Below are 57,671 nucleotides of genomic sequence, written 5' to 3' on the forward strand. Positions count from 1 at the left end.
TTACCACTTCCTGCATTCAACGGAAGGATTTGGTGGTCTTTGATAACAAAAAATTTTTTAAAGAAACTTTTTTACCTTTTAACCACTGGTATATCAACCTTTCCGGAGGGAGTCTACGTGTATTTCAGCTGGAGTTAATTAAAAAATTTAGCCGACCCGACTTATGGGACAGCCCCAATCGAGTAGGAGGGGTGGTTAACCCCGTCCTCTCACACCACCGTACGTACGGTTCCGTATACGGTGGTTCAATAGTTTGAGTGTGCTTTCTCGAAAAGTCGGTTTAGATTTTTTAAACCGACTTTTTCGAGAATCTCATTTGAAATGGCTCTGTGTAGAACATAACTACATGCGATACGCCAGTACCCTTTCCGTGTGTTTGCCCACTCCCAAGCCTTTGGTTTAGGAACTTTAAGTTTTATCAGACTCTTTTGTCTTCACTTTCTTCCAGCATTTCCATATGATTTGCCTTATTCTGCGTCTGATCCATTGATCTGAAACCAAAGCTGCAGTCGGAAAATGTTGGATCAATAATCTTCTCTATGACTTGTAAGATCGCTTGTTGAACAAAGCGGTCCAGCACGGTTGGTACTCCAAGTTTGGCGTTTTGTTCCGTCTTGCTTCGGTATTTCCACACGTTTGACAGGTTGTGGCTTGTAAGAGCCCTGTTTTATTTGTTGGATAAGTTCTTTTTTGTGTAGCGTAAGGTAACCGAAAAGGTCATCCACTTTCATCTCATCCGACCCCAGCGGAGCCTTTATTGGCTTCTCACCTCCACTGTTTCCAGGATTACTATCGTTCAGCCCTTCATCCTTTTGGATTACTATGGCTTCTGCTGACTTCTTAACATTCATCACACCATCACTGGTATGATTGTTCCTGTGGGAAATTCCTTCCCTCTTGTCGGGAACCCTGTTAAGACCTCTCCGGTTAAGTCTAACCACTTTCCTCCCATGTAGGTGCTGGATTTACTGTAAGGGATTCGGGCAGTATTGGACTTTGTTTTGTACAGCAAACTCATCCGTCCCTATTCAGCCTTCTATCTAGTTCCTGTTCGTCACCTCAGGATTTTGCATCCGGCTTCCTTCAGATTCCACCTCACGATGGACACCCTTGCCTACCGCTAACAGTTCCTACTGCCAAGCCTGTAGTGGACTTGCACCACCTAGCTGTTAGACATGCCGGGCGCACTATAAAAAACGCCCCTTCTCCATGAAGGGGCGTGATTGACATACGCGGTTCCACCCTTGTTACAGGAAAGCCGTAATAAACCTTACCTGATCTCAAGGCCGGGATAACGACCGGCAGACGTCAGCGCTTAATGAAGAGGTTCTTTTCAATAGCATATATCTACGAACCTTTGTTCAGCGCTGCTGCTCCAAGGTGGTAAGAAACAAGCCCTTTACAGAAAGCTTTCAGCCGAGGCTTTCTTCTCTGTCCTAAAGGAGAAAATGTTCCCCATGTCCTTTTCTAAGCATATTTCATAACAATTAGTTCTTCTGTAGTCATTATAGAAAGAGTTTAAAGGAAAATCAACCTTTTTAGAAAAACTTGGCCTGCTGCCATACCATAAACTGAAACAATCGAAGAGAAGTAACTTAATGATAGGAAACATCAGTTACAGAATTGACCTCTTCTGTAAAATAAAAAACTGTTTCAAAAGCTGATAATAAACAAAGCTTTTGAAACAGCAGATTTTTTATTGAAGAATTTTAATGTTTATTTTCTTACGCCCCCACTGCAGAGCTTCACTGCGATCTGAGAAAAATACGTCAATTTTATCTCCCTTTACTGCACCGCCTGTATCACCTGCAACTGCAGTACCGTATCCTTCAACGTATACTTCTGTTCCAAGCGGTATAACATCCGGGTCCACCGCAATCACTTTTTTATCCGGATTTGATTTCAAATTAATACCTGTAGCAGTAACACCAGAACAGCCGCTGCAATTTGCTGTATATGCGGTAGATGAAAACGTCATTTCACGATCAGCTTTTTGTTCCGATTGCTGGTTTGTATTCTTTTCAGACGAACTAGAAGAAACAGAGGCACTTCCTGTCACAGTAAGTTCTTGATTGGGATGAATAGTATTGGATGATAGATTGTTCCAGCTCTTCAGTTCTGACACAGAAATATCGTGTTTTGTTGCTATCTTGTATAACGTATCCCCGCTTTTGACAGTATAGGCACTAGACGCACCGTCTGATTGAGACGAAGCAGAAGCAACAGCTTCACTTCCTGTAACATTCAGTTCCTGGTTCGGGTAAATAATATCAGATGATAAATTATTCCAGCTCTTCAGTTCTGATACAGAAGCATTATGGTTTAATGCGATCTGATATAATGTATCACCGCTTTTAACTGTATATGTACTAGAAGCATCAGCGTCCTCCATTGACACACCAACAAATAACGCAATAGCCATTGTAGTCGCTGTAACTAGTTTTTTCATAATAATTCACTCCCTTATATATCCAACAATAGTAAATTTATCATAGGTATATTACAAGAGTGTATCACCCCTTTTCCGTTTCTATTACACTGTCATTACCGCAGCGAAATATTTCATAGCACCAAGCAGTGTTACAATAAGAAAATAGATACGTACTTACTAACAACAGAAGAATTATTTTCTATATTAGATAAATAAATGGCTATAAACAGTCGAAGTTTCAAGGAGGCTGCCATGGAATATATTGCTGCAGGCACATCAACTAAAAAGAACAAAATCCGGAAGAATGGTGGGCTGGACTTCTGGCTATTACGAAAAAATGGTTTGAGGAAAACGACATTAACCCTGAGTCGGTAAAAGCTGTGACATTCAGCGGACAAATGGAAAATGTCATTTTAATTAGAGAAGGAGAAAACACAGAACGTGCTATTTTGTACTCAGATATGAGAGCAGAAAAAGAAGCAGCTTGGATCAGAGAACATATTCCTGATTTAAGAAAGATTACAGCTAATCGTACAGCTCCTTCGACACCTTTTGCGAAACTTCTATGGATGAAGAAAAAAGGAGAAAAACCGGCATCGGTATTTTCAGTGCAAAAGATTATCTTATTTATAAATTAACCGGCTCTCTTGTGACAGACTGTGTAACAGGAGCCACTACCGGCATGATGAACATTCAAAGCAGAAACTGGCATCCCGGCCTGCTAGAATCAATAGAATGTGCAGAATTTTCCCTTCCTGCCTTATTAGAGCCTAATGAACTGGCTGGATATATGAATGAAGAAAATAGCGGGTTTAAAGATCAGACTCCTGTACTTTGCGGAGCAGGAGATGCTGGGGCAAGTACGCTCGGAGCTAGAGCTGTTTGTGAAGGTGACAGTTATTTCTACATCGGTACTACCGGTTGGACCGCAGTACTAACGAAAAAGAATACACCATCAAGTCCTGGGGTTTTCACATTGGCTCATGTTATAAAGGGAATGAATATTTCGATTGCCCCGCTCTTAAATGTTGGAAATGTGTATGAATGGACAAAAAAGATTTTTTTAAATAATGGAAGTTATAAGGGAGTTTGAAAACATTCTTTGGAGCACTGCACCAGGCGCGAATGGTCTTCTTTTTCTTCCATACCTGAATGGCGACGCTTCCCTGTGCAGGACAGCAAAGCGAAAGGAATATTTTGGGGAATCGGACCTCACACGTCGCAAGCAGACTTTATGAGAGTTGCTGTGGAAGGAATTTTTTATTCCTTGCGTCAAATCGCCAAATCACTGTTATCTGACATGAAAGGCACTATTACCTTAATCGGCGGAGGTGCAAAAAACAGAACATGGTGCCAGATACTTGCTGATATTACCAATCAAATAGTGATGGTTCCGGAAAATAGTAAGTATTTACCAGCTGTCGGAATAGCCTCTACTGCTTTTTATTATCTTGGCTGGATTACGAAGGTTTTATCAATGACTATATCAACAGTGAAAAAGTTCATATGTACCTTCCGGATCAGAACAACCAAATTGTCTATAATGAAGGGGATAATCAATATTTAAAACTATATCCAAATAATAAAGAAATCCAATAGCAGCAGCTTCATTCGCAGGTTCTATTTAATAATAAGGGAAGGTGATAATATGGATGAGCTTTATTCCATTGAAGAAATTGATCAATTTATTCAAGACCATAAACTAAGTTTTATTTATGTTTTTGCAGCCCATTGAAGTGTTTGTCATGCTCTTCTTCCCCAGGTTGAGGAAGTTTTAAAAGAATTTCCGCGTATTCAAACAGCCAAGGTAGATGCTGAAAAAGTAACAGAAACAGCTGGATTCTTTTCGGTGTTTACTGTACCCTTTTTAATTATGTATGCCGACGGTAAGGAAATGTTTAGGGATGCTCGTTTTATACATATCAATGATTTCAGAGAAAAAGTGAACAAATTGCACCAAGGTTTGTTGGAAGATGATTATAACTAAGAACAAAAGCGCAAGCGCCCTGGTCAGCCTCGACAGGTAAATGTTTTCCAATCACTAAAGGCGCTCTTACTTCCACAGGATGTGGTGACTTCTGCGTTGCGAACACGATGTTCGCGATTCTAGTAAAAGTTCCTTAAACCGTCTTGGGCCTCCGAGAGGCTGGGCACTGAAGCTAGACGCGGATCAAACAATTTGGAGATAGTTATCCACAACTTGTAAAAACAAATTTCCTAAACAATGAAAAAAGCTCCAGCATAAGGAGCTCTCGTAATATACCTTTAATTGTTTTTGGAAGACCACAAAGGCCACTCGGTTATTGGATGTGAAATGAGTTTTTCTTGAAAAATCATTTCAAAGGTTTGTACGGTACCTTCCTCACCATCAGCATATACATGAAGTTCTTTAGGTGCCAGACTTACAGCGGGACTGACTGCCATATACTCAAACGGAAGGCTTTTTTCAAAAACCAGGGCCGGTTCTAAATGATGAAGTCTCGTCCATTGATCTACCGGCCTTAGTTTTTCATCAAGAAAAATGGGTTTTTCTTTTAATAAGACATGAAGGACGGAACATAACGACGATGTATGCTTTAAATAATGGCGGCAGGCCTCAATCATCGTTTGGTATTCCTGCTCCCACTTATATTCGTCAATCGCTGCAGAGGCCGCTTTCATGAGAAGCTGATGATAATTACCAAGACGAAATGTAAGCATGGGCGCCCATTCTATGTCCTCATTATTTTTTATTTCTTCTGTCCATTCATGATAAACAAAATGTTTTCGTTTTTGTAATAGATTCGTTTCTGGCACTTCCTCTCTTTCTCCTTCTAAAAGAGAATGAGCAATCTCTGTAATAGCCTGGGCTTCTTCTTTGTATAAAAAGGTCTGTTCGATATATTCTTTGACCCAATGCAGTTCTTTTTCTTCAATCATGTAATCACAGAGAGAGGACGCAAGGTAAGGTATCATGCTTTCCTGCCACTGGTCTTCGGTACCGTGAAAATCCCATAATATCCTTTCTTTATGTTTGTATACCTCACCTGCGTATATACCTTTACTCTCCCAATTCTGTTTTTCTTTATGGAACCAATCAAAAACAACTTCACTATCTGTTTCACACGCAAAACCAATTGAGAACAATCCTTCATTCCCCCCTGCACACAAGGCATCACATTTTTACACTGTTAAAACTACGGCATTCAATGTACAGGACGTACAATGCCGTCATTGCCACAGAACGTGGCGTTTTATACTATCTAATGAACAATATTAAAACGGAGATAGTATAAGTGCATCTACGCCTCTGCCACCTTGCCGGCGTGTCAATCCACAATATAAGAGTGCCCCCATTAGAATATTTAACGTTACAGCTTGTTTACTGTGAGGCTGATCCCTTTAGACCTTATTACTGCCACTATCTTCTGCTCTGTTTTTATACCTATGGAAAGAAAAAGAAAAACATGCCTAAAAACATTGCGAAATAGGAAAACCTTCCGGAATTTCTTCCGGAAGGCCAGGTTTACTTTATTTTTTGCTTGTGTTCGGCGTGTTTGATAAATGTATTTTCATCTTCAATTAATCCGCAGGCCCCGCACTGCACTTTAAGATTCGGACCATTGTATGCGATATGAAATACTTCCAACTCTTCATCTGTGTATTGTTGAACCACTTCTCCAGACTGCGGATCTAATTTAACAGGGGTTGCAACTTGTTCAATAATATTAAAACGTGACCGGTTTGTTTTACAATTGGGGCACAAGTATGCCTTTGTCAAAACAGCCACCTCCTTAATGACTATTTTGCCCAATTTTTTATTTATTTAATAAAAAAAACGTTTTAATTTAAAAATCATATTTTCTCGATTAATTCTGCATTACGAAATCTTTTTCAGCTGTAGACGTTCCGTCAAAGCGGCGCAGAATATTGTATTTGGTATCACGCTGCGCTGGTATTTTGCCGGCTTCACGAATAAGCTGCAATATTTGATTCGTGTTTACCTTGTATGTCGTTCCTGCAGCGGATACTACATTCTCTTCCATCATCGTGCTGCCAAAGTCGTTACAGCCAAACTCTAAAGAACGTTTACCAGTTTCCGGCCCCATCGTGACCCATGATGATTGGAAATTAGGTATATTATCTAAGAATAACCGGGAAATCGCAACGTTTCTTAAGTATCCCTCAGGCGAAATAATTTCACCTTTCATATTGGTATTATCTGGCTGAAATGTCCAGGAAATAAAGGCAAGAAAACAATTGCTTTCATCCTGTGCATCCCGTATTTTCTGCAAGTGAAGAGCCCGTTCTTCATTCGACTCGGTCAAGCCGATTACCATTGTGGCGGTTCCGTGCATGCCAACTTTTTTCGCTGTTTTCATACAATCGATCCATTGCTCTCCGGTACATTTTAAACGACTAACTTTTTTGCGGGTTTCTTCGGTAAGTATTTCTGCACCGCCGCCCGGAAGAGAATCCAATCCGGCTTCATGCAGCTGTCTTAACACTTCTTCCAATGAAAGTCCGGACACTTCTACCATCTTGTAAATTTCTGCCGGTGAGAAGGAGTGCATGGTAATGCCTGGAAAACGTTTTTTAATCTCGCGCAGTAAATCCGTATAGTAGCTGAAGGGCAGGTCAGGATTGGTTCCACCCTGCATAAGAATTTCTGTGCCATCGACATCAGCGGTTTCCTGGATTTTCTTAAAAATTTCTTCATCAGACAGAACATATCCTTCTTCAGAGCCCGGTCTTCTATAAAAGGCACAGAAGCGGCAGTACGTGTCACAGAAGTTGGTATAATTAACGTTTCGGCCAATGACAAAAGTTGTCACAGGATCGGGATGCCATTTTTTCATTACTTCATTAGCGGCTGCTCCCATTTTTTCTATTTCATCACTTTCATATAATCGAACAGCATCTTCCATTGTTAAACGCTCACCATTTAACGCACGGGTGAGAATTGGATCTATACTCATTACAAAACCCCCATTAATAAAGAGTGGGAACCCGTATAAGATTCATCCCGGCTTTTCCCAGGCTGTACCTTACACATATACTATAAAATCTGGAACTAAATTTATCCTATCATAATTTCCTAAGGTTTTCCCAGTATAAAGAGATGAAATTTACATTTCACGGCGGTTTTTGCCATCTATGAAAACAGGTATTGTCAGGTGTTTAATTCTTTCCATAATACGTTTAGCTTTTAACTGCTCTATACCGCCTTTTTGGGAATAGGACAAATGCGTTTCAAGTTCCTCATAATCATAATTCGACGTGTATAACGTAGGCAGCTTTTCCATAAGGCGGTATTGTAAAATAACTCCTAAAACATCATCACGCACCCACGCTGACGTCGTTTCTGCCCCTATATCATCTAAAATTAAAACTGATACATTCTTTACGTTATCTATTTTTTCCTGTACGGATCCATCAGAAAGAGCCTGTTTCATTTCCCTGAAAAAATCCGGAACGTACACCATCATAGTTTGAATATCTCGTTCTGCTAATTCATTGGCAATCGCGCCCATCATATAGGTTTTACCGACACCAAATTTTCCATAAAGATACAAACCATTTGCATCTTCTCCAGGCTGTGCCTGCAGAGCAAATTTCAAGCATTGATTACTAGCCGACAAACGGCTTGCATGATCCTGCTCGATATCATCAAATGTTGCTTCTAATATCTCTTTTGGTATATACATACTTCTAATAAGAGCTTGCTGTCTTCTTCGTTCATCGGCCTGTCTTTTTAAACGGCAAGGGTGGTACGTTACTAAAGGCTGGCCTTTTTCCGTTTTAAGATCCGGCTGGTACCCCTGCATCATATTAGGACACTCTGTAAGACCTGGACATACATCACAATTCTGCCTTTCTCTTTTGTACTCAAAAAGCTTCATCAAGTACGGTTCAAGCTCTTTTTGCGTCCATTCAGGATGTTCTTCGAAAAACTCTTTAATCCGCGGGTAGGAGAGCACTTCCTGCTTTAATTTGTCATACCTGTGCCGCCAATCTTTGTTCTTCATAAAACGTTCTAAAGACGACCGGATAGATTCCATGTTAGGTCACCTCATTTTTGCCGGCTGCTTTTGCGCAGTCTCAGCATTTCCTCAAACTGCTGTTTTTGTTCTTTAAGATTAGAGTTATTTGATTTCTCTTGTGCCGAATTCTCTTCCTGCTGTGTCCCGTTTTCAAGCCATTTCGGCAGTTTATCCTTTCGAACATACGGGCGGAAAGACCGCGCTTGTCCTGATGAATTGACTTCTGAACTCCCTCCACTCTGCCACTGTTTTCTTGCTTTGTATTCTTGTTTGGCTAAATTCATGGCCCCTTTCACGGTATGAATATGTTTCCTCGACCAGTGTCCGGCTATCTTTTGAACAAGATTTTGATTTAGTTTCATATTGTTTGTTTTTAACACGTAGTCTATTAATACATTCACTACACCAGGCTGCAGCTGGTAATCAAATAATAACGACTCCACCAGCTTCACATCCGAAAGCGGCACCTTCGCACCGTCCGATATACTTTCTAGAAAAGTTAATGGAGAAGTTTGTTCATAAAAAAGAATCATTTTCTCCTTTTCCGTAGTTGGTTCTTTTTCCAGCATCGTACGGTATTTGTTTGGCTGTGTTCGCAGACCAAGGGCCGGCGGTTCACTGCCATATTCAAAACGATACCAATCTTGTACTTTCTGACGCAGCTCTTCTTGATCTAGCTTGTCATCTTTAGAAAGAGATTGCTGCACGATTCTGCTCATTTCTAATGGGTCGAGCCTGTACACAAATGCCAGACGCCGAATAATTGTTTTCACCTGCTCGTTTAATACCTTATCCGCATGAATAAAAGCCGGAAGATCCGCTTTTAATAGATCGAAATCAAACACATGATCGTTGAAATGAACATCTTGCGAAGAATAATTTCCTTTAAAATCGTGGTGTTCTTCTAAAGATGAGCTGTGGTACTGCGGCTTTATTTCAGAATATTGTAAGGAAGAAAAGACATCATTAAATGAAGCGGTCACTTCGGTATAAGCTCGTTCATCAACTGCTTCAATTAAAAATCGGCTTCTCAGCTGTATATATCGATCTTTACCAAGCTTATTATACAAAAAAACACTCAGAACATCATTCTGAAAAAATTGGGCAGGAGTCATGGGAGGCTGTAATTCATAAATAAATAACGTTGATTTTTCTTCCTGCCGGCGAAAAGTCCGCAACAGCCCGATCCCTTCTAAAATACGCCTTGCTTCATATATATCATCGAGCGGGAGGTTCAGCATCGCCATCAGTTCATGATGAGTTGCTTCTCCGCTCCAAAAACAATCTTTTTCCAGCTTGCTCCACAACATATTATATAATGAAACAGCCAATGTACCAGTTAAAGGCTGATATAATAATTGCAGCGTCTTATATTCTCTATCTCCTAGCTGATCTGCTGTTCGAACCGAATAGCGGTCAACAGGTAATAGTTCAGTCCAGTGAATCATGGCGGCCTCCCCTCCTAACAGTGTAAAAAGCGTGGAAAAAAGAGCTTAGGTTCTTTTCCTTAAGCTCCTCTTACTTTTCTTCATTATCATTATTAATTAGGTCTTTTAATTCATTTATAAAAACATTTATGTCTTTAAATTGCCGATACACCGAAGCAAACCGAACGTAAGCTACGTCATCCACACCAGCAAGCCTCTCCATTACCATCTCACCAATGTCTTCACTTTTAATTTCTGATTTACCTTCGCTTCTCAGCTGCTGCTCAACGTCATTCACAATCTCTTCCAACGTCTCTAAGGCTACTGGTCTTTTTTCACAAGCTCGAATGAGACCGCGCAATATTTTTTCTTTGCTGAACTCTTCTCTCGTTCCTTCTTTCTTTACTACAATGAGTGGAATTTCTTCCACAATTTCAAAAGTAGTGAATCGATAGTGGCAGCTGTCACATTCACGTCGCCTTCGAATAGATTTTCCTTCATTGCTTGGTCTTGAATCCAATACCCTTGTGGCATGAGAGTGGCAAGCTGGGCAAAGCATATTTTTATCATCTCCACTAAAAACCGGCTTTTACAATAATTACTTCAGCATCCTTTGAACCGTACTCTTACCGTAATCTTCCAAGATACACGGATGTAGTGTTTTCAGTGTATACTTAGAATCCGGCTTTTTTACGCTCATTTTTATATCTACTATCATACCATTTCCGATAACACATTGGAAAGATACTTCCTAACCATAAAGTACATCAGCAAACAGCGAATGTCTAACACTGCAAATCATATATTATCAGCCAGGTGCTTGAATGAAAAAAGAAGCTGCCTTTATCAAGACAACTCCTTCAAAAACTTTCTGCATTATTTCATTATGCGCTTACCATTGATTTTTTGTATATTTGTTTGCCGACATAACGAACCAGATCTACAACTCGACAGGAGTATCCCCATTCGTTATCGTACCAGGCCAGGATTTTCGCCTGCCTGTCATTCATTACCATTGTCGATAATCCATCAATGATAGAGGAATGTTCGTTGCCATTAAAATCTACTGACACAAGCGGATCTTCTGTGTAAGCCAATATTCCTTCCAGGTCTGACTGAGCCGCTTGCTGAAAGGCACGGTTAATGCTTTCTTTTGTGACTTCTTTTTCCGTATCCACAACAAGGTCTACAAGTGACACATTAGGTGTCGGCACTCTTAACGCCATGCCGTTCATTTTTCCATTTAAATTTGGAAGGACTTTTGAAATAGCCTTCGCTGCTCCAGTAGATGTTGGAATGATTGACTGCCCGCATGCTCTTGCACGACGAAGATCCTTATGTGGATTATCTATATTTTTCTGGTCATTTGTATACGAATGGACGGTTGTCATCAAACCGCTTTCAATTCCAAACGAACGATCGAGAACTTTTACTACAGGTGCAAGACAATTTGTCGTACAGGATGCGTTTGATATAACATGATGTTCAGCTGGATTGTAATCATGTTCGTTGACTCCCATCACAATTGTCACATCTTCTTCTTTTCCTGGGGCTGTAATCACCACTTTTTTAGCTCCTGCTTCAATATGAAGAGATGCTTTCTCTTTTGTTTTAAATTTTCCGGTCGCCTCTATTACTACATCTATCCCTAATTCCTTCCAGGGAAGATTTTTTGGATCTCGGTCGCTTAAAAGATGTATTTTTTTTCCTTCAACATAAAGGGCATCATCTTTTCCTTCCACTTCTTTATCAAATACACCATGAATGGAATCATATTTTATTAGATGAGCTAGTGTTTCAGCAGGATAACTGGCATTTACTGCAACCACTTCCAATGAATTATCGGTTAGCGCTTTTCGGAAGACCATTCGGCCAATCCGTCCAAATCCGTTTATTGCTACCTTTGCTCTCATATAGAAAAGCCTCCCTGCAATTTATGATATACTAATTAATCCCTTTTATAAAATTAGTATATCACATTAAACCATTTTGGTACTATTCAATTTTGAATTTTTTTTAGAAAACCGCAAAAGCCCTCAAAAATAAGATGTCCTGATTTAAATAACGTTCGGCTAATATCGTCACCTCCTGTGACAACGCCGAACTACTCCCATCCTGGGAGCCCTCGCAGGTAAATGTTCTCCAGGCAATAAAGGCGCTTTTACTTCCACAGGATGTGGTGGCTTCTGCGTTGTGAACAGGACATTCACGCCTTTAGCAGAAGTTCCTTCCACATGGGCCTCCGCGAGGATGGGCGGTGAAGCTGGGCAACAAAGCGCCTAAAATTAAATGCTTTATTACCTTTTAAAAAAGCTCCGGCCGGTGAAATCCCCGAACCAGAGCATTCTATGTTTAAATTAATTTCCATTCTTTTAATATATTTTCAAGCTGAGCTAACGATTGCTGTCTTGATTGATTGTTATCAATCACAGCATCCGCATATGCTTTTTTTTCTTCTAACGGCATTTGAGAGGCTATGCGGTTTTTCGCATCTTCTTCTCCCGCTTGATCTCTTTCCATTAATCTGTTTTTCTGAACGGCAGCATCCACGTATACTAACAACACTTTGTCTACCATAAACTGTAGGTTGTTTTCAATTAATAATGGAAGATCAAACACAAGGTTTGAATAGCCTTCCTGTTCATATTGGTTTTTCTTTTCAAGCATGCGCTGCCTGATTGCCGGATGTATAATTTGATTTAAAGTTTGCCGCTTTATGGTATCTCCAAAAATAGCTCGTCCTAGTTTTTTTCGAGCAATCGTTCCATCCTTTTCCAGGATCTCTATTCCAAATTGTTCTACTACTTTTTCGTAAGCAGCTTCTCCCGGTTCTACTACTTCTCTGGCAATTTTATCTGCATCGATAACAGGTATTCCGTATTTCTCAAATTGGGCGGCTATTAAACTTTTTCCACTTGCAATCCCACCTGTTAAGCCAATGATCACAGCCAACCCCCTCCTCTCTTAAAACACGTGAAAAGGAAGAGTGTAAAGCACAAGTCCTCTTCCTTTTCTATTTAATGTAAATTCCATAATCCCAGGCAAATAAGAAGTACTCCTGGTAAAAATGATAATTTTTGCACTATTTCAAATGCTGCTAGTTTTTTTCCGCCTTTCATTCCAATTGTTAAAAAAACAGCACACATGAAGGCGACAGCTCCTGCTAGTATAAAAGGAGACAATCCCAGTAAAGATGCTCCAATGCCAGCACCAAAAGCATCTAATGACAGCGCTGCTCCTAAAAATGCAGCTTCTCTGGTGCTGATACTGCCAGAACGGTCCATATCTGCTTCGTCCGGCCGTTTAATAATACTTACTACTTGGGAAAGCATGCCTTTTTTCTTTTTATCTTCTTTCGATAGAGATGGGTAATCTCCCTCTATTGGAGAAGATTTATTATCCTTTATCACTTGACTCAGTGCCCATATACCGATAAGAATTAAAATACCGCCTCCCATTGCTTCTGTTATTGCTGATGGCACATACTTTGAAAGCAGCGTGGCTGCAGATCCTCCTATTAAAACGGAAAATCCAGAACAAAAGCCAATAAATAAAAGAGATTTTACTGGCAGCTCCAGACCGCGTAATCCATATGCCAAACCAGCTCCAAAACTATCTACACTTACTGCAAATGCCAACAAACTTAAAGAAATAAGCTCTGTCATAGGAGATGGGCTCCTCCCTGTCTGCGTCTATGACAGTATATGGAAAGAGCCCATTCGGTGTTACTTCCCTTTATGAATCTAAACAATTTGCTGGCACGAGGAGCAGTAATGCGTTCCCCTGCCGGCAACGACGGTTTTTAATATTTCACTGCCGCACACGGTACAAGCTTCCCCCTGGCGCCCGTATACATTTAATTCAAGCTGAAACATTCCCATCTCTCCATTTCCGTTTACGTAAGAGCGTACAGAACTTCCTCCTTTTTTTACAGCACTTTCGATCGTTTCCTCGACCTTTGCATGTAACTTCTTCATTTGGCTGTGTGATAATTCGGAAGCTTTTGCATCGGGACGTATTCCTGCTTTAAATAAAGCTTCATCAACATAAATATTTCCCAGCCCGGCCACCGCCCGCTGATCTAACAGAACCGTCTTTACGTCTCGGCTTGTTTTTTGGAATGTTTCTTTCAAATAATCAGAAGTAAACGCCGGGTCCTCAAAAGGTTCTGGGCCTAGCTGGCTTAACGGCAGGGCACTTATTTCTTCTCCTTTTGGAAATAAGTGCATCGTGCCAAATTTTCGTACATCCTTATATCTTAATTCTGTTCCATCTGAAAAGAAAAATCGGACGTGAGTATGTTTATCAGGATCTAAGCCATCTCCCATTTCATACTTTCCTTCCATCCGCAGATGGGAAACTAACACATAGTCATCAAGCTGAAAGGTTAAAAATTTTCCCCGGCGTCCGATGTGCTGAATTTCCTGCCCATGCAGAAGCAGACAAAATGCTTCCGTATCATCTGGCTTTTTTATTATTTTAGGCCAAGACACTTCCACTTGTTCTACTTTTTTTCCTCTAACCAGCTTTGATAATGTTTGTCTTACTGTCTCCACTTCCGGAAGTTCCGGCATTGTTTCTTTCTCTCCTTATTTTGCATCATACCAGGTCGATCCGTAAGAAACATCCGCTTTTAAAGGTACATCGAGCATCATTGTTTGTTCCATCACTTTAGGTACGAGCTTTTTCATTTTTTCTACTTCTTCTTCAGGCACTTCAAAAATTAATTCATCATGCACTTGAAGCAGCAAACGACTGCTTAAATTTTCTTTTTCTAACGTCTCACTTACATCGACCATTGCCTGTTTAATAATATCAGCCGCTGTTCCTTGAATGGGGGTGTTCATGGCTGTGCGTTCTGCAAACGAACGGCGGTTAAAGTTTCTGCTCGTAATTTCCGGCAGATAGCGGCGGCGATTTAATAATGTTGTCACGTAACCTTTTTCTCTGGCTTCTTCTTTGACATCATCCATATATTCTTTTACATTTGGATAGCTGTCGAGATACCGGTTAATAAATTCCTGTGCTTCTTTTCTAGTTATCCCAAGGCTTTGAGATAAGCCATAATCTGAAATACCATAAACGATTCCAAAGTTTACCGCTTTAGCACTTCGTCTCATGTTGGAAGTAACCTCTTCTTCTTTGACATGAAAGACATCCATTGCCGTCTTTGTGTGAACATCCATGTTTTTCTGAAATGCTTCAAGCAGCCCCTGATCACCGGCAATATGAGCTAACACACGAAGTTCAATCTGTGAATAATCTGCTGCTAAAATCGTCCAGCCTTCTTTTGAAGGTACAAACGCTTTTCGGATCCGGCGTCCTTCTTCAAGACGAATCGGGATGTTTTGCAGGTTCGGCTCGGTTGAACTAAGCCGGCCGGTCTGTGTTATCGCCTGATTAAATATCGTATGAATTTTGCTAGTTTCTGGATGTATTACTTTTAAAAGGCCTTCAATATAAGTAGACTTCAGTTTCGAAACCTGCCGGTATAATAAAAGCTTAGGAATGATTTCATGCTGGTCTTCGAGCTTTTCCAGCACATCTGCTGAAGTTGAATAGCCTGTTTTTGTTTTCTTAATCACAGGAAGGTTCAACTTTTCAAACAGTACCGGACCCAGCTGCTTGGGAGAATTTATATTAAATTCCGTACCTGCAAGCTTGTGAATTTCTTTTTCTAGTTCATGAAGTTTGACATCCAGCTCTTCTCCCATTTTTTCAAGCTGTGTTTTATCTACTTGAACACCAGTTGTTTCCATCTTGCCTAGAATTATAGAAAGCGGCATTTCCAACTTTGTAAAAAGATCATACTGTTCATTTTTCTTTAACTCTTCTTCTAATATGCTTTTCAAAGAAAAGATGGCCTCTCCTTTTCGAACCAGGTGATCAGCCAGAGAACCTTCATCCGGGAGAGCTCGTTTTGCACCTTTTCCGTAGACTGCGTCATCCGTATTAACAATATGTTTGTTTTTCCTTACTGCAATATCTGCGATACTGTGAGAAGAGACCGATGGATCAATTAGGTATGAAGCAATCAACATATCATGCGTCACACCGGCAAGCGTAATGCCTTTCCACCCTAAAGCCACTAGGCCGCGCTTCGTATCAAACATATATTTCTCTTTAGAGTCGTCTGCTGCCCATTCTCGAAAAGTTTCTGACGAAATGGCCGTATCAAGCGGTATAAAATACCGGCCCATCTTATTAACGACCGCAATCCCCCAAATATCAGCATGGTGGTAGTTTTCACTTGGCACTTCTACCACTAGAGCAGAAGGACTGGCAAGTATCTCTTTTGAGATGGTTTCAACCTTTTCGTAGGCAATATCCTCTAGCTCTTGTTTTTCTTCTTCTACATCGTCAAATTTACTAAGAAGGGATTGAAATTCCAGTTCTTTAAACAGATCTGTTACAGCCTTTGTATCCAACTCTTTTCGCTTTAACGCATCGAGTTTTATTTCTAAAGGAACTTCTCTAAAAATCACGGCTAATTCCTTACTCATTAGAGCTTGCTCTTTATTCTCTTCTAGTCTTTCTTTCATTTTTTTCCCTGAAATGTCATCAATAGATTTCAATACTTCTTCTACCGATCCATGCTGTTTTAACAATTTTAATGCAGTTTTTTCACCAACGCCTGGTACCCCAGGAATGTTATCAGAGCTGTCTCCCATGAGTCCTTTCATATCTACTATCTGTTCCGGTTTAATTCCATACCGATCATGAATTGCTTGTATGTCATATGTTTCTACATTAGTGATCCCTTTTTTTGTAAGAGTAACGTATGTTTTGTCCGAGACGAGCTGCAGTAAATCTTTATCACCAGAATAAACCCTGACATCCCAGCCTTTTTGTTCTTCTGCCTGCTTTGACAACGTACCAATAATATCATCTGCTTCATAATTTTCGAATTCTGTATGAGAAATGTTAAACGCATCTAGCATTTCCCTAATTAAAGGCAGCTGTTCAGAAAGTTCTGAAGGAGTTTTTTGCCGTCCAGATTTATATTCATCATAGGTATTGTGGCGAAACGTGGTTTTGCCTGCGTCAAACGCCACAAGTAAATGACTTGGATCTTCTTCTTCGAGCACTTTTAATAACATGGTTGTAAACCCGTAGACGGCGTTTGTATAAACACCTTTGTCGTTATTTAGCAGCGGAAGTGCAAAAAAGGCCCGATACGCAATACTATTTCCGTCAATTAAAACAAGCTTGCTCAATGAGAAAGCTCCTCTCTATCTAAAATGGTTCGTAACACGTTTAATCCTAATACATTTTACCACACCAGGTTTTTTTACTTCCACAGCAGCAGACCGCTTCTGTGGGTCTTACCGTCAGTCTGTACAGCGAAAAATTTTCAAAAACTTACCAAAGAATGTTTTCCTATTAACTAAGTGCTTCTCCTCGTTGACGCTTGGTCCAAGATAACACCGTCACCTTTTTCCAGCTCTGTTTAAGACAAAAAGCAGCCCTTAAAATGAAGGACTGCTAGTGTCATTTTAGTCTACATATCCCATTAATATACGAGCATATGGTGAATCAGATGGAAGAACAATCACCGTTTCATCATCAATAGTCGTTTCATAGGTTTGCAGCGTTTTGTACATTTCATAGAATTCCGGGTCTTGGCTGAAAGCACTGTTGTATATTTCAGCAGCTTCTCCTTCGCCTTCCCCGATAATTTCTTCGGCATCTGCTTCAGCCGCAGAAACCATTTCTGTTACTTCCTTGTCCGTATTAGCACGAATACGGTTTGCTTCAGCATCCCCCTCTGACAAGTACTCTTGAGCTGTCGATTCCCTCTCTGAGATCATGCGCTGATAAACAGCTTTTTCATTATCCTCTGGGAGATCCGTTCTTTTCATGCGCACATCCGTTAATACTATCCCATAGTTTCCTCCTTCAAGCAGTTCATTCACGCGGCTGCTCACCATTTCATTAACATCGCCTCTCGCCGAATCATCTTCATTAATAATTTCTTCAAAGTTCAACCGGCCAAGCTCAGAACGAATGACAGAATTAATATAATTTGCCATAATTGACTCTGCATTTTCAATCGTCCGTGCATTCGCTATCATCGCTTGCGGGCTTTCTACTCTCCAGACTGCATAGTTATCAACGAGGACTCTTTTTTTGTCAAGCGTATTAATTTCAGCAGAAGTAATATCATAGTTCATTTGATATTTTGGCAGCGATGCTACTTGCTGTATAAAAGGTATCTTGGCACTTAACCCTGGCTGTTCTTCTATCCGCACAACTTCCCCAAACTGAGTAACCACTTTGTATTCTCCTTGCTCTACTATGAAGATGTTCATTATTCCAACAACAAGCAGAAACAGCAGTACTACAATAATGATGGCTGTTCGAATCCACCTTGTCCAGGAGCCGCCGGATTGTTTTTCACTCATATCAAATACGTTATTATCATCTGCCATCCGAATCGCCTCCTTGATCGGTTTTTTCTTCTCCAGCTCCGCTGTCCTGGCTGCTTTCGTTTGCTGCAGCTGCTTCTTCACTGTTTTTATCTAACGGGCGAATTGGCAAGTAATTTACAGTATCCTGCTGGCTGTCAATGATATACAGTTCAGAGTTTGGCAGGACATCTTCTAATGTTTCTAAAACGAGCCGTTGTCTTGTAACCTCTGGATCGTTCATATACTCATCATATAATGCATTAAAACGAGAAGTTTCCCCGCGAGCTTGTTCAATTCTTTCCGCTCTTCTTCCTTCGGCTCTAGAAATGATTGCGTCTTTTTCCCCTTCTGCTTCGTTCATTTCCTGGTTGCGGTACCTATTAGCTTCATTAATTTTTGTAAGCCGTTCTTCCCTGGCATCTGTAACAGCTGTAAAGGCCTGGCGCACCTCTTCAGTAGGCAATTCTACATCTTGCAGCTTAACGTCTAACACAGTGATCCCAATTCCATATCTTTCAATTAATTCAGTTAGAGATTCCAATACAGTTCCTTCAATTTCTGCTCTTTGATCAGTAAGAACATCATCTACCTCTGAACTTCCTATAACACCGCGGAGAGAAGCAGAGGATGCCTGGTATAATATGTTCTCTGGATCATTTGCATTAAATAAGTATTCTTCCGGATCTGTAATTCGCCACTGAACGACGAGGTCAACAAATAGTATGTTTTCATCACCTGTAATCATCTTCGCTTCATCATTATAATCCGTCACTTCGCCGTCATCCGACGCTTCATAGCCAACTCTTAAACTATTGGTAGAAACAGGCAGAATCTCAGCTTTTTGAATAGGCCATGGCAGTTTAAATTTCAGGCCGGGTTCTGTCACTGTTTCATCTACTCTTCCAAATGTAATGAGAGCAGCTTGTTCCGATTCATCTACTGTATACCAGCCTGTAAATAAAAATAGGGCTAAAATTACAATACCTAATAATGAAAAAAAGCCCAATATAACTTGTTTTATGTTTAACAAATGCTGTTCCCCCTTCTATCTTCCTATCTATCTCTTACGAACCAACCCCCAGGCAAGTTTCATATAAATCGAAAGATTGTACTAATTTCCTTGTTACTCCATTTATTTAAACTTTCGATGCAGAAAGCACCTTTTTTATTATATTATAAATGAAGCGACTTTCCAGCCCTTATTGGAAAAAGTTTCGTATAATCTGCATAAAAAACCTGACTTTTCGCCAATTACTCAAGTCATATAAGAATAATACAGCTTCAATTCCCTTGCGTATATGAAAAACTCAGCTGTCTCTCACTTAACTAACGTTAAAAAGACGAAAGCCAAGGGGAGGCTTTCGTCTTTCAAAGGGGATGTTTCAACCTGTCAGCTAGATCTGAAGGGATGAATGAAAGATCTGCATAACAGATAAATGAAACCGTTCCCTTTAAATGATAGTACTAGAAAGTAAATGTGCCGTTTAGTTCGTGTTAAGGTTTTGTAAAGTTTGGTTTATTTTGTAAGACTTTTGGTTTTCGGGAAATGGACAATAAAGGTGGTTCCTTTATCATTTTCACTTTCCACATCAATGGTACCGTGATGGGCTTCTACTAAGTGTTTTACAATAGCGAGCCCAAGACCGGTGCCGCCTGAATTTCTGCTTCTGTCCTTATTAACCCGGTAAAAACGTTCAAAAATGCGTGGTAATTCTTCCTCACTAATACCAATACCCGTGTCTTGAACAAACACTGTAACAAATCCTTTTTCTTCTTTTACTTTAATGCTAATGTGTCCTCCTTCTGGTGTGTAGACAATAGCATTTGTGAGAAGGTTAATGACAATTTGTTTAAACCGTGACGTATCTCCAACCATTGTTACATTTTCGGGTACATCAACCAAAAGCTCAAGCTCTTTTTTATCGGCTTTTGGCTGTAACAATTCGACAACCTCTCCAACCGCTTTGGTCACATTGACATTTTGCCAGTTTAATTGAAAATATTCTTTTTCGATTTTAGAAAGCTCTAATAAGTCACTGATAAGATTTTGAAGACGGTCGCTTTCTTTCCAGATTATATCTAAAAACTGTTTCCTTGCTTTCTCATCTTCCATCGCTCCGTCAAGAAGGGTTTCAGTAAATCCTTTTAACGAAGTGACAGGAGTTTTTAATTCATGAGACACATTGGCCACGAAATCTTTTCGAATCTGCTCAAGTTTTTTCAATTCTGTTATATCGTGCAGAACGAGAACAATGCCGCGCAGCTTGTCTCTTTCCCCAACAATTGGCGCGCCAAATACGTCATAATGATGGACGGTCAAACGAGTATTAATTTGTATCTGGCTTTGGACTTTTGATTCTGTTAAAAATATTTGCTGAATTAATTGTATAAGCGTTTTGTCTTCAATAACCTGATGATACAATTGCTGCAGCCATTGATCCGTATCGGCTTCGAATATATCTTTACAATACTGATTGATTAAAGCTATGTCTCCACGGTCATTAATAAATATTAGTCCGCTGCCCATATGGTCGATCAGCGCTTCCAGCCTTTCTTGCTGAGTCTTATAACGTCTTGTGATTTGATCTAAATTATAAGCGAGGATATTAATCGAGCGTGTCAGCTGACCGACCTCATCTTTACTTCCTTCATAGGTTCTAGCTTTAAAGTTTCCTTTTGCTAATTGGTTAGCTACTTCGGTTACTTGGCCGATTGGGCGGGTAAGCTGGTTTGCAATACGGTAACTTATCGTCATTATAATAATAAAAGCTAGCGAAAAACTTACAGCTAGAAAAACCCATATTTGCTGGTTCACTTCATGCACACGTTCTACTGGCATAGCTAAGCGTACATACCCGTCTTGCTCATTTTCAGTTTGAAACGGATACGCATAATAAAGGAGTTCTTCCTCTGCAACTGAGCTATAACGTATTGTTGTACCGCCGTCTTCATCAGCGTCTTGAATTTCAGGAACTTCTTCATTGCGTTCGACCGCTTCGAAGTTCTCTGCTGTTTCAGCAGCAACGTCTCCATTATCTTTTATTATAGTAATCCTCACATCGAGCCTGCGGCTTAACTCTTCTGCATACTGCTGCCATTCGGATTCGGCTATGTCTTCTATGGATAAAGCTGCAAGAGAAGCTTCTTTTCCAAGCCTTTCTTCTAATTGGTCAATATAAAAACCTTTCAGCAGCTGGCCGACAAGCATTCCTAAAGCCGCTAAAACAAACAATATAGTAATCATTAATCCAAAAAGAAGTCTTGTACGAAATTTCATCATGCAGACGGTGGCTCCTCAAATTTATAGCCGAGTCCTCTCACTGTCTTAATGTAGACTGGTTTTTTCGTATTGGGCTCAATTTTTTCACGCAAATGACTAATATGTACATCCACAATTCTTGTATCCCCTACAAACTCATAATTCCATACAGCATTCAGGAGCTGATCTCTTGTCATGACTCGTCCTTTATTATTAGCTAAATATAATAGCAATTCAAATTCTTTGGGAGTGAGTTCTAAGGGATCTTCTTTTACGTATACTTCATAGTTTTCCGGAAATATCGTTAGATGACCAATAACCATTTTTTTATCAATTTGTCGATCTGCTTTTAGTTCCGGTGCGTAATCCACCCGTCTTAATATAGCTTTTACTCTTGCTACGAGCTCTCTTGGACTAAATGGTTTCGTCATATAATCATCTGCACCAAGTTCAAGGCCGAGAACTTTGTCAAATTCATCATCTTTTGCTGTCAGCATTAAGATAGGGACATTCATTTTCTCCTGCCGGATTTGTCTACAAACCTCGAGTCCGTCAATTTCAGGCAGCATTAAGTCAAGCACTATCAGGTCGTAAGCAGTATTTTTCACTTTTTCCATTGCTTTTTTTCCTTCCATGGCCGTGTCAACCTGGAATCCGGATTGTTCTAGATTGTAGGAAATTAAAGTGGTAATAGATTCTTCATCATCTACAACAAGCAATCTTTGCGGCATATTTTTTCCTCCATCTGCCCCGGCACCCCTTTTGCCAGCAGCTTAATTAATCCGGTATCATTATTATCCCCTTTTGCTCTTATCATACTATAACCTCCCGTATACACTCAAACGAATGTTTCTTTTAGTGATAAAGACCCTGTTAGATCATGTACTATATAACTTGTTATTTATTTCGTTTACCTAATTAATAGGAAATAGTTACTGTTATAATCAAACTTTCTACTCAAGGATATTTGTCGTATTGGATAGTATTTTTTGTATAATAGTTTATTTTTCAAAATTTTGGAAAAGGAGTGAAATGTGATGTTTATTACTAGAAGAAGACAGCGAAGCAAAATAACTGCTGCTTTTCTCATCTTTGTTTTTTTAGCATCAGTGATCTTTAACGGAGCTGGTGCTAAAGAAATGAAAGATGAGGAAAAACTTGCGGCTCTTGTCGGTGATCATAATCTTACAAGTAATCAAAGGGAAACGGTACTTGTAGAATTAACGGAGCCTGGTTATATTGAAGGAAAACAACAAGGACAGACAATTTCAAAAAAGAACTTACAGACCGCACGGAGCGAAGTAAAAGATAAAATAAAGAATAAAATTAACTCCCCAACAATCAAAAGAGAATACGACCATGTATTTTCTGGATTTTCATTAGAATTGAAAGGAAACGATATTCCTGACCTATTAACAGTGGAAGGAGTTAAGGCAGTATATCCGTCGGTAGAATATGAAGTGGATGTACAAGCACCTCTATCCATACTTAAACAAAAAGAATTTCATCCGCAAATGAATGATAGTGCACCATACGTAGGAGCACCTGAAGCATGGGAGCAAGGATTAACCGGACAAGGAATTACTGTTGCTGTCATTGATACTGGCGTAGATTATACCCATCCTGATTTAGAGCATGCTTTCGGAGATTACAAAGGATATGACTTTGTGGATGATGACGGTGATCCTCAAGAAACACCGCCGGGTGAGGAAGAAGATGTAGAAACAAACCATGGAACTCATGTTGCTGGCACGATTGCTGCTAATGGAAAGATGAAAGGAATTGCACCTGATGCAAACCTGCTTGGTTACAGAGTGCTGGGTCCCGGTGGAAGCGGAACGACAGAAGATGTCATAGCAGGGATTGAACAAGCTGTTGAAGACGGTGCTGATGTTATGAACCTATCGCTCGGAAACATCCTAAATGATGCGGATTATGCCACAAGTATTGCTTTAGATTGGGCGATGGCAGAAGGAGTTGCAGCTGTTACCTCTAATGGTAATGCCGGGGATGCAAACTGGACCGTAGGCTCACCCGGAACCTCGCGTGACGCGATTTCGGTCGGAGCTTCCCAGCTGCCTTATAACTTGTTTGAAACCGAGCTTCTTTTAGATTCAACATCGTTTTCAAGTGCAGAGGTAATGGGTTTTCCAGCAGAAGAGGATTTATTAGCACTCCAAGATGAGTCAAGAGAACTGGTATTCGCAGGTCTTGGAAGTAAAGAAGAATTTGAAGCTATTCATGCGGAAGGGAAAATCGCTCTAATGGTACGCGGCGAACTTGCCTTTGTAGACAAAGCTGCCAATGCAAAAGAAGCCGGGGCTGACGGGGCAATCATTTATAATAACGAAAGCGGCCCAATTCCTTTCTATATTCCAGGAATGGAAGTACCGACATGGAAGCTGGATGATGAAGATGGACAGAAATTGGCTGAAGCTGTTCGTTCAGGGAACACGGACCTTTCCATTACGTTAGAACCTGCAGGAGAAATAGGAGAAACCATTGCTGATTTTTCTTCAAGAGGACCTGCTTTCGGCACGTGGATGATTAAACCTGATGTAAGTGCTCCTGGTGTTGATATAACTAGTACGGTACCTACTCATGATGAAGAAGACCCGCACGGTTATGCTTCTATGCAAGGTACGAGCATGGCAGCTCCACATGCTGCAGGTGCAGCTGCTCTCATCCTTCAAAAGAATCCTGATTGGATGGTTGAAGACGTGAAAGGCACACTTATGAATACAGCGGAATCATTAACAGATCCTGAGGGCGAGGTCTATCCTCATAATACTCAAGGGTCAGGTAGTATTCGGATTTCCGAAGCATTAAATCAAACAACCATTGCTGTACCTGGAAGCCATTCTTTCGGAACCTTCTTAAAAGACAAAGGAAAACAAAGCGAACGTCAGCACATTACTGTAAAAAATAATTCTAATACAACAAAAGATTATAACGTAGATGTCTCTTTTAAAGGTGATCAAAAAGGTATTTCTGTATCTACTTCCAACAATACAAAAATAGCTGCCGGAAATTCAAAAAAAATTAACTTAAATGTAAAAGTTGATGCTGCTAAGCTAGAGGAAGGGCATCATGAAGGCTTGATCAGCCTTTCTCATGCAGATGAAACGATTGAAATTCCTACCATTTTCTTTGTAAAAGAGCCTGATTATCCTAGAGTAACACATTTTTCTTTTCAACAAGAGGAAGACGGATCCTTCCAGATGGAAATGTATACACCAGGTGGGGCAGATACAGCTGAAATTGCTCTTTATAAAGGAGACGAATTGGAATATCAAGGTATAGCAGCAGAAGGATCCAATTTAGAGCCGGGTTATAATACTTTAACGTGGAACGGTCTTCTAAACAACGAGAAGCTTAATCCCGGCACGTATCACTTATTCGCTTTTGCCCAAAAAAACAATCAAGTGGATTATGTATACGGCGGCGAATTCACAATCGAAGAGTGAACAACTATTCACCTATAAAGTTTTGTACTTTTTTAACACTATAAAGAAGAACAAAAGCGCAAGCGCCCTGATCAGCCTCGACAGGTAAATGTTCTTCAGTCATGAAAGACGCTCTTACTTCCACAAGGATGTGGTGACTTCTGCGTTTCACTTTCGTCGCCAAAAACGCCACGTCCTGTGGCATTGGCGACATCAGTACGTCCTGTGCGTCTTTAGCAGAAGGGTCCTAAAGGATGTTCGACTAAGAACGTCACGTCCTGTGCCAACGTCGAACTGGCTTGCACAGGATGTGCTGACTTTTGCGTTGCGAAAACGATGTTCGCGATTCTAGCAAAAGTTCCTTAAACCGTCTTGGGCCTCCGAGAGGCTGGGCGCTGAAGCTAGACGCGGATCAAACAATATGGAGATAGTTATCCACAACTTGTAAAAACATAATTTCCTAAACAAAAAATAAAAGTCAGCTGCTGTTAACAGAGCTGACTTCTTTTTATTATTCTTTTGGAAGAGCCTCCATTACACTGCGAACGGACTCTACTGATTTAGCAAACTGGGATTTTTCTTCGTCTGTTAAATCCAGTTCAATAACTTTCTCTATACCGTCACCGCCAAGTACTGTAGGTACTCCAACGTACAGGTCTTCGTATCCGTATTCTCCTTCGAGGTAAGCAATGGTTGGAAGAACGCGCTTTTTATCTTTCAAAATGGCTTCTACCATCTGGGTAAGGGAAGCAGCTGGTGCATAGTAAGCACTTCCGTTGCCCAGTAAACCGACGATTTCTCCGCCGCCTTTTCTAGTACGTTCCACAATAGAATCAATACGGTCTTGAGAAATCAGTTTTGTTAATGGTACGCCGCCTGCATTGGAATAACGGATAAGCGGTACCATATCATCTCCATGTCCGCCAAGTACAAACCCTTGAATATCTTCAACTGAAAGACCCAGCTCTTGAGCAACAAACGTACGGAAACGTGCGGTATCAAGTACCCCGGATTGACCGATGACCCGGTTTTTAGGCAAACCGGATTCTTTATAAACTGTATACGTCATTGCATCAGCAGGGTTAGTAAGAACAATGATATAACAATCCGGGCTATGTTTTACAATTTCTTTTGTTACTGACTTCATTATTTTAGCATTTGTGTTTACGAGATCATCTCGGCTCATCCCAGGCTTTCTTGCAATCCCAGCTGTAATAACAACAACATCAGAACCAGCTGTATCTTCGTAATTAGAAGTCCCTGTAACATTAACATCGGCGCCTTCTACCGGTGTAGCTTCGAGCATATCCAGCGCTTTCCCTTTGGTCGGATCTTCCATATCAGGAATATCAACTAAAACGACATCACCAAGCTCTTTTTGTGCGGTCATTAATGCTGTCGTAGCGCCGGTAAAACCGGCACCGATGACAGATATTTTTCTACGTTTAATTGCCATTAATATTGAACCTCCTCCTCCTCTGCTTGGTTACATATTTTTGATAAGCTCATCGCCAAATTCGGAACATTTAACTTCTGTAGCTCCATCCATCAAACGAGCAAAGTCATAAGTTACTACTTTGCTGCCGATCGTTTTGTCCATAGATTGAAGAACAAGTTCAGCTGCTTCATTCCAGCCAAGATGACGAAGCATTAATTCTCCAGAGAGAATAACAGAGGAAGGATTCACTTTATCTAACCCAGCGTACTTCGGAGCAGTACCATGAGTTGCTTCAAAAATAGCGTGTCCGGACTCATAGTTGATGTTTGCCCCTGGTGCAATCCCGATACCGCCAACTTGAGCTGCAAGCGCATCCGAAACATAGTCGCCGTTCAGGTTCATTGTAGCTACTACATCAAACTCTTTTGGACGAGTCAAAATTTGCTGCAAGAAAATGTCTGCAATAGCATCTTTAATGATAATCTTGCCTTCATCTTCTGCTTTCTGCTGTGCTGCATTCGCTGCATCTTTGCCTTCTTTTTCTACAATTTCATCGTATTGGTTCCATGTAAATACTTTATCTCCGTATTCACGCTCTGCTAATTCATAGCCCCAAGCTTTAAAAGCACCTTCTGTAAATTTCATGATATTTCCTTTGTGAACCAAGGTTACACTTTTACGACCTTCTTGCAATGCGTATTCAATGGCAGCACGTACGAGACGTTCTGTACCTTGTTTCGAAACAGGTTTAATTCCGATACCCGATGTTTCAGGGAAACGGATATTTGTTGCTCCCATTTCATTTTGAAGGAAATCAATCACTTTTTTAACATCGTCTGTACCTTCTTTGTATTCAATTCCTGCATAGATGTCTTCTGTGTTTTCACGGAAAATAGCCATGTTCACATCTTCCGGACGTTTAACCGGGGAAGGTACGCCTGTGAAGTGACGAACCGGGCGAAGACAAGTAAACAAGTCAAGCTTTTGGCGCAGCGCCACGTTTAAAGAACGAATACCTCCGCCGATTGGAGTAGTCAAAGGCCCTTTAATGGCGATTAAATATTCGCGGATTGTTTCTAGAGATTCATCAGGTAGCCACTCACCTGTGTTATTGTAAGCTTTCTCCCCTACAAGGATTTCCTTCCAATGAATTTTCTTTTTTCCATTATATGCTTTTTCAACAGCTGCATCTAATACTTTGTTGGCTGCAGCCCAAATGTCCGGTCCAATTCCATCACCTTCAATATAAGGAATCACTGGTTCATCTGGTACGTTTAATACTCCATTGCTTGTTGTAATCTTTTCTCCGTTAGCCATTACTAAAAACCTCCTGCTAAGTGATATTTACAAAAGCTCTGCTTAACGTCGGCTTAATTGATGTAAAGCCTGTGTTTTTTGTTATGTCATATACAATTATTACCTACTGCTGGATTTATCTTTCATCCACAGGGATATACTTTTGTTTATCCGGGCCAACGTATTCTGCACGAGGACGAATCAAGCGGTTGTCACTATACTGTTCAAGTATATGAGCAAGCCATCCAGACACTCGGCTGGTAGCGAAAATTGGGGTGAATAGATCATGATCTATTCCAAGACTGTGATAGACAGAAGCAGAATAAAAATCTACGTTTGGAAGCAGACCTTTTTCGCCAACAACCATTTCTTCTATTTTCACAGACATATCATACCACTTTGATTCCCCGGTTATTTTCGTAAGCTTCTCCGACATATCGCGCAAATGTTTTGCCCGCGGATCCCCTTGTTTGTATACCCGGTGGCCGAATCCCATAATCTTCTCTTTATTATCAAGAGCTTTGCGAATGTATGGCTCTACATTCTCAACTTCTCCTATTTCAGATAGAGTAGCCATAACTCTTTCATTAGCACCGCCATGTAAAGGACCTTTTAAAGCTCCAATTGCAGCAGTGATACCAGAATAGATGTCAGAAAGAGTTGCTACACAGACGCGTGCGGTAAAAGTTGAAGCGTTAAGCTCATGGTCTGCGTGAAGAACGAGAGCTTTATTAAAAGCTGTTTCTGACGTTTCATCCGGCTCTTCACCATTTAGCATATACAAAAAGTTTGCTGCAAAACTTAAATCTTTTTTAGGAGCTACCGGTTCTTTGCCTTCACGAATACGGCTGAATCCCGTAACAATCGCAGGGATTTTAGCTTGCAATCGGACAGCTTTTTGTTTGTTCGCCTCTTCGTTCATCTCATCAGCATGTTCATCATACAATGCCAATTGTGACACAGCAGTCCGCAGTGCTGCCATAGGATGCACCTTTTCAACAGGATACGCTTTCATGTAATCAAAAATTTCTTTCGGCACTTCCATGTTTGCTGCTAAGTCTTTTGTCAATTCATCAAGTTCACTTCTTTTTGGAAGACGGCCGTTCCAAAGTAAATAAATAACTTCTTCAAAAGATGCGTTCTCGGCCAGATCATCGATGTTATAGCCTTGATACGTTAAGACGTCATCAATGATGGAACTGACACTAGAGGACGTTGCCACTACACCTTCAAGACCACGAGTTGTGCTCATACCAACCTCTCCTTTTACCAGAAAATGTGATTTTCTAATCATCCGAAAATCGAAAATGCTTACATTTCCGCGTCAAAACAGTCCATAATTCCATATGCATTTATAAGTAGAATGCTCAGTCTGTTGCAAGCATACGGAACCGCATACTTAAAACGGATTGTCTCTTTTTTAACAGTACTGTTCCATACGCGTTTCTTCCGTAAGCTATGTAGGAAGGAATTTTGAAGCCCTTTTCATTATAAACACTTTTTACACTTTTGTGAACTTAGAACTTGATATTTAGCTTTTTCACAAAAATTATATTACTTCTATTATTCAGATAAAATTATGAAGGCTGGAGGATTTCATCCCTCAGCCGCCGGCGGAAGAAAACATCTCCGCTGCTTTCATTGCCGCATAAGCAATACCGGCTCCAATTAAAGGGCCTACCGCTACACCATTAAAAAGAGCTACTGCAAGAATGGTCCCAATAACAAGGGCAGCAGTAATATGCGGATCATTTTGAAGCAGCACTACTCCGCCTTTTGCAATCAGAGCCACAAATATCCCGGAAGCAAGAGCAATCCAGGCATAATAGGATTTGACTGCTTCTCCAAGTTGTTTAAAACCAATCTCTCCTGTTACAATTGGCACTAAAACAGAAATAGTAAGAATCGTGACGGCAATAGGTATTCCTTTCATCTGCATAAACGGAAATACTTTGTCGCCAAGTCCCACCCATTTTATGAATAATAGAATGAGAACAGCGATTACCAAGGACTGGTTTTTGCCCAGGACTCCGATCGCAAGCAAAATGAGCATAAAAATCGATGCCTGCGATATCAAATTAGTCCATCCTTCCACATAGTCTTCGTATACATCCTATCATAAATAAACACAATCTGTCATGTAACAACAGACTATCTAGTTTACTTTCTTCGGTAATATACGATATTGCCATTTTGTATTAACTTCGCAAAAATCTTTTGTAGTAATGCTTTAATCATACCTCTTGTATACGGGATAAGAAGGAAGAAGCCAATCGCATCAGTGATAAATCCAGGTGTTAAAAGAACGGCTCCTCCAATTAAAATACATATCCCATCCAGCACAAGACCTCCGGGAACTTCTCCATTTTGCATTTGAACCTGCGCTGTTCTGATCGTATGAAGCCCCTCTCTTTTTGCAAGCCATGCCCCTAAGATCCCAGTTAATATAATGAGCAGTATTGTTGGCCAAATGCCAATCGTGTTGCCGGAAAGTATTAATATACCAATTTCCAGTGCCGGGACGACTATTAACAGCAATACGAACCATTTTCCCATGGAGTGCCCCTCCTCAGTTATGCAAACAAAAGCTGCTCCGTACTAAAATCGGAACAGCTTTTTAATCTTTTTATAGTACGCTTGCATGCCCGCGATATAGGTCACCGCGAGAACCATCTACTGTTATTTCTTCTCCGTCTTCAAATAAGTCAATTGCTTCTTTTACTCCCACTACTACAGGAATGCCAAGGTTTAAACCTACAACTGCAGCGTGAGACGTTAACCCGCCTTCTTCTGTAATAACAGCTGCTGCTTTTTCAAAAGCCGGAATCATATCTTTATCCGTGCTGTATGTGACGAGAATTTTACCTTCTTCCATTTTTTCATTTGCTTCTTCTGCGGAACGGGCGATCACTACTCGTCCTGCGGCAGTTTTTCGTCCTATACCTTGTCCCTTGCCAATAACTTCACCAATGACATGCACCTTCATAATATTAGTTGTTCCTGTTTCTCCTACAGGAACACCTGCAGTAATTACTACTAAATCACCATGCTGGACAAGTTCAGCTTTTAATGATTCTCTTACTGTAATATCAAGCATTTCGTCAGTAGTCTGAGCTGCAGTACCTAGAAGAGGAGTTACCCCCCAAACTAAAGATAACTTCCGAAGCACTTTCTCATTGCTGGTCACAGCAATAATTGGTGATTCTGGCCGGTACTTTGACACTATTTTTGCAGTATAGCCGCTCTCTGTTGCTGTCAATATAGCTGATGCATCCAGGTTATGTGCTGTATGAGAAACGGATTGACTGATAGAATTTGTTATTGATTTACTGCTTTCTTTTGTGCGCTGACTTAAAATATTTTCATATTTTAAAGCTGATTCAGCTTTTTTAGCAATATTGCTCATCGTCTGGACAGCTTCTACAGGGTAGTCTCCAGCAGCTGTTTCTCCTGAAAGCATAATCGCATCTGTACCATCAAATATGGCGTTAGCTACATCGCTTGCTTCCGCTCTTGTCGGACGGGGGTTGCGCTGCATGGAATCCAGCATTTGAGTCGCTGTGATTACTGGCTTAGCCAATGTATTACATTTTTTTATGAGATTTTTTTGAGCAAGCGGAACTTCTTCCGGCGGAATTTCCACACCGAGATCTCCACGTGCTACCATCAAGCCATCTGATACTTCTAAAATCTCTTCAATATTTTCAATGCCTTCCTGATTTTCAATTTTAGGGATGATTTGAATGTCTTCTGCCTGATGTTTTTCAAGCAGTTCTCTAATTTCGAGCACGTCTGAGGTGCGTCTTACAAAAGAAGCAGCAATAAAGTCCACTTCCTGTTTTATACCAAATTCAATATCTGCGGCATCTTTGTCAGTAATGCCTGGAAGGTTTACTTTAACGTTTGGTAAATTAACACCTTTTTTGTTTTTAAGCTCTCCATTATTTAATACTTTCGTTTTAACATCTTTGCCGATAATCTCGAGCACTTCAAGTTCAATTAATCCATCGTCAAGCAGAATTTTATTTCCGGGCTCTAAATCTTCTGCAAGCCCGGGATAAGTAACAGAAATCTTTTCTGGTGTCCCTTCCACTTCCTCAGACGAAATGAGCAGCTCCTGGCCTTTTTCAAGGTTTATTGCTCCGCCTTGCATGGAATGGGTTCGAATTTCCGGGCCTTTTGTATCTAGAAGGATAGCAACCGTTTTTCCTATTTCTTTTGCTGTTTTCCTGATGGTATCAATGCGTGCTTTATGCTCTTCATAATCACCATGGGAAAAATTAAGGCGGGCAACATTCATGCCGGCTTCCATTAATTGCTTTAACGTTTCAGGTGATTCACTTGCTGGTCCGATGGTACAGACAATTTTCGTTTTTCTCATTATGGTCCTCCTCTTCTAATCATCACTTTGATTATTGTATCACACAGTCTCTCCTACTTAGGCATTATTATATCGACAGCTCTTGAGAAAGCTTATACATATCTTTATCAATTTCATGTGTCTCAGAAAGGGCTTCGGAGATGTTTTTATGAACGACTTTATTATTTCTAATACCAACCATGCAGCCTTGTTCCCCTTGTAATAAAAGTTCCACTGCATTTGCTCCAAGACGGCTTGCAAGCACACGGTCATAAGCAGTTGGAGATCCGCCGCGCTGAATATGGCCAAGTACCGTCACCCGTGTTTCTAAATTGGTTTCTTCTTTAATTTTTTGACCGAATTCCGGCCCGCTGCCAACACCCTCAGCCACAATAATGATACTGTGTTTTTTCCCTCTTTCATGACCTCGTTTTAATCTGCTTACAATATCCTCCATATGATGCTCTTCTTCAGGGATAATGATCGTTTCTGCTCCATCAGCTAGTCCTGCCCATAGTGCTAAGTCACCGGCATCTCTTCCCATTACTTCAATGACATAGGTGCGCTCATGAGAAGTCGCTGTATCGCGGATTTTATCGATCGCGTTAATGACCGTGTTGAGAGCAGTATCAAAACCAATCGTATAATCTGTTCCAGGGATATCATTATCAATCGTTCCTGGAATACCAATGGTAGGGTATCCAAGCTCCGTTAGTTTTTCTGCTCCGCGGAAAGACCCATCTCCTCCAATAACGACAAGTCCTTCAATTCCAAGAGCATTTAAATTATCTACTGCTTTTTGTCTGCCTTCAGGCGTTTTAAACTCCTCGCAGCGAGCAGTATAAAGCTTCGTTCCTCCCCGGTGGATAATATCACCGACATCCCCTATTTCAAGCTTGTCAATCTCATTATTAATTAATCCCGCATAGCCGTATTTCACCCCATATACTTCCACTCCGTGAAAAATTGCTTTACGAACAACCGCTCTAATGGCGGCATTCATGCCGGGAGAATCGCCTCCACTCGTTAATACACCAATTTTTTTCATGGTTTATTCACTCCTTTTTTCATAGTTAAGCTCTTTTTTACTCATTACATTAAATCATTTACACACTATTTCTTGCAAAATTTCTTGAAAAAAATTATTGAAGAAACCTAATAAAGCAAAGAAAAAATGCTTTCCGACACACTCAGAAAGCACTAATTCTCTCTTTCACCAGTGGCAACGCTTTCACCGGTTACTTCACCTATCTGTTTGTATTTTTCGTAACGTTCAGCAATTAATTCATCTGCTGAGAACTCTTGGAGAGTATGTAAAGAACGCTCCAATACTTCGTCCATATAAGCAGCCTGCTGAATTAAATCTTTGTGAGCACCGCCCTTAACTTCCTTTATCATTTCGTCAATAACTCCAAGCTCTTTTAAGTCGGGTGCTGTAATACGCATTGTTTCAGCTGCTTGTTTTGCATAACCAGCATCCTTCCAGAGCAAGGCTGCTGCTCCTTCTGGAGAAATAACCGAATACGTTGAGTTTTCAAGCATATGAATATAATTGCCAACCCCAAGAGCAAGAGCTCCCCCGCTGCCTCCTTCACCGATCACGATACTAATGATAGGCACCCGAAGACCGGCCATTTCTAATAAATTGCGGGCAATGGCTTCGCTTTGGCCCCGCTCTTCTGCTGCTTTGCCGGGGTATGCCCCCTTTGTGTCAATAAAACAGATAACTGGACGGGAAAACTTTTCTGCTTGCTTCATCAGCCTTAAAGCTTTTCGATAACCTTCCGGATGAGGCATACCAAAGTTGCGGCGGATATTTTCCTTCGTATCTTTTCCACGCTGATGACCAATAATTGTTACCGGCTGGCCTTTGTATTTTGCAATTCCTCCGACTATCGCCTCATCATCACCATAAAGCCTGTCACCGTGCATTTCTAAAAAATCATCGAACAGCTGATTAATATAGTCTAATGTAGCAGGTCGTTCTCCGTGCCTTGCTATTTGTACACGCTGCCACGGAGTAAGGTTTCCATAGATATCTTCTTCAAGTTGTCTCAGGCGGTCTTCGAGGTTTGTAATCTCGCCGCTTAAATCTATGTCTTTTTCCTCTGTAAATGATTTTAATTCGTTGATTTTTTCACGAAGTTCTATTACAGGCTTTTCAAAGGGTAAATAGCTATGCAACGATTGTCACCTCCTTACTGCTGCTGATAACCGTGTATATCAAGTATCGAAACAAGGGTTTCTTTCATTTTATCCCTTGGGACAACCCGATCAAGCTGGCCGTGCTTTAATAAAAATTCAGCTGTCTGGAAGTCCTCCGGAAGCTCCTGACGTATGGTCTGTTCAATGATACGCCGCCCTGCAAATCCGATGAGTGCTCCTGGTTCTGCCAAGTTGTAATCACCAAGAGAAGCAAAACTTGCCGATACCCCTCCGGTTGTTGGATGGGTCATAACAGATATGAATAATAAGCCTGCTTCATCTAATTTTTTTAACGCAGCGCTGGTTTTTGCCATTTGCATGAGGCTTAACACACCCTCTTGCATACGGGCCCCGCCGGAAGCTGAAAACATAATAAAAGGCCGTTGTTTTTCTAATGCTTGTTCAATAGCACGGGCTATCTTTTCTCCTACCGCAGATCCCATACTGCCCATTCGAAATCTTTGATCCATCACTCCTATGACGACAGGACATGCTTCTATATATCCTTCACCTGTCACAACCGCCTCATTCAATTTCGTTTTTTGGCGGTCTTTTCCTAGTTTTTGTTTATACTCAGGAAAAGATAACGGATCCCCTGACGTCAGCTCAGCATCGTATTCTACAAAAGTTCCTTCCTCGCATAAGGAGTTAATTCGCTCATGAGCAGTCATCGGCAAATGATGGCCGCAGCTTATACAAACCATATCATGTTTTTTTAATTCCTTTGTATACACAATGGACTTGCATTCCGGACATTTCGTCATAACGCCTTCATTCATTTTAGCAGGCTGCTGGCGATCTGATGGAATCTTCGCGTATTTTCTTTTTTTGTTAAAAAAATCTTTTAACACGAGGACACCTTCTTTACTATCTATATATTAGAACAGAAATTAAAAGGCACTGTTTTCAAGGTGATGCTGTAAACAAACAGCTGCTTCTTTTTCTTTTCTGTTTTTTAAAGCTTCATAAATTTGTAGATGTTCTTTGTAAGAAATAACAGGTCTATTTCTGCGTCTTAAAGATTCTTCTAGTGCTGTTTTACTGTATTCTACAAGCGGAATCCATATATGGTGGAGCAAGCTGTTATGAGACATTTTCAATATAGCTTTATGAAAAAGATAATCTTCTTCTGTCGGTAATTGAGAGCTGTCTACTTTTTGTTGATACGCCTTCAGCAGTTCTTCTAAATTCAGTATTTCCTCATCACTGGCGCGTATACAGGCAAGGCGAACTGCTTCTATTTCTACAATCTTTCTTGTTTCTGCTAAGTCTTCCCGGGCTTTTTCATCTTTTAGAATAAAGGAAGCAATGATTTCAACAAGCCGGCGGCCGCCAGCCTGTTTTATGAAAGTGCCTCCTCCTCTTCTCGTTTCAATTAACTCAAGTAATTCAAGAGCCCGCAAGGCTTCACGCACAGACGAGCGACCGACTTGAAGACGATCGCTCAATTCCCGTTCAGAAGGGAGCTTGCTCCCACTTTTTAACCTATCATTATGAATGATTTGATTAATTTCTTTAATAACTTCGAGATAACGCTTTTCTTTATGTTCCATTGTTTTGTTTTCTGTATTATTCTTCATCAATAATGGATAGGCGTCTTGTTTTTTCCGCTACTTCGTCGGGATTCACCTCTTTGCGGGCTACTCCGGTTTCCATCGCTGTTTTTGCAACGGCTGCTGCGACTGCCGGAGCTACTCGTCCATCAAACGGCGCTGGGATAACGTAATCCGGTGTAAGCTCCTTTTCACTAATTAAATCAGCAATGGCATAAACGGCTGCTTTTTTCATTTCTTCATTAATAATGGTAGCATTCACTTCTAATGCTCCACGGAAAATACCAGGAAACGCCAGAACATTATTAACTTGGTTTGGAAAATCCGAACGCCCTGTCCCAATTACTTTCGCTCCTGCTTCCTTAGCATCGTCAGGCATGATTTCCGGATCAGGATTTGCCATTGCAAAAATAATAGGATCATCATTCATTGATTGAATCATTTCTTTTGTTAAAGCCCCGGCCACCGAAACACCAATAAAGACATCCGTATTGGCAATCACATCTTCTAGCTTGCCTTCCGCTCTATCTTTGTTCGTTACCTTGGCAATTTCCGCTTTTACGTCATTCATGCCGTATGTTCTGCCGTCATAGATAGCTCCTTTTGAGTCACATAAGATGACATCGCGGACTCCTAGACGCTGCAATAGTTTTATTATAGCAATTCCTGCGGATCCAGCACCATTAACAATAACTCTAATTTCAGATAAAGATTTTCCATTTACTTTTAATGCGTTAATTAAACCGGCTGCTGTTACGATCGCTGTACCGTGCTGATCATCATGGAAGACCGGAATATTTGTTTCTTTTTTCAATCTTTCTTCAATGATAAAGCAATTTGGAGCTGCGATATCTTCCAGGTTTACCCCGCCAAATGTAGGCTGCATTAATTTAACAGTTTCTACAATTCGATCCACATCAGTCGTATCGAGACAAATTGGGAAAGCATCCACTCCAGCAAAAGATTTAAATAAAACAGCTTTTCCTTCCATCACGGGAAGGGCAGCTTCAGGTCCGATATTTCCCAGTCCCAACACAGCTGTACCATCAGAGACAACAGCTACCATGTTTCCTTTCATCGTATATTCAAATACCTTCTGTTTGTCATCGAAAATAGCCTTACATGGCTCAGCCACCCCCGGAGAATAAGCAAGGCTTAAATCCCTTGCGTTTCTTACCGGGACTTTGGATTTAGATTCCAGCTTCCCTTGGTTTTCCCGATGAATATGCAAAGCTTCTTCTCTAGTCGTTGACAAAATCTCCACTCTCCTTCTTCCATGATCCGCGCGGCCCTTTAATGATTGTTTTTATTATTAAATGGTCAGACCACTGCAAAACTTATCTTATTATAACAGATGAAAATAACTTGTTCACCCTCTATGCTTCTTTTAACACAACAAATTCTTCTCCCAGTATTTTCTTTAGTTCAGTTAAACAGCGTTCCGACCCATCTGTTCGAAACCGGTCAGCTAACTGAATCACTCTGTGCTCTTTTTCATAAACCAGACATACTTGAACTCCGCCTGGATATTCCCCCAAAATTTTTTTTACTTTGTTAGCGGTTATTTTTTCGTTTTTTTGTTTTTTTATTTTCAGAAATAATATTCGTCTGGATTGAGATAACAAATCTTCTAGATTTATTATCTGGTCAGCGATAAGCTTTTTTTTATGGCTCTTTTTATCTGTACGGCCTCCAATTATTACAGGTGTTTGTTCTATCAGGATATTTCTTGTTTTTCTATAAACATCTGGGAAAATCACAACCTCTATATCTGCTGTTCCATCCGTAATAACAAGAAATGCCATGGCCTGGCCATTTTTTGTACGAACTTGTTTTATCTCCTCTACTATTCCTGCGGCCCATATTTTATGACGGGAGACAGGAAAGCTGCTGGATAATGAAACAGGCTGAAACGGGGCCATTATTTTTTTATAACGGTCCAGCGGATGCCCGCTTAAATAAAAGCCGGTAGCTTCTTTTTCTGCTTCAAAACTTTCATTTTCTGAAAATGGTTCGGTCTGTACGAAACGAAAATCATAATCGCCTTCTGCAATAAGACCGCCAAGATCTTTTTGAAATTCCGCAAATTCTATAGCTCTGTCAATGGAAGCAAGCATTTCCGCACGATGATGGCCGCAATCATCAAGAGCTCCTGCTTTGATTAAGGATTCCAGAGCCCTCCTGTTTATTGCTTTTGGATCCATCCTAACAATAAAATCAATCATACCTTGAAAAGTTCCGTTTTTTCTTTCTTCTAAAATAGAACGGACTAGATTGATGTTTACTTGTTTGATTGCAAGCAGCCCAAAATAAATGTGATTGCCTTCTGCATGAAATCCTGCTTCACTTCGCTGCACAGAAGGCGGACAGATTACTAATTCTTTCTGTTTGGCTTCTCTTAAATAAACAGCCATTTTTGCCGGACTGTTCATGTTCATTGATAACAAAGCGGCGTAAAAATAGGATGGATAGTGAGCTTTTAAATAGGCAAGCTGATAAGCAATAAAGCTGTAGGCTACTGCATGAGAGCGATTGAAACCATAGTCGGCAAATCGAACGATCAAATCATATACTTTTGAAGATTCATCCTCCGTATAACCAAGGTGTTTCGCTCCAGCTGTAAACCGTTCCCGTTCTGTTTCTAAAATGTTTCTATTTTTTTTGCTGACGGCACGCCGCAGTAAGTCTGCTTCTCCAAAAGAATAACCAGCCATCTCAGAAGCGATTTGCATGATTTGTTCTTGATAGACAATGACACCATATGTTGGAGCTAATATGTGTTTTAGTTTCTCATGCGGGTACTCCGGCTCAGAGTGCCCGTGTTTTCTTTTTGCATATACTGATATATTTTCCATCGGTCCCGGCCTGTAAAGAGCATTTACTGCAGCTATGTCTTCAAATGCAGTTGGCTTTATTTGTTGTAGAGCCTGTCTCATTCCTGCTGATTCCAGTTGAAAGACACCGGTTGTGTCGCCCTTAGAAAGCATCGTATAGGTTTTCGAGTCATCGGTTGATAATTCTCTTAAATGAATAGACGTATCTTCTTTCATTTTCACAGCACATGTTATACGTTCCAGCAGACTTAAGTTTCTCAAACCGAGAAAGTCCATCTTTAAAAGTCCAATATCCTCCAGTTCATCCATAGGATATTGAGTAAGTAAAAGTTCATCTCCTTTGTGCATAAGCGGTACATGCTCGGTTAGAGGATTTTCACTCATTACTACGCCTGCTGCATGAACAGAAGTATGACGCGGTAATCCTTCTATTTTTAAGGCCAGCTTCAGCATTGCGGCTGCCTGCGGTTCACGATGAACTAAATCTTGAAAAGACGGATCTGCTTTGTAAGCAGTTTTTAAGGTTATGCCTGATTCCTGAGGAATAAAAGAAGCTATCCGGTCAATTAAAGCTTGCGGTGCTTCCATAATACGGCCGACATCTCTAATAGCAGCGCGGGCCCCAAAAGTACCGAATGTAACAATTTGAGCTACCCGCTCTTTTCCATATTTTTCGGCTACATATTTAATGACTTCATCACGGCGGTAATCTGGAAAGTCAATATCAATATCAGGCATAGTCACTCGTTCCGGATTTAAAAAACGTTCAAATAATAAATCATGTTTTAATGGATCTACATCTGTTATTTCAAGGACGTAGGAAACCAAAGATCCTGCAGCTGACCCTCTTCCTGGCCCTACTAGTATTCCCTGGTTACGAGCATACTTCACAAAATCAGCAACGATTAAAAAGTAATCATCAAAGCCCATCCGGTGTATGACCTGAAGCTCATATTGCAAACGCTCCTTGACTTTGTCTGTTATTTCTTCATATCTATACTGTGCTCCTTGTTCACACAGCTTTTTTAATTCTTCTTCTGGCGTCCGGTTCCCGGAAAGAGGAAATTTGGGCAGCAGAGTTTGGTCAAAATCTATTATAACGTTGCATTTATCTGCAATTTCAGCCGTTTTCAAAAGTGAGGGCACATCTCCATTTAATGCTTTTTTCATAGCTGCTCCGTCTAAAAAGCTGCCAGCAAAGTTGTCCGGACGAGTTTTTATTTCTTTTAACGCACCACCTTCGGAAATAGCTTGTAATGCATGCAGCCCTTCTTTTTCTTCATCGTCTGCCATGTGAACGTTATTTCCTGCTGTAAATGGAAGGTTACATTCTTCGGATAAATGCTCCCAAACCTTTTTCACTTCAAATTCTCCAGAGACGGGCTGTTTTTCCAGATATACCTGCTCTTTACCAAAAGTCTTCATGTAATGAGTGAGGACCTTTTCTGCCAATATGAACTCGCCTTTACGTATTAAATCAGCCGCTTCACTATCTGCATAAGGCAATATAATAACACAGTCTGTTATTGCTTCTGCAGCAGCCTGGAAGCTGAGGCTTCTTTCTGTCTGTTTCATTGTTGACAACTGAAGCAGAGAACGATATCCTTTATTATTTTCAGCTAGAAAAACAATTGGATAATCGTCTTCTAATTCTATGCCTTTCATCCACAATTCCAAGCCGATAAGCGGTTTTATATTTTTTTTCATACATTGTTTGTAAAATGGAATTACCCCATGCATATTGTTCTTATCCGTAATAGCAAGAGCAGGCATTTTATATTCAGCTGCTTTGTTAACCAACGTTTGGATTCTTGCTGTACTCTCTAGCAAACTGTATTCCGTATGTACATGTAAATGGACAAACTCCATAGCAGTGTCTCCTTTTTACCTTCCGTTCTTTCCAGCATAAATGCTTTTCTTATAAGTATGAATAGCTTTTCCGATGAAAACAAGCATATAACCCATCTTCTTTTCTTATATTTAATAAGAGAAGTTGTCCTTAGTAATAGATGAAGAAGGGGGGAAGATCAGTGATCAGTCGTGAATTCGCGGGAACCCTGATTATGGACTTCTTTGTAGCATTTGGTGTTATTATCGGTGGATCTATTATAGGCGGCATGGGAGCTTTATTGATTGGTAAACCCCCGCTTTCTACCATTCATGATTTGGCTGCCAGCTTAAAGATTTGGGCACTGGTCGCTGCGATTGGCGGCACCTTTGATGCAATTACATCACTGGAACGCGGCCTTTTTTATGGTACTCATGCTGATATATATAAAACGATTGCAATGATGTGCGCAGCATTAGGAGGAGCAAATGCAGGAACACTTCTTATTCAATGGATCACTCAGGAGCAGATTTCTCCATGAGAATACCACCTTATTACCGCCGTCCAGGATGGCAGCGATTTTTTGCCGGAATAGCGATGGGAGCACTAGGCGGCTGGGCTTTTTTTCTTTTTCAATTTGGTGCCGTACATGAAGAATTGGTTATTGAAATAAATAAAAAGCGTATTCAAATTGAAAACCAAAAAGAGCAAATTGATATATTACGAAGCGAAGAAAGAAAAAGAAATGAAGAAAATGAGCAAAAATTAACCATTCAAGAAACCAAAATCAAATTTACAAATGAAAACAAACTCCGTTTAAATGAATTAGCACTATATGAATTAAAACAGCAAGTAGAAGATGAAGTAAAATTTCTTAAAAACAAAAACATTGAAAGTGTGGTAGAAGGTAAAGAGCTTATAAAAAAAGCTGTTGAAAACAAAACATATGAGGTCGGCGACCATGAGTACCGCCTTCATATAGAAGAAATGTATATATATACCAGCCTTGAGCTTCATGTAAAAATTACCCTGCCAGATTCTTAATCAAATAACTATTTTTTGAATTTTTTATAATCATACAATACAAAGCTGAAAAAATCCGGTATAATATATAAAAAGTATATCTCTTCTTATTTATAGGCAATCCTTCTTCATACAGCCATTCACTTTGAGGAGGTGCACACTAATGGATATGACAGGTAAAGAAATGGTAATGAACCGGAAAGAACTGGCTCTTCAAAAAGTAGAAAAGATTAAAGCTGGATACTCAGCTTTCGCTGAATCACAAGAAGTCACCGATATGATTAGAAAAGAACTTGATAAGCAGAATATTGACGTGTATGAAGACAAGACTGATTTGGGATCCTGGTTTATTCCAACGAATAAAAAGGAATAAGGAAGTCTCTATACGATCTAACAAGCCCCGGACTGCCCAAGCAGCCCGGGGTATTTTAGTCAAAAGAGTAGCTTTCACAAAGAGCTTCAAGCTCTTCAATTATATCTTCTGTTTCTTTTTTATCTTGCGCTTTTGCTCCTGCTGCCATGGGATGGCCTCCACCATTGTGTTTGGACGCCACATCATTTATAACCGGCCCTTTTGAACGGAGCCTTACTCTGTAATTGTTATTTTCCTCATCTTCTACAAAGAAAACCCATGCTTTTAAACCTGCTGTATCTGAAAAAGAATTGATTACAGCAGATGATTCATTAACGGTGACCCCATACTTATCTAGCATATTTTTCGTTATATACATGATGCCCAGTCCGTTATCAGTCAGCTGAAAGTCTTGGAGCACCCTCCCTTTTAATCGAACAAGCGTCTCCTTGTTTTCATAAAAACGGGTAAACAATTCAGTTGTATCAAAGTCGTATTGGAGCACTTCTGCAGCAAGACGTAACGTTTGCGGTGTCGTATTAGAGAATTGAAAACGGCCTGTGTCACCGACAATTCCAGCATAAAGCAGCCTCGCTGCTTCGGTCGTCAACTCCCACTGAAAAGATTCCCTGCCTTTTAATACCAGCTCCACCAGCATTTCACATGTAGAGCTGGCTTCTGTTTTCACCCACATCAGATCCCCATACGGATCTACTTCTGGATGGTGGTCAATTTTTATAGTTTTTTTTCCTCTGTCCCAGCCTTCTCCGTCTATACGTTCCGTATTGGCAGTGTCACAGATTATAACGAGACTATCTTCTATTTCTTTTTGCTTTTCGGTATGCGGGTTCATTCGGGCCAAAAAACGGAGTGATTCTTCTTCTTCTCCTTTTAGAACCACTTTTTTCTCTGGATAGTTGCTTTGAATCAGGGCTCCAAGGCCAGCTTGAGAACCAATCGCATCTGGATCTGGTTTTTCATGACGATATATATAAATCGTTTCAAAGGCTTCGATCGCTTCAATAATTTCTTGTTTCATCTTACCTTCCTTTCTAAATACTTAGTTGATTAGTAAAGGCTTTTTAGTATTTGCTTCTATTTTCTTTTCCGAGTACAATAAAATCAGCATTGATCAATTACTCTTCAGGAGGAAAAAATGACACAAACATTTATTATCATACTTGTTGTTGGACTGGCCATGTATGCCTTTTACAAAATAAAATCCATACGCACAAAAGCACCTGCTGAAAAAAGATGGATTCAAACAAAAGCCAACATAAGCCTTGGTGCTTTTATGGCAGGCTTTGGAGGCAATTTATTATATACTAGCCGAGGAACTGTAGATACGGTTATAGGATCAGTCTTTTTAGTGCTCGGCACAGCGAATATTATCCTCGGATATCGTGCATACAAAATATACTTGCCATATGCCATAAAAGAAGCTGAAGAACAACGTATAAATGCATAATTTTCCTAAGGTGTGCCGTCCCGCAAGCAAGTCAAGGGATGGCTTTTTTATCCATAAAGGCATGTCGTATTGCGCTGATTCCTGGGTTAACGTTTCCGAACAATTATTAGCACTTGGTCTTCGTTGAGTTAACGGTCAAGCAGCTGAGCCATGAGCAGAGCTTTTCCGACAATTTCGCCTTCGTGGTATAACTCCACATCTACTTTCCCGTGTTTCCGTCCAACCTCCAGCAATTTCCCTTTCATATCTATAGTACTTTCTATTTGAACTGGTTTTATGAAATACAGGGTGATATTCTCTACAACGAGATCTCCTCGTTTGTATTGTTTTAACAGCCTGCTGCCTGTTTCGGTAACAAGGGTGGTAAGTACTCCGTAGGAAATCATTCCAAGCTGATTTGTCATTTGCGGTGTTACTTCACATTGGTAGTTGTATTCTGAGCCGCTTCCTATTTCATGAAAACGGCCAGTAACTAAATCATCCAGTGTTTCCCCGACATGAGGCTGCCGCTGTGTCATCTGCAATGCTTTTAACACATCCTGCCGGCTGATTACTCCCAGAAGATGGCGCTGTTCATCGATAACAGGAAGCAGCTCAATTCCTTCCCATACCATGACATGAGCTACCGAAGCAACGGAAGTTCGTTCATTTACCGTAATAGGGTTTTTAGTCATTACTTTTTCAATTGGAGTTTGCATTTGAACACCTAAAACGTCTTTGGCCGCAACCATACCCTGGACTTTCATATCCGAATCAATGACTGGGTAACGGCTGTGTCCAGTCCGCTGATTCATTTGGTGCCACTTATCGACCGTGTTTTCCGTGGTCATGAAATAGGTATCCTGCAAAGGAATTAAAATATCATTTACGAGCACGATTTCCTTTTTTATAAGCTGGTCATAAATTGCTCTGTTGATCATCGTTGCAACAGTAAAAGTGTCATAGCTAGTGGTAATAACAGGGAGTCCCAGCTCATCAGCCAGAGCAATAACATTTTCGTTCGTATCAAAACCACCCGTAATGAGAACAGCTGCACCTGCTTCCAGTGCAAGCTTGTGAACTTGGTAGCGGTTGCCGACAATTAAAAGGTTGCCCGCTTCTACATAACGCATCATCGCTTCTAGTTTCATGGCTCCGATAACAAAGCGGTTTAATGTTTTATGAAGACCGTTCCTGCCGCCGAGAACCTGGCCTTCTACAATATTAACCACTTCCGCATATGTGAGCTTTTCAATATTGTCTTTTTGTTTCTTTTCTATACGAATCGTTCCTACACGCTCTATCGTGCTGACAAGCCCCTGATTTTCAGCTTCTTTTATAGCACGATAAGCGGTTCCTTCACTGACTTCCAGCGCTTTTGCTATCCGCCGTACCGATATTTTTTCTCCGACCCCAAGCTCAGTAATATATTGAAGAATTTGTTCATGCTTTGTAGCCATTCCTTCCACCTCTTTTCTAACGAACTGTACCATTACAAATAAATTCCTGTATTATATCCCATTATACGATTCAGCTTACAGCAAAGCAAGAATGAATGTATGTTCAGAAAGGGAATTTTTCCGGTAAAACAATATTGTAAGCGCTATTATTTATAGCGGATGAGCAATGAAAAAAAGGTATTAATAAAAAAGCTGTTCCAAGTCTTAGATAATAACTTTGGAACAGCTTTTTTCTTAATAAAATTGTGTTAAGACAAGTCGATAGATTCCCCGGCCTCAAGGGCTTTTCCTTTTATTGGAGATATGGAATCCACAAACGCCTCCCCATCCTGTTTAATTGGCGGGAAAGTGTTGTAATGGATTGGAACAGTATATCCTGGATCAATCCACTGTACCGCCTGTTTAGCGTCTTCAGGTCCCATTGTGAAGTTATCTCCGATAGGAACAAACAACAGATCAATGTTGTTTCGCTCTCCAATCAGCTTCATATCAGAAAACAGCCCAGTGTCTCCCATATGATAAACTGTTTTACCTTCTGCCTCAAAAATAATCCCTGCAGGCATGCCGGTATAAACAATTTTCTCATTTTCTTCTTCTGTATAAGAAGAGCCGTGAAAAGCTTGGGTTAATTTCACGCGGCCGAAATCAAAGGTATATGCCCCGCCAATATGCATTGGGTGGGTTTCTAAACCTTTCCACCCTAAATAAGTAGCAAGTTCAAACGGAGCAACAACCAGTGAACGATTACGCTTTGCAATTTCTACTGTATCACCTACATGATCATTATGACCGTGTGTTAATAGAATGACATCCGGCTTCACCTTATCTGCTTCGAGGTCGCACAATTCATTGCCTGTGATAAAAGGGTCAATTAAAATGTTTTTTCCATTAGTTTCAACGTTAACTACAGAATGTCCATGATAACTTATTTTCATTCTGCCGTACCCTCCCTTAGTTTTCTTGACGAGATGTACTTAAAAGACACATCTCTCTACATAAATTTTCGCGCCATTTTTTCTTATTCCTTTTCTGCTGCTGTAATAAACTTAAAAAATGAGAGAAAACAAAAATTAAAGGGTTAGATCAATATATCTTTTAGATTTGTATAAGGCAGCTCTTGAGCATCAGCAATAGCTTTATATACTAGATGGCTGTCTATTGTGTTCACTCCCATAAACAAGGCGTTATCTTCTTTGCAAGCTTTTTGTGCTCCTTTATTGGCTATAGCAAGGGCATAAGGTACAGTAACGTTTGTTAAAGCGAGCGTAGACGTACGCGGAACCGCTCCCGGCATGTTTGCTACCGCATAATGCAGAACATCGTGTTTTGTGTAAACAGGATCGTCATGCGTTGTTATTTTGTCTGTTGTTTCAAAGATACCGCCCTGGTCGATGGCAACATCCACGAGCACCGAGCCTGGGTCCATATTTTTTACCATGTTTTCTGATACCAGCTTTGGTGCTTTTGCGCCTGGAATAAGAACTGCTCCAATCACTAGGTCCGACTCCTGCACGGCTTCTGCAATCGTCACCGGGTTTGAAATCATAGTATGAATGTCTTTTCCGAAAACATCATCCAATTCCCTTAGACGAGCAGGGTTTACATCAAGAATAGTTACATCTGCTCCAAGTCCAGAAGCAATCTTAGCTGCATTTGTTCCAGCAGTGCCTCCTCCAATAATGGTAACCTTTCCTCGTTTTACTCCAGGGACCCCTGATAAAAGAATTCCTTTACCGCCTTTTGTTTTTTCTAAAAATTGCGCTCCCATTTGGGCAGCCATTCTCCCCGCCACTTCGCTCATTGGTGTTAACAAAGGTAGTGAGCCGTCTGGAAGCTGAACGGTCTCATAAGCAATGGCTGTCACTTTTTTATCTAAGAGTGCTTTGGTCAGTCCTGGCAGAGGAGCAAGGTGTAAATACGTAAACAGTATCAGTCTTTCCCTGAAGAAAACATACTCTTCAGGAACCGGTTCCTTAACCTTTATGACCATATCCTGCGCCCACGCTTCATGAGGAGTATCAACCATGACAGCCCCAGCAGTTTCATACTCTTTGTCCGTGAAACCTGACCCCATGCCAGCTCCTCTTTCAACTAACACCTCGTGATTTTTTTCTTTAAATTGTAATACGCCTCCTGGAGTGAGAGCGACTCGGTTTTCGTTATTTTTGACCTCCCTCGGTACTCCAATTTTCATAAGCATTCTCCTTCCCTCTTTTTTCCTTATTCCTTTTATACCCTTTCCTTTTTCATATGTTTATACAAGAAGAAAAAGCACAGGAAGTACGGGGCTCCTGCGCTTCAAACAATTCTTATTGATTTTCTTCCTGCCATAACCATGTATATAAATCACCGTTTTCATCCTGCCATCTTACATCTAAACGGGTCAGTCCTTCACACCCATTGTTAATAAACGATTCAGCTAATTCCTCATCTGTCACATTTTTATTAACTTTTGCTGAACTGTATACAGATTCGACTTTATCTTTTGCTTCTTCTCCATGAAAAGCTTTTCCTTCCACATGGTATTCAAAATCATTTGGACTGTTATATTCCCAATGATAAACACCATCTTCAGTTTCAGCTGTCGCTTTAAAGAGAAAAATTTCGCTTAATGCTTGTGCTTCGGCCATAGGAGCAGAAAAAGAAAGACTTAACAATACAACCAAAAAAGCAAGCGATATCTTCAACATCATCACCTCACAATTAAGGTGCCAATTATTAGGATATTTTATTCATGGTTCATCTCCGCTTGTGTAATACATCTACTCCGCCTGTTACTTCAATAACAGAACCAGTAATCATATCGGAATTTTCTTCACATAAAAAAGTAATCGTCCGGGCGATATCTTCACCCGTTGCAGGCCGGCCAACCGGGGTCGTTTCATCCTTTACCGACTTTGCAGCTTGTATAGATGATTCTTTATAATCTTCTGTAATAACACCTGGACAAACCATATTAACTGTGATTCCGTTTTCCGCTTCCTCTATGGAAACCGTTTTTGTTAAGGAAACAAGTCCTGTTTTTGCAGCCGCATAGGCTGATCTGTAAATCCATGCCGGCGCCTCTTGCGCTCCTTGAAACCCATATGTGACAATCCGGCCGAAACGCTGCTCCCTCATTACCGGAATAACAGCCTGCAGCAAATAAAACATCGAAGACAAATTGCCGCTCACCATTTCATTCCATTCGTCTTCGGTGTAATCCATTAGCTTTTTTCGTTCAAATATATAAGGCCCGGCGTTATTTACAAGTATATCGATTCTGCCGAATTTATTATAAGCTTCAGCGGCCAGGTGCTTTAAGTCTTCCGGTCTTGTGACATCGGCTTGAATAAACTGAAGGCGTTCCTCCGCATCCTGATATGTTTCTTTCATTTTTTTTACTGCCTGTAAATTATTTCGGTAACTGACCGTTACGGAATATCCTTTATGTAAAAAACGTTCTGTTACTTTTTTTCCTAATCCCTTTGTTCCTGCCGTAACTATTGCATGACGCATGCAAAATCCTCCTTCATCCATTAGAAAAACTCGGCTTATCACCTTATACAGGAAACCGCCTAAGTTAAAGGAACTTCTGCTAAGTTCGCGAACATCGACGCACAGGACGTGCTAATGTCGCCAATGCCACAGGACGTGGCGTTTTTGGTGACGAGTTCGCAAGCAGAAGTCGCCACATCGTGTGGAAGTACGTTCTGTGGCAACGGCGGCATTAGGTACTGTGCGTTGTTTCCTTATACTGTTCACCTATATTAACAGAGTAAGAAAGACGTGGATATGCCCTTTTTAATAATTCCATCATACTATGAATTCGCAGCTCCGTAAAAATATATCATGTTTGCTGTTTCCTTTAATTGGGAAAAATAATATTGAAATTGTCAAAATTACTCACGATTTATTTATTTTGTGTGATTTTCATTACACCTAATGTATGCCTTTTCATGATATAATCATAATATAAACAGCAGTATTATACAGAGGGGGTATTGTAAAATGCCAAAGTATAATAACATTCTTGTCGCAGTAGATGGTTCGGATGAAGCAAAGCGCGCTTTTACAAAAGCAGCTTCCATTGCCAGTGAAAACAATGCCAAGCTGATTATTGCGCATATCATCGACACCCGTACGTTTGCTACAATCGAACAATATGACAGAACGATTGTATCACGCGCGGAAAACTACGGACAGGAACTCCTGGAACAATACAAAGATGAAGCGAATCAAGCTGGTGTTGAAGAAGTAATTACTGTCATAGATTTTGGTTCCCCTAAAGTTAAAATTCCTAAAGATATTGCTAAGCGATATGAAGCAGATTTAATTATTACAGGTGCTACCGGTTTAAATGCAGTAGAACGAATGCTGATTGGAAGTGTTTCAGAAGCTATTGCAAGACAAGCCAAATGCGATGTAATGATTGTACGCTCATAAGATTAAAAGGAGCAGACAGGATTTAACCCTGCCTGCTCCTCTTTTATTTTTGTTTGAACTTTTCCTGTCCAAGCGCAATTGCTTTTTTCACCTGTTCAAATCCGGTTCCTCCAGCACTGTTTCTTCTTTTCACCACAGTGGAAGGCTTTAGTACCTCATATATATCATCTTCAAACAAATCACTTGCCTGTTGATATTCTTCTAGAGGAAGGTCAAGCAAATAAATTCCTTTTTGAATACAAAGGAGCACTAATTTCCCAACCACTTCATGAGCCTCTCTAAAAGGCATCCCTTTTGATGCTAAATAGTCAGCTAGCTCTGTCGCATTTGAAAAATCGGAGTGTGTTTCCTTTTCCATCACATCTGTATTCACTTTCATTGATTCAATCATGCCAGTAAATATTTTGACTGAACCCTTGACTGTAGTAACCGTATCAAACATGCCCTCTTTATCTTCCTGCATGTCTTTATTGTAAGCAAGCGGAAGTCCTTTAAGCAAAGTTAAAAGAGAAAATAAATTTCCATACACCCTGCCCGTTTTGCCGCGGATTAATTCTGCCATATCTGGATTTTTCTTTTGCGGCATGATACTACTTCCGGTTGCAAACGCATCATCGAGTTCAATAAATTGAAATTCCTGGCTCGACCAGAGGATGAACTCTTCTGCCAGACGAGAAAGATGCATCATAATCATAGAAGCAGCGCTCATAAACTCCAGAATGAAATCGCGGTCACTTACCGCATCGAGGCTGTTTTCATAAATACCATCAAACTCTAAAAGCTCCGCTGTATAATGTCGGTCTATGGGAAAAGTAGTTCCAGCAAGAGCTCCAGCTCCAAGTGGAGAAATATTTAAACGTTTTAAACTGTCTTCCAGACGAGTGTAATCACGATCTAACATCCAGAAATAAGCAAGCAGATGATGAGCAAAAGAAACCGGCTGAGCCCGCTGCAGATGAGTATACCCAGGTATAATCGTTTCAACATGAGCTTCAGCTTGTCCTAATAAAGCTAGCTGCATTTGTTTAATAACTACCATGATTTCTTTCGTATGTTTCCTTAAGTAAAGATGCATATCCGTTGCAACCTGGTCATTTCTGCTTCTTCCCGTGTGCAGCTTTCCACCAACCGGCCCAACTTCATCTGTTAGAAACTTTTCTATATTTAAGTGAATATCTTCATTTTGCACAGAGTACTCCAGTTCATTATTCTGCGCTTTTTTTCGTATTGTTTTTAAACCTTTGGTAATGGTTTCTGCTTCTTCTTTTGTAATAATATCACAGGCAGCCAGCATTTTTACATGCGCCAAGCTCCCGGTAATATCTTCTTCTACAAGCTCTTTATCAAAAGGGATGGATGCCCCAAAGGCATCCACCCATTCTTCCGCACTTTTTGTAAATCTTCCGCCCCACAGTTTCGTCATACGTTTACACCTTTCTTATTTACCATGCTGTGAACTTTTGTCGGCAGTCCCCAAAGCTCGATAAAGCCTACTGCAGCGTTTTGGTTAAATTCATCCTCCGGTGTATACGTTGCAAGTTTTTCATTATAAAGAGAAAGCTCAGATTTTCTTCCTTCAATAATCACATTGCCTTTAAAGAGCTTCACTCTTACGAGACCGGAAACATTCTGCTGTGTTTCCTTTAAAAAAGCTTCTAACGCAGTTCTGATTTGAGAAAACCAGAGGCCTTCATAGATTACTTCTGATAGTTTCTTCTCAATAACTGGTTTGAAATGCGCTACTTCTTTTGGAAGAGTTAAATCTTCCAGTTCTTTGTGCGCTTTGATTAATGTCATAGCGCCCGGGCATTCGTATACTTCTCTTGACTTAATACCAACCATTCTGTTTTCCACATGGTCGATTCTTCCTACACCGTGCTTACCGGCTACAGCATTTAATTCCAAAATAAGGTCATCCAGCTCATAAGGCGTTCCATTTAAGGCAACTGGTTTTCCTTGTTTAAATTCTATTTCAATCATATCCGGCTCATCCGGAGTTTTTTCAATTGGATTAGTCAGGTCATACGCACCTTCTGGAGGGGTAGCCCATGGATCTTCAAGCACACCGCACTCATTACTTCTTCCCCAAAGGTTTTGGTCCACAGAATAAGGATTATCAAGATCAATCGGAATTGGAATCTCATGCTTTTTCGCATACTCAATCTCTTCTTCTCTAGACCAGCCCCACTCTCTCACCGGTGCCAGTACTTCAAGATCCGGATTTAGAGCTTGAATGGAAACTTCAAAACGAACCTGGTCATTTCCTTTTCCTGTGCAGCCGTGTGCCACAGCATCAGCGTTTGTTTGTTCTGCAATCTCTACCAGCTTTTTAGAAATAAGAGGTCTGGAGAGTGCGGATACAAGCGGGTATTTCTGTTCATAAAGAGTATGTGCCTGCATTGCCGGAAGAACAAATTCTTCTGCAAATTCTCTTTTAGCGTCAATGGTGTAAGATTGAACGGCTCCAACTTGAAGCGCCTTTTCTTTTACAAATTCAAGATCTTTTCCTTCCCCTACATCTAATCCTACCGCTACTACATCATAGCCGTTATCGCTTAACCACTGAATTGCAACGGATGTATCAAGCCCTCCGGAATATGCAAGTACTACTTTCTTTTTTGCCATTTTATAAATTCCCTCCACCTTCATGCATTGAATATTCATACTGAAGTTATTATTTTTATACATCGTTTTGCAAAAATATGAGAGGCGTCTGCCTCACCCTTTGAACAATAGGTTATGTGTGTTTTGTTGTTATTAATTACTTTAACAAGGGTTATTATATTTTGCAATACTTATTCATAAAAAAGCATAAAAATTTATTTTTTATAAATAAAAAAGCCTTTCATTTCTTTGTCCATAATGGGTGAAATTTCAAGCAGGAGACGCTTTTTATCTGTTACTATTATGATATGAAAAAACTTAGGGAGAGATGTATATGTCCTGCAAATTTTTATGGGATCCGCGTCTTCAAATAAAGCTTCCCATCCTTAAAAAAGAGTGGGAAGCCTATGACAAAGAAAATCAGTATATCATTCTAGAAAAGTGGGAAAATATCCGCGGACAAATACCAGAGAGAATTGCTGACATTGAAAAGGAAATAAACAAAAAACAAGTACAGCTTGATACCGAAGATGAATTTGAAAAATGCTGTATATTAAATGAAGAGATCGCAGAACTTGCTTCCATTATTAATGACCTTTGGCTGTGGTACCGGACCCATCCGCAAGTTACAGAATAAATAAATGAAAATATAATAGCTTTTATTCAGATTTAATATTTTCGATTAAATAACGTTTTTCGTAGAAAAAACCTGCCCATTCAGAAATTTGTTTGGTTAATTGATAGTTACATGCTGCACCTGTTACTATTCCAATTAACGGCACACCCTGAATCAACTTTTTCCGGAGTATCTTCAGCACAATAAGCTTAGATACTTGGCGAAACAGCTGCTGCAGCCAATCTGTATCTATGATTTCTTCTTCCCCTTCATAAAACCACGGAAATTCTTGTTCTTTTTGAGCGGCTTCTTGTTCTAGCTTTATCCACGCTTCCTTTTGCATGTTTTTTGGCAGAGAAGCCCCATGAAAAACTTTTAATGCTATCATCATCTCAGAAGGATTTCTTAAGTCATAACCATAGCAAAGAGCACTGATTTGTACGGTTCTTAAGTTTAGCAGGAGAACAGCTGGGAGATCACTCATATTTAGAATAAGACCTCCCATTCCCGTCATTCCCCCTTGGCCTAGAGACAATATTCGCTGTTTTGCCATAAGCTGTGAATGAATAAATTGAAGCTGGGCGGCAGTCAGCTTTTTCAAATCGTGAATGGAAGTTATGTCCTCATCAAAAATACGTGCCTCTAAAATAATTCGTCGTTCCGCTTCTTCATGAAACCGGGAGTGAAGGATGAAGGACTGTGCATAAAATAAAAAGCGATCTGTTACATTGAGCAAGTATTTCCGCTGTTTATACGGAAATGTATGAAGCACTTTCTCTAAACTTTTATCAAACATGCGTGTGTATGCTTTTTTGTTTCCTGCGAGCTGCTTTTCCCATTGAATAATTTCCTTATATCGTTGTTCTGCCCTATTTTCCTGGGGCAAAGTTGCCATCTTTAAAACTTTCCTCCTTTTCATTCTCCATTTTATCTTCCAAAAACTTTTGTTGTGATAACGTATTAAGCATTTTCAAGATTCTTCTCTGAACCGTTCCGTATACTGACTCTTCCGGATATTTTCCATCATCGTCTTTTTCTCCTGCTGTCATACCGGTTAAAATTTCGATTCCTTCTTTAATCGTAGAAACGGCCCATATATGAAAAAGGTTATTTTCAATTGCTTCAATGACTTCATTTCGAAGCATCAAATGCTTTACGTTCTGCTTTGGGATTATAACCCCCTGGGTAGCTGTCAAACCTTTTTTACGGCACACATAGAAAAAGCCTTCTATTTTCTCATTTACTCCTCCAATAGATTGAACTTCTCCAAATTGGTTAACAGACCCGGTGACAGCTATATCCTGACGGAGCGGGATTTGTCCAAGGGATGATAATAATGCATATAGCTCCGTGCTTGAGGCGCTGTCTCCATCTACCATGTAATAAGATTGCTCAAATGTTATACTTGCAGCTAAAGGCAGTGGGTAATTTTGAGCAAATTCTGCCTGCAAATAACCTGATAAAATATGAAGCCCTTTTGTATGTATAGACCCCGTTAACAATGACTCTCTATCAATGTTTACGATCCCTTTTCGCCCTACATAAGTTCTTGCTGTAACTCTTGTAGGGTGGCCAAATGAATACTCTCCTGTATGAGATACGACGAGGGCATTTAACTGCCCGATTGCTTTTCCATCCGTGGAAATCATAATTGTGCCATCATCTATTGCTTCATATAACCGCTGTTCGCTTCGATTGGAACGAAAGAAACGTTCTTTTAATGCCTGACTGATATGACGGTCCTGGATGTATGATTCGTTTTCTTTTTCCGCCCAATAATTAGCCTCTATTAATATTTCGGTCACTTCATGAAAGCGGGTAGACAGCTTGCCTCTATTGTTGGCCAGCCTTGTACTATAATCAATGACTTTTGCCAGTGCCTCTTTTGTAAGGTGGTGGAGCTCTTCTTTTCTGCAAAACGAAGCTACGAACGAAGCATACTCCAATTGGTGCTTGATGTTTCTTTCCATGTCCGTATCAAAATCTACTTTTACTTTGAAAAGTTTTTTAAAATCTTCATCTGCTCGATATAAAAGCTGGTACAAAGACGGGGTTCCAATTAATATTACTTTCATTCGAAGCGGCACCGCTTCGGGTTTAATCACACTTTTGGTGAACACTTCTGTATCTTCATAGGAGTTTTCCATCCGGAGTTCCCCTGTTTTTAAAACCTGCTTTAATGCTTTCCACGAATAAGGATGGGACAACACATCTGCAGCGTTTAGAATAAGATATCCCCCATTAGTCAGATGAAGACTGCCAGCTTTCATCATGGAAAAATCGGTTAATACAGACCCGAATGTATTTTTATAATCGACTTTTCCAAATAGATTGGCATAAGAAGGATGTATTTCATAAAGAACTGGTGCTCCTTTTGTTTTGCTGTGATCCACTAAAACATTCACTTTATATCTTTGTTTTATATCTCTTGAGACTTGAAGTATGCTGTTTAAATCTTCTTCTTCTCCTTCTTTTTTCGGTAGAAACTGTTTCCAATGCTTAATGACATCCTGTTCTAGTTCATTTAAATAGTTTAGAACACTTGTAAATTCTTCATAATCTTCTTTTACTGATGAAATAAAGCCATGAATAGACTGATGCACTAATTGTTCTTCTGCTTTCCGTAATTGTTTGCGGAGTTTTCTTTTCGCTGTCTGCTGGTGCCTCAGCACTTCATTCACTTGTCTGGTTAATTGTTTGCTTTTTTTCATGACTTTTTCTCTAATCTCATCGGGCAGCTGGTTAAATGATTCGTCACTATGTCCTTCTCCCTTTTCATTTAAGGGAATAGCTACTACCCCTTGCTGCGTACGTTCAATGGTAAATTCCTGATCCCGTGCCTGTTTTTCAAGGTCTCTCCATTTTGCGTTCATCTCTTCTTCATGCTGCTGTGCCATCTCCACTTTCTTTCGCTCAAACGGTTTGCCTGTAAGAACCTTCTCAATTTCATCTTCAATGTCCTGCATGAGCTCCTCTACATCCTTGGCAAACGCAATCCCTTTTCCTGCTGGCATGGAAATAGCTTTAGGTTTATCGCGATTTTGAAAGTTATATGTATAAACCCAATCTGGGGGCGTTTCTTTATTAATCGCAACTTCTTTTGTTTTTCTTTTGGCATATGTGGTTTTCCCAGTTCCACTGGGGCCGGTTAAGAACAGGTGATGCCCTTCATTTCTTACATTCAGTCCAAAGTCCATCGCTTTGACGGCACGGTGCTGACCGATAATTCCTTCGTTTTCTTGTGGAATCTCAGCTGTTGTTTCAAACGAGAATATACCAGGGTCACACCGCTCTGCAAGGTTGGCGAAGTTTACTTTTAAATCGGTCCGCATTCCATACCTCCATTCATTATTATTATGGTTGTTACTAAGTATTCGAGAATAAAGACAAATCTCCTTTTTTGTAGTTTCAGAAATCTCGTACTATCGTTTTTTAAAGGAAACCACCGAAAGAGGTTACACCTTTTTGAAACGTCGGCATTAGTATGTCCTGTACGTGAAAACCGTTGTTTTACTTTACTGTTCACTAATAAAATTATACTTTCTAACAATGTAAAAAAAGCCTTTCCTTCCAACACATCGTGTTAAAAGAAAAGGCGTGATTTCTACTGTCCAAGACGAACGGTATCCCGGGCAATCATTACTTCTTCATTTGTAGGAACAACTAGGATATTGACCGGGGAACCTTCTTTATTAATAAAAGATTCTTCTCCCCGCACGTCATTTTTCTTTTCATCAAACTGTACACCCATAAATTCAAGGCCTTTGCATACTTTTTCGCGAATGGTTGTGCTATTTTCACCTACACCTGCTGTAAAAACGATCGCGTCTAAACCATTCATGCTGGCTGCATACGTTCCAATATATTTATGAATTCTAGTTGTATAAATGTCTAGAGCGGTTTGGGCTTTTTCGTTACCCTCTTCTGCTTGTTCTTCAATATCACGAAGATCGCTTGAAAACTCGCTTAATCCCAGCATGCCGCTTTCTTTATTTAAAACAGAAATGATTTCATCCGCTGTTTGACCGGTTTTTTCCATTAAGAAGGGAATGAGCGCAGGGTCAATGTTCCCTGAACGGGTGCCCATCGTTACCCCTGCTAGTGGAGTAAATCCCATCGAAGTATCAACAGACTTTCCTCCGTCTATCGCTGTAATACTAGCACCGTTTCCAATATGACAGGAAATAATTTTTAGATCCTCTTTAGGCTTTTCCAGCATTTCAGCTGCACGCTGGCTGACATATTTATGAGAGGTGCCGTGAAATCCATACTTGCGAATGCCATATTTCTCATAATACTCATAAGGAACGCTGTATAAATACTTTTCTTTTGGCATCGTTTGATGAAATGCTGTATCAAATACTGCTACAGCCGGCACATTTGGGAGAATTTCTTTGAATGCTTTAATGCCCACAATGTTGGCAGGGTTATGAAGCGGAGCGAGTTCACTTACTTCTTCAATCCCCTCTAAAACTTCATCATCTATTAAAACAGAGTCAGAGAATTTTTCTCCTCCATGAACCACACGGTGTCCAATTCCGTTAATCTCATCTAAAGAATCGATAATTTGATGGGCCGTAAGAGCATCTAATAATTTTTTTACCGCAATAGAATGGTCTGGAATAGGCGTAGTTTCACTTACTTTTTCCCCATTTACTTCTATCGTAATTTTAGGGCCATCCAGTCCGATTCTTTCCACAAGACCTTTCGTAATAATTTCTTCGTCAGGCATATTCAAAAGCTGAAATTTTAAAGATGAGCTGCCTGCATTAATAGCCATGATTTTCGCCATGAATAAATGCTCCTTTTCTATAAATTAACACTTTTCTTGTTATGTTGTTCATTTACCTTCTCTATTTAAACACCCGACCTGGCCAATTGCAAGCAAACCCTTGGTATATCAATGGAATTCAATACATTCATTAAATTCAGATATGTAGGCGTTTCCTTAGATCTGCCATATAAAAAAACCGTCCCTAAACCAGGGACGTGTCGTTTGCAGTATGCTTAAAGACCTCAAGATCGAGCGCAAGCTTGGTCTGCGCTCCTGCAGTTTACAGAGGTCTTTAAGAAGTAAACCCTTGTTCTTTAAACCATTTGTCCAATTGCTGCACCATATCTAGAAGAGCGTCCTGCTTAGTAAATGATGGAAGCTCCGCAAGCAGTGCCTGCCCCGGCTGAACTACTTCTGGCCCTTTTTTCTGGAGCAGCCATATGCTTTTTCCAAATTGTT

Annotated in this window: 54 protein-coding genes and 1 pseudogene (1 of these 55 running past the window's edge); 13 read left to right on the plus strand and 42 right to left on the minus strand. The window is 40.3% G+C overall.

Annotation, left to right across the window (positions count from 1 at the left end; all coding sequences use genetic code 11):
* Window positions 1-257: hypothetical protein (locus ACE1TI_RS03840; protein ID WP_375006261.1), on the plus strand; the 257-nt coding region annotated here is incomplete at its 5' end.
* Between the two features lie 267 nt (window positions 258-524).
* Here ACE1TI_RS03840 and ACE1TI_RS03845 read toward each other — a convergent pair.
* Together ACE1TI_RS03845 and ACE1TI_RS03850 are read right to left on the minus strand one after the other, a co-directional pair.
* The gene (locus ACE1TI_RS03845) at window positions 525-851 is read right to left on the minus strand and encodes a hypothetical protein (protein WP_375006262.1); all 327 of its coding nucleotides are present in this window, start codon (window positions 849-851) and stop codon (window positions 525-527) included.
* An 845-nt stretch (window positions 852-1,696) separates the two neighbouring features.
* Complete coding sequence (locus ACE1TI_RS03850) at window positions 1,697-2,449, minus strand: LysM peptidoglycan-binding and 3D domain-containing protein (RefSeq protein WP_375006263.1); 753 nt, start codon at window positions 2,447-2,449, stop codon at window positions 1,697-1,699.
* A 234-nt stretch (window positions 2,450-2,683) separates the two neighbouring features.
* Between ACE1TI_RS03850 and ACE1TI_RS03855 the strand changes: the two genes are divergently transcribed.
* The 5 genes and pseudogenes from ACE1TI_RS03855 to ACE1TI_RS03875 form a co-directional block, all read left to right on the plus strand.
* The gene (locus ACE1TI_RS03855; protein WP_375006264.1) at window positions 2,684-2,806 is read left to right on the plus strand and encodes a hypothetical protein; all 123 of its coding nucleotides are present in this window, start codon (window positions 2,684-2,686) and stop codon (window positions 2,804-2,806) included.
* The gene (locus ACE1TI_RS03860; RefSeq protein ID WP_375006456.1) at window positions 2,758-3,069 is read left to right on the plus strand and encodes an FGGY family carbohydrate kinase; all 312 of its coding nucleotides are present in this window, start codon (window positions 2,758-2,760) and stop codon (window positions 3,067-3,069) included. The genes ACE1TI_RS03855 and ACE1TI_RS03860 overlap by 49 nt, the downstream gene beginning before the upstream one ends.
* Window positions 2,997-3,524 (plus strand): FGGY family carbohydrate kinase, encoded by a 528-nt coding sequence (locus ACE1TI_RS03865; protein ID WP_375006265.1) that lies wholly within the window; start codon window positions 2,997-2,999, stop codon window positions 3,522-3,524. Before ACE1TI_RS03860 ends, ACE1TI_RS03865 begins: the two co-directional genes overlap by 73 nt.
* 75 nt (window positions 3,525-3,599) lie before the next feature.
* Window positions 3,600-3,998 carry an FGGY-family carbohydrate kinase gene (locus ACE1TI_RS03870; RefSeq protein ID WP_375006266.1) on the plus strand — a complete coding sequence of 133 codons (399 nt, stop codon included), beginning with the start codon at window positions 3,600-3,602 and terminating at the stop codon, window positions 3,996-3,998.
* A gap of 186 nt (window positions 3,999-4,184) precedes the next feature.
* Window positions 4,185-4,418: pseudogene (locus tag ACE1TI_RS03875) on the plus strand (thioredoxin family protein); the annotation flags it as partial.
* 278 nt (window positions 4,419-4,696) lie between these two features.
* Here ACE1TI_RS03875 and ytxC read toward each other — a convergent pair.
* From ytxC to ACE1TI_RS03950, 15 genes are all read right to left on the minus strand, one after another.
* Window positions 4,697-5,557 carry a sporulation protein YtxC gene (gene ytxC / locus ACE1TI_RS03880; protein WP_375006267.1) on the minus strand — a complete coding sequence of 287 codons (861 nt, stop codon included), beginning with the start codon at window positions 5,555-5,557 and terminating at the stop codon, window positions 4,697-4,699.
* 379 nt (window positions 5,558-5,936) lie between these two features.
* The gene (locus tag ACE1TI_RS03885) at window positions 5,937-6,191 is read right to left on the minus strand and encodes a DNA alkylation repair protein (protein WP_375006268.1); all 255 of its coding nucleotides are present in this window, start codon (window positions 6,189-6,191) and stop codon (window positions 5,937-5,939) included.
* Between the two features lie 88 nt (window positions 6,192-6,279).
* Window positions 6,280-7,389 carry a cyclic dehypoxanthinyl futalosine synthase gene (mqnC, locus tag ACE1TI_RS03890; RefSeq protein WP_375006269.1) on the minus strand — a complete coding sequence of 370 codons (1,110 nt, stop codon included), beginning with the start codon at window positions 7,387-7,389 and terminating at the stop codon, window positions 6,280-6,282.
* Between the two features lie 150 nt (window positions 7,390-7,539).
* Window positions 7,540-8,472, minus strand: a complete 933-nt coding sequence (gene dnaI / locus ACE1TI_RS03895) for a primosomal protein DnaI (RefSeq protein WP_375006270.1) — start codon at window positions 8,470-8,472, stop codon at window positions 7,540-7,542.
* An 11-nt stretch (window positions 8,473-8,483) separates the two neighbouring features.
* Entirely contained in the window at window positions 8,484-9,902 is a 1,419-nt protein-coding gene (locus tag ACE1TI_RS03900) for a replication initiation and membrane attachment family protein (RefSeq protein ID WP_375006271.1), read from the minus strand.
* 70 nt (window positions 9,903-9,972) lie between these two features.
* Complete coding sequence (gene nrdR, locus ACE1TI_RS03905) at window positions 9,973-10,440, minus strand: transcriptional regulator NrdR (RefSeq protein ID WP_375006272.1); 468 nt, start codon at window positions 10,438-10,440, stop codon at window positions 9,973-9,975.
* A gap of 325 nt (window positions 10,441-10,765) precedes the next feature.
* Window positions 10,766-11,794, minus strand: coding sequence for a glyceraldehyde-3-phosphate dehydrogenase (locus ACE1TI_RS03910; RefSeq protein WP_375006273.1), 1,029 nt, complete (start codon window positions 11,792-11,794; stop codon window positions 10,766-10,768).
* A 439-nt stretch (window positions 11,795-12,233) separates the two neighbouring features.
* Entirely contained in the window at window positions 12,234-12,827 is a 594-nt protein-coding gene (coaE, locus tag ACE1TI_RS03915) for a dephospho-CoA kinase (protein WP_375006274.1), read from the minus strand.
* Window positions 12,828-12,898: 71 nt separating this feature from the next.
* On the minus strand, window positions 12,899-13,546 hold the full coding sequence (ytaF, locus tag ACE1TI_RS03920) for a sporulation membrane protein YtaF (protein ID WP_375006275.1): 648 nt from the start codon (window positions 13,544-13,546) through the stop codon (window positions 12,899-12,901).
* Between the two features lie 78 nt (window positions 13,547-13,624).
* Entirely contained in the window at window positions 13,625-14,455 is an 831-nt protein-coding gene (gene mutM, locus ACE1TI_RS03925; RefSeq protein ID WP_375006276.1) for a DNA-formamidopyrimidine glycosylase, read from the minus strand.
* Window positions 14,456-14,470: 15 nt separating this feature from the next.
* Window positions 14,471-17,098 (minus strand): DNA polymerase I, encoded by a 2,628-nt coding sequence (polA, locus tag ACE1TI_RS03930; protein ID WP_375006277.1) that lies wholly within the window; start codon window positions 17,096-17,098, stop codon window positions 14,471-14,473.
* A gap of 279 nt (window positions 17,099-17,377) precedes the next feature.
* Entirely contained in the window at window positions 17,378-18,313 is a 936-nt protein-coding gene (gene hflC / locus ACE1TI_RS03935; protein ID WP_375006278.1) for a protease modulator HflC, read from the minus strand.
* Window positions 18,303-19,322, minus strand: coding sequence for an FtsH protease activity modulator HflK (gene hflK, locus ACE1TI_RS03940; protein ID WP_375006279.1), 1,020 nt, complete (start codon window positions 19,320-19,322; stop codon window positions 18,303-18,305). Before hflK ends, hflC begins: the two co-directional genes overlap by 11 nt.
* A 486-nt stretch (window positions 19,323-19,808) precedes the next feature.
* A complete protein-coding gene (gene pnpS / locus ACE1TI_RS03945) occupies window positions 19,809-21,572 on the minus strand; it encodes a two-component system histidine kinase PnpS (protein ID WP_375006280.1) in 1,764 nt (587 codons plus the stop codon).
* Entirely contained in the window at window positions 21,569-22,282 is a 714-nt protein-coding gene (locus ACE1TI_RS03950; protein ID WP_375006281.1) for a response regulator transcription factor, read from the minus strand. The genes pnpS and ACE1TI_RS03950 overlap by 4 nt, the downstream gene beginning before the upstream one ends.
* 306 nt (window positions 22,283-22,588) lie before the next feature.
* Between ACE1TI_RS03950 and ACE1TI_RS03955 the strand changes: the two genes are divergently transcribed.
* The gene (locus ACE1TI_RS03955) at window positions 22,589-25,018 is read left to right on the plus strand and encodes a S8 family serine peptidase (RefSeq protein ID WP_375006282.1); all 2,430 of its coding nucleotides are present in this window, start codon (window positions 22,589-22,591) and stop codon (window positions 25,016-25,018) included.
* A 4-nt stretch (window positions 25,019-25,022) separates the two neighbouring features.
* Here the strand turns inward: ACE1TI_RS03955 and ACE1TI_RS03960 are convergent, their stop codons facing one another.
* From ACE1TI_RS03960 to dnaE, 13 genes are all read right to left on the minus strand, one after another.
* Window positions 25,023-25,181: a hypothetical protein gene (locus ACE1TI_RS03960; RefSeq protein WP_375006283.1), complete on the minus strand. Its 159-nt coding sequence runs from the start codon at window positions 25,179-25,181 to the stop codon at window positions 25,023-25,025.
* 327 nt (window positions 25,182-25,508) lie between these two features.
* On the minus strand, window positions 25,509-26,453 hold the full coding sequence (gene mdh, locus ACE1TI_RS03965) for a malate dehydrogenase (RefSeq protein ID WP_375006284.1): 945 nt from the start codon (window positions 26,451-26,453) through the stop codon (window positions 25,509-25,511).
* A gap of 30 nt (window positions 26,454-26,483) precedes the next feature.
* A complete protein-coding gene (icd, locus tag ACE1TI_RS03970; protein WP_375006285.1) occupies window positions 26,484-27,752 on the minus strand; it encodes an NADP-dependent isocitrate dehydrogenase in 1,269 nt (422 codons plus the stop codon).
* Between the two features lie 115 nt (window positions 27,753-27,867).
* Window positions 27,868-28,983, minus strand: coding sequence for a citrate synthase (gene citZ / locus ACE1TI_RS03975; protein WP_375006286.1), 1,116 nt, complete (start codon window positions 28,981-28,983; stop codon window positions 27,868-27,870).
* Window positions 28,984-29,334: 351 nt separating this feature from the next.
* Window positions 29,335-29,808 (minus strand): DUF441 domain-containing protein, encoded by a 474-nt coding sequence (locus ACE1TI_RS03980; RefSeq protein WP_375006287.1) that lies wholly within the window; start codon window positions 29,806-29,808, stop codon window positions 29,335-29,337.
* Between the two features lie 83 nt (window positions 29,809-29,891).
* The gene (locus ACE1TI_RS03985) at window positions 29,892-30,287 is read right to left on the minus strand and encodes an FxsA family protein (RefSeq protein ID WP_375006288.1); all 396 of its coding nucleotides are present in this window, start codon (window positions 30,285-30,287) and stop codon (window positions 29,892-29,894) included.
* Window positions 30,288-30,357: 70 nt separating this feature from the next.
* The gene (pyk, locus tag ACE1TI_RS03990) at window positions 30,358-32,112 is read right to left on the minus strand and encodes a pyruvate kinase (protein WP_375006289.1); all 1,755 of its coding nucleotides are present in this window, start codon (window positions 32,110-32,112) and stop codon (window positions 30,358-30,360) included.
* Window positions 32,113-32,179: 67 nt separating this feature from the next.
* Window positions 32,180-33,139, minus strand: coding sequence for a 6-phosphofructokinase (gene pfkA, locus ACE1TI_RS03995; RefSeq protein ID WP_375006290.1), 960 nt, complete (start codon window positions 33,137-33,139; stop codon window positions 32,180-32,182).
* 152 nt (window positions 33,140-33,291) lie between these two features.
* Window positions 33,292-34,275 (minus strand): acetyl-CoA carboxylase carboxyl transferase subunit alpha, encoded by a 984-nt coding sequence (gene accA / locus ACE1TI_RS04000; protein ID WP_375006291.1) that lies wholly within the window; start codon window positions 34,273-34,275, stop codon window positions 33,292-33,294.
* Between the two features lie 14 nt (window positions 34,276-34,289).
* Complete coding sequence (gene accD, locus ACE1TI_RS04005; protein WP_375006292.1) at window positions 34,290-35,147, minus strand: acetyl-CoA carboxylase, carboxyltransferase subunit beta; 858 nt, start codon at window positions 35,145-35,147, stop codon at window positions 34,290-34,292.
* Between the two features lie 39 nt (window positions 35,148-35,186).
* On the minus strand, window positions 35,187-35,876 hold the full coding sequence (locus ACE1TI_RS04010) for a FadR/GntR family transcriptional regulator (RefSeq protein ID WP_375006457.1): 690 nt from the start codon (window positions 35,874-35,876) through the stop codon (window positions 35,187-35,189).
* Window positions 35,866-37,104, minus strand: a complete 1,239-nt coding sequence (gene ystJ / locus ACE1TI_RS04015) for an NADP-dependent malic enzyme (protein ID WP_375006293.1) — start codon at window positions 37,102-37,104, stop codon at window positions 35,866-35,868. Before ystJ ends, ACE1TI_RS04010 begins: the two co-directional genes overlap by 11 nt.
* A gap of 121 nt (window positions 37,105-37,225) precedes the next feature.
* Complete coding sequence (dnaE, locus tag ACE1TI_RS04020) at window positions 37,226-40,552, minus strand: DNA polymerase III subunit alpha (protein WP_375006294.1); 3,327 nt, start codon at window positions 40,550-40,552, stop codon at window positions 37,226-37,228.
* A gap of 140 nt (window positions 40,553-40,692) precedes the next feature.
* Between dnaE and ytrH the strand changes: the two genes are divergently transcribed.
* The 3 genes from ytrH (at window position 40,693) to ACE1TI_RS04035 (ending at window position 41,907) form a co-directional block, all read left to right on the plus strand.
* Window positions 40,693-41,052, plus strand: a complete 360-nt coding sequence (ytrH, locus tag ACE1TI_RS04025) for a sporulation membrane protein YtrH (protein WP_375006295.1) — start codon at window positions 40,693-40,695, stop codon at window positions 41,050-41,052.
* A complete protein-coding gene (gene ytrI / locus ACE1TI_RS04030; RefSeq protein ID WP_375006296.1) occupies window positions 41,049-41,555 on the plus strand; it encodes a sporulation membrane protein YtrI in 507 nt (168 codons plus the stop codon). The genes ytrH and ytrI overlap by 4 nt, the downstream gene beginning before the upstream one ends.
* A 142-nt stretch (window positions 41,556-41,697) precedes the next feature.
* A complete protein-coding gene (locus tag ACE1TI_RS04035; protein WP_375006297.1) occupies window positions 41,698-41,907 on the plus strand; it encodes a YtzJ family protein in 210 nt (69 codons plus the stop codon).
* 55 nt (window positions 41,908-41,962) lie between these two features.
* Here the strand turns inward: ACE1TI_RS04035 and ACE1TI_RS04040 are convergent, their stop codons facing one another.
* Entirely contained in the window at window positions 41,963-42,925 is a 963-nt protein-coding gene (locus ACE1TI_RS04040; protein WP_375006298.1) for a DHH family phosphoesterase, read from the minus strand.
* Window positions 42,926-43,042: 117 nt separating this feature from the next.
* Between ACE1TI_RS04040 and ACE1TI_RS04045 the strand changes: the two genes are divergently transcribed.
* Window positions 43,043-43,354: a YtpI family protein gene (locus ACE1TI_RS04045; protein ID WP_375006299.1), complete on the plus strand. Its 312-nt coding sequence runs from the start codon at window positions 43,043-43,045 to the stop codon at window positions 43,352-43,354.
* A 128-nt stretch (window positions 43,355-43,482) separates the two neighbouring features.
* Here the strand turns inward: ACE1TI_RS04045 and ACE1TI_RS04050 are convergent, their stop codons facing one another.
* From ACE1TI_RS04050 to ACE1TI_RS04070, 5 genes are all read right to left on the minus strand, one after another.
* On the minus strand, window positions 43,483-44,793 hold the full coding sequence (locus ACE1TI_RS04050) for a DRTGG domain-containing protein (protein ID WP_375006300.1): 1,311 nt from the start codon (window positions 44,791-44,793) through the stop codon (window positions 43,483-43,485).
* A 248-nt stretch (window positions 44,794-45,041) separates the two neighbouring features.
* Window positions 45,042-45,728: a metal-dependent hydrolase gene (locus ACE1TI_RS04055; RefSeq protein WP_375006301.1), complete on the minus strand. Its 687-nt coding sequence runs from the start codon at window positions 45,726-45,728 to the stop codon at window positions 45,042-45,044.
* A 143-nt stretch (window positions 45,729-45,871) separates the two neighbouring features.
* Window positions 45,872-46,987, minus strand: a complete 1,116-nt coding sequence (gene ald / locus ACE1TI_RS04060; RefSeq protein WP_375006302.1) for an alanine dehydrogenase — start codon at window positions 46,985-46,987, stop codon at window positions 45,872-45,874.
* A 115-nt stretch (window positions 46,988-47,102) separates the two neighbouring features.
* Complete coding sequence (locus tag ACE1TI_RS04065) at window positions 47,103-47,480, minus strand: hypothetical protein (RefSeq protein ID WP_375006303.1); 378 nt, start codon at window positions 47,478-47,480, stop codon at window positions 47,103-47,105.
* Between the two features lie 52 nt (window positions 47,481-47,532).
* Window positions 47,533-48,291 carry an SDR family oxidoreductase gene (locus tag ACE1TI_RS04070; protein ID WP_375006304.1) on the minus strand — a complete coding sequence of 253 codons (759 nt, stop codon included), beginning with the start codon at window positions 48,289-48,291 and terminating at the stop codon, window positions 47,533-47,535.
* Window positions 48,292-48,783: 492 nt separating this feature from the next.
* On the opposite strand from ACE1TI_RS04070, the gene ACE1TI_RS04075 reads away from it, so the two are divergent.
* The gene (locus tag ACE1TI_RS04075) at window positions 48,784-49,218 is read left to right on the plus strand and encodes a universal stress protein (RefSeq protein WP_375006305.1); all 435 of its coding nucleotides are present in this window, start codon (window positions 48,784-48,786) and stop codon (window positions 49,216-49,218) included.
* A 43-nt stretch (window positions 49,219-49,261) separates the two neighbouring features.
* Here ACE1TI_RS04075 and argH read toward each other — a convergent pair whose 3' ends face one another.
* Window positions 49,262-50,641 (minus strand): argininosuccinate lyase, encoded by a 1,380-nt coding sequence (argH, locus tag ACE1TI_RS04080; RefSeq protein ID WP_375006306.1) that lies wholly within the window; start codon window positions 50,639-50,641, stop codon window positions 49,262-49,264.
* Window positions 50,638-51,843 (minus strand): argininosuccinate synthase, encoded by a 1,206-nt coding sequence (locus ACE1TI_RS04085; RefSeq protein ID WP_375006307.1) that lies wholly within the window; start codon window positions 51,841-51,843, stop codon window positions 50,638-50,640. The genes argH and ACE1TI_RS04085 overlap by 4 nt, the downstream gene beginning before the upstream one ends.
* 313 nt (window positions 51,844-52,156) lie before the next feature.
* On the opposite strand from ACE1TI_RS04085, the gene ACE1TI_RS04090 reads away from it, so the two are divergent.
* The gene (locus ACE1TI_RS04090; RefSeq protein WP_375006308.1) at window positions 52,157-52,459 is read left to right on the plus strand and encodes a hypothetical protein; all 303 of its coding nucleotides are present in this window, start codon (window positions 52,157-52,159) and stop codon (window positions 52,457-52,459) included.
* 22 nt (window positions 52,460-52,481) lie between these two features.
* Here the strand turns inward: ACE1TI_RS04090 and ACE1TI_RS04095 are convergent, their stop codons facing one another.
* The 4 genes from ACE1TI_RS04095 to ACE1TI_RS04110 form a co-directional block, all read right to left on the minus strand.
* Complete coding sequence (locus ACE1TI_RS04095) at window positions 52,482-53,333, minus strand: EcsC family protein (RefSeq protein ID WP_375006309.1); 852 nt, start codon at window positions 53,331-53,333, stop codon at window positions 52,482-52,484.
* A complete protein-coding gene (locus ACE1TI_RS04100) occupies window positions 53,308-55,770 on the minus strand; it encodes an AAA family ATPase (protein WP_375006310.1) in 2,463 nt (820 codons plus the stop codon). The genes ACE1TI_RS04095 and ACE1TI_RS04100 overlap by 26 nt, the downstream gene beginning before the upstream one ends.
* A gap of 272 nt (window positions 55,771-56,042) precedes the next feature.
* The gene (locus ACE1TI_RS04105) at window positions 56,043-57,230 is read right to left on the minus strand and encodes an acetate kinase (RefSeq protein ID WP_375006311.1); all 1,188 of its coding nucleotides are present in this window, start codon (window positions 57,228-57,230) and stop codon (window positions 56,043-56,045) included.
* A gap of 274 nt (window positions 57,231-57,504) precedes the next feature.
* A protein-coding gene (locus ACE1TI_RS04110; protein ID WP_375006312.1) for a class I SAM-dependent methyltransferase crosses the window boundary here: on the minus strand, window positions 57,505-57,671 show its final stretch. Its footprint extends 826 nt past the window's final position; only the last 167 of its 993 coding nucleotides appear in the window; its start codon lies off the right edge, out of view; its stop codon occupies window positions 57,505-57,507.

This window comes from Alteribacillus sp. JSM 102045 (genome assembly GCF_041949975.1).
GTDB lineage: Bacteria > Bacillota > Bacilli > Bacillales > Marinococcaceae > Alteribacillus.

Excerpts from the sequence above, each read along its gene's own strand:
- argH (WP_375006306.1), bottom strand. The coding sequence starts at position 50,641 with ATGACGAAACTGTGGGGCGGAAGATTTACAAAAAGTGCGGAAGAATGG.
- ACE1TI_RS03955 (WP_375006282.1), top strand. The coding sequence starts at position 22,589 with ATGTTTATTACTAGAAGAAGACAGCGAAGCAAAATAACTGCTGCTTTT.
- icd (WP_375006285.1), bottom strand. The coding sequence starts at position 27,752 with ATGGCTAACGGAGAAAAGATTACAACAAGCAATGGAGTATTAAACGTA.
- ACE1TI_RS03845 (WP_375006262.1), bottom strand. The coding sequence starts at position 851 with ATGAATGTTAAGAAGTCAGCAGAAGCCATAGTAATCCAAAAGGATGAA.
- pnpS (WP_375006280.1), bottom strand. The coding sequence starts at position 21,572 with ATGATGAAATTTCGTACAAGACTTCTTTTTGGATTAATGATTACTATA.
- ACE1TI_RS04100 (WP_375006310.1), bottom strand. The coding sequence starts at position 55,770 with ATGCGGACCGATTTAAAAGTAAACTTCGCCAACCTTGCAGAGCGGTGT.
- ACE1TI_RS04085 (WP_375006307.1), bottom strand. The coding sequence starts at position 51,843 with ATGGCAAAAAAGAAAGTAGTACTTGCATATTCCGGAGGGCTTGATACA.
- ACE1TI_RS03855 (WP_375006264.1), top strand. The coding sequence starts at position 2,684 with ATGGAATATATTGCTGCAGGCACATCAACTAAAAAGAACAAAATCCGG.
- ACE1TI_RS04045 (WP_375006299.1), top strand. The coding sequence starts at position 43,043 with ATGACACAAACATTTATTATCATACTTGTTGTTGGACTGGCCATGTAT.
- mutM (WP_375006276.1), bottom strand. The coding sequence starts at position 14,455 with ATGCCGGAACTTCCGGAAGTGGAGACAGTAAGACAAACATTATCAAAG.
- ytaF (WP_375006275.1), bottom strand. The coding sequence starts at position 13,546 with ATGACAGAGCTTATTTCTTTAAGTTTGTTGGCATTTGCAGTAAGTGTA.
- dnaI (WP_375006270.1), bottom strand. The coding sequence starts at position 8,472 with ATGGAATCTATCCGGTCGTCTTTAGAACGTTTTATGAAGAACAAAGAT.
- dnaE (WP_375006294.1), bottom strand. The coding sequence starts at position 40,552 with ATGGAGTTTGTCCATTTACATGTACATACGGAATACAGTTTGCTAGAG.
- ACE1TI_RS04075 (WP_375006305.1), top strand. The coding sequence starts at position 48,784 with ATGCCAAAGTATAATAACATTCTTGTCGCAGTAGATGGTTCGGATGAA.
- ytrI (WP_375006296.1), top strand. The coding sequence starts at position 41,049 with ATGAGAATACCACCTTATTACCGCCGTCCAGGATGGCAGCGATTTTTT.
- ACE1TI_RS04040 (WP_375006298.1), bottom strand. The coding sequence starts at position 42,925 with ATGAAACAAGAAATTATTGAAGCGATCGAAGCCTTTGAAACGATTTAT.
- mqnC (WP_375006269.1), bottom strand. The coding sequence starts at position 7,389 with ATGAGTATAGATCCAATTCTCACCCGTGCGTTAAATGGTGAGCGTTTA.
- ACE1TI_RS03950 (WP_375006281.1), bottom strand. The coding sequence starts at position 22,282 with ATGCCGCAAAGATTGCTTGTTGTAGATGATGAAGAATCTATTACCACT.
- citZ (WP_375006286.1), bottom strand. The coding sequence starts at position 28,983 with ATGAGCACAACTCGTGGTCTTGAAGGTGTAGTGGCAACGTCCTCTAGT.
- ACE1TI_RS04070 (WP_375006304.1), bottom strand. The coding sequence starts at position 48,291 with ATGCGTCATGCAATAGTTACGGCAGGAACAAAGGGATTAGGAAAAAAA.
- ACE1TI_RS04035 (WP_375006297.1), top strand. The coding sequence starts at position 41,698 with ATGGATATGACAGGTAAAGAAATGGTAATGAACCGGAAAGAACTGGCT.
- ACE1TI_RS03865 (WP_375006265.1), top strand. The coding sequence starts at position 2,997 with ATGGATGAAGAAAAAAGGAGAAAAACCGGCATCGGTATTTTCAGTGCA.
- ald (WP_375006302.1), bottom strand. The coding sequence starts at position 46,987 with ATGAAAATTGGAGTACCGAGGGAGGTCAAAAATAACGAAAACCGAGTC.
- ytrH (WP_375006295.1), top strand. The coding sequence starts at position 40,693 with ATGAAGAAGGGGGGAAGATCAGTGATCAGTCGTGAATTCGCGGGAACC.
- hflC (WP_375006278.1), bottom strand. The coding sequence starts at position 18,313 with ATGGCAGATGATAATAACGTATTTGATATGAGTGAAAAACAATCCGGC.
- ACE1TI_RS04095 (WP_375006309.1), bottom strand. The coding sequence starts at position 53,333 with ATGGCAACTTTGCCCCAGGAAAATAGGGCAGAACAACGATATAAGGAA.
- ACE1TI_RS04055 (WP_375006301.1), bottom strand. The coding sequence starts at position 45,728 with ATGAAAATAAGTTATCATGGACATTCTGTAGTTAACGTTGAAACTAAT.
- mdh (WP_375006284.1), bottom strand. The coding sequence starts at position 26,453 with ATGGCAATTAAACGTAGAAAAATATCTGTCATCGGTGCCGGTTTTACC.
- ACE1TI_RS03985 (WP_375006288.1), bottom strand. The coding sequence starts at position 30,287 with ATGGGAAAATGGTTCGTATTGCTGTTAATAGTCGTCCCGGCACTGGAA.
- pyk (WP_375006289.1), bottom strand. The coding sequence starts at position 32,112 with ATGAGAAAAACGAAAATTGTCTGTACCATCGGACCAGCAAGTGAATCA.
- ACE1TI_RS04050 (WP_375006300.1), bottom strand. The coding sequence starts at position 44,793 with ATGGCTACAAAGCATGAACAAATTCTTCAATATATTACTGAGCTTGGG.
- ACE1TI_RS04105 (WP_375006311.1), bottom strand. The coding sequence starts at position 57,230 with ATGGCGAAAATCATGGCTATTAATGCAGGCAGCTCATCTTTAAAATTT.
- ACE1TI_RS03850 (WP_375006263.1), bottom strand. The coding sequence starts at position 2,449 with ATGAAAAAACTAGTTACAGCGACTACAATGGCTATTGCGTTATTTGTT.
- ACE1TI_RS04090 (WP_375006308.1), top strand. The coding sequence starts at position 52,157 with ATGTCCTGCAAATTTTTATGGGATCCGCGTCTTCAAATAAAGCTTCCC.
- ACE1TI_RS04010 (WP_375006457.1), bottom strand. The coding sequence starts at position 35,876 with ATGAAGAATAATACAGAAAACAAAACAATGGAACATAAAGAAAAGCGT.
- pfkA (WP_375006290.1), bottom strand. The coding sequence starts at position 33,139 with ATGAAAAAAATTGGTGTATTAACGAGTGGAGGCGATTCTCCCGGCATG.
- nrdR (WP_375006272.1), bottom strand. The coding sequence starts at position 10,440 with ATGCTTTGCCCAGCTTGCCACTCTCATGCCACAAGGGTATTGGATTCA.
- ACE1TI_RS03910 (WP_375006273.1), bottom strand. The coding sequence starts at position 11,794 with ATGAGAGCAAAGGTAGCAATAAACGGATTTGGACGGATTGGCCGAATG.
- ACE1TI_RS03900 (WP_375006271.1), bottom strand. The coding sequence starts at position 9,902 with ATGATTCACTGGACTGAACTATTACCTGTTGACCGCTATTCGGTTCGA.